At 58.2% G+C, this 57671-nt stretch carries 42 protein-coding genes and 1 tRNA gene (1 of these 43 running past the window's edge); 19 read left to right on the top strand and 24 right to left on the bottom strand.

Features of this window, described 5'->3' with window-relative positions; all coding sequences use genetic code 11:
- Positions 1-7594, bottom strand: the 5' portion of a protein-coding gene (locus tag Q0650_RS06460; RefSeq protein ID WP_298817089.1) for a LamG-like jellyroll fold domain-containing protein. It extends 3878 nt beyond the left edge of the window; only the first 7594 of its 11472 coding nucleotides appear in the window; the start codon lies at positions 7592-7594; the stop codon falls past the left edge of the window.
- A 358-nt stretch (positions 7595-7952) separates the two neighbouring features.
- Here Q0650_RS06460 and Q0650_RS06455 point away from each other — a divergent pair, with 358 nt between their 5' ends.
- Positions 7953-8840 carry an endo alpha-1,4 polygalactosaminidase gene (locus Q0650_RS06455; RefSeq protein WP_298817087.1) on the top strand — a complete coding sequence of 296 codons (888 nt, stop codon included), beginning with the start codon at positions 7953-7955 and terminating at the stop codon, positions 8838-8840.
- A gap of 270 nt (positions 8841-9110) precedes the next feature.
- Positions 9111-9551 carry a hypothetical protein gene (locus tag Q0650_RS06450; RefSeq protein ID WP_298817086.1) on the top strand — a complete coding sequence of 147 codons (441 nt, stop codon included), beginning with the start codon at positions 9111-9113 and terminating at the stop codon, positions 9549-9551.
- A gap of 118 nt (positions 9552-9669) precedes the next feature.
- On the opposite strand, the gene Q0650_RS06445 is transcribed toward Q0650_RS06450, so the two are convergent.
- The 6 genes from Q0650_RS06445 to Q0650_RS06420 are packed head-to-tail and all read right to left on the bottom strand — an operon-like array spanning position 9670 to position 19240.
- Positions 9670-10884, bottom strand: a complete 1215-nt coding sequence (locus tag Q0650_RS06445) for a glycosyltransferase family 4 protein (RefSeq protein ID WP_298817084.1) — start codon at positions 10882-10884, stop codon at positions 9670-9672.
- Between the two features lie 36 nt (positions 10885-10920).
- Positions 10921-12075 carry a glycosyltransferase family 4 protein gene (locus Q0650_RS06440; RefSeq protein ID WP_298817082.1) on the bottom strand — a complete coding sequence of 385 codons (1155 nt, stop codon included), beginning with the start codon at positions 12073-12075 and terminating at the stop codon, positions 10921-10923.
- Entirely contained in the window at positions 12076-14304 is a 2229-nt protein-coding gene (locus tag Q0650_RS06435; RefSeq protein WP_298817080.1) for a hypothetical protein, read from the bottom strand. It lies immediately after the preceding gene.
- Between the two features lie 13 nt (positions 14305-14317).
- Positions 14318-15973, bottom strand: coding sequence for a hypothetical protein (locus Q0650_RS06430; protein ID WP_298817079.1), 1656 nt, complete (start codon positions 15971-15973; stop codon positions 14318-14320).
- Positions 15970-16818: a class I SAM-dependent methyltransferase gene (locus tag Q0650_RS06425; RefSeq protein WP_298817078.1), complete on the bottom strand. Its 849-nt coding sequence runs from the start codon at positions 16816-16818 to the stop codon at positions 15970-15972. Before Q0650_RS06425 ends, Q0650_RS06430 begins: the two co-directional genes overlap by 4 nt.
- Before the next feature lie 43 nt (positions 16819-16861).
- Positions 16862-19240 (bottom strand): hypothetical protein, encoded by a 2379-nt coding sequence (locus Q0650_RS06420; protein WP_298817076.1) that lies wholly within the window; start codon positions 19238-19240, stop codon positions 16862-16864.
- A gap of 133 nt (positions 19241-19373) precedes the next feature.
- Between Q0650_RS06420 and Q0650_RS06415 the strand changes: the two genes are divergently transcribed.
- Positions 19374-22508 (top strand): hypothetical protein, encoded by a 3135-nt coding sequence (locus tag Q0650_RS06415; RefSeq protein WP_298817074.1) that lies wholly within the window; start codon positions 19374-19376, stop codon positions 22506-22508.
- A 184-nt stretch (positions 22509-22692) separates the two neighbouring features.
- Here the strand turns inward: Q0650_RS06415 and Q0650_RS06410 are convergent, their stop codons facing one another.
- The 7 genes from Q0650_RS06410 to Q0650_RS06380 all read right to left on the bottom strand — a co-directional run bounded on the left by Q0650_RS06410 (position 22693) and on the right by Q0650_RS06380 (position 32459).
- Positions 22693-24006 (bottom strand): nitrate/sulfonate/bicarbonate ABC transporter ATP-binding protein, encoded by a 1314-nt coding sequence (locus Q0650_RS06410; RefSeq protein WP_298817071.1) that lies wholly within the window; start codon positions 24004-24006, stop codon positions 22693-22695.
- Between the two features lie 41 nt (positions 24007-24047).
- The gene (locus Q0650_RS06405; protein ID WP_298817069.1) at positions 24048-25769 is read right to left on the bottom strand and encodes an ABC transporter permease subunit; all 1722 of its coding nucleotides are present in this window, start codon (positions 25767-25769) and stop codon (positions 24048-24050) included.
- 14 nt (positions 25770-25783) lie between these two features.
- Positions 25784-27139: a magnesium transporter gene (gene mgtE, locus Q0650_RS06400; protein ID WP_298817067.1), complete on the bottom strand. Its 1356-nt coding sequence runs from the start codon at positions 27137-27139 to the stop codon at positions 25784-25786.
- A gap of 284 nt (positions 27140-27423) precedes the next feature.
- Positions 27424-28212 carry a CAP domain-containing protein gene (locus Q0650_RS06395; RefSeq protein WP_298817093.1) on the bottom strand — a complete coding sequence of 263 codons (789 nt, stop codon included), beginning with the start codon at positions 28210-28212 and terminating at the stop codon, positions 27424-27426.
- 459 nt (positions 28213-28671) lie between these two features.
- A complete protein-coding gene (locus Q0650_RS06390; protein ID WP_298817065.1) occupies positions 28672-30594 on the bottom strand; it encodes a heavy metal translocating P-type ATPase in 1923 nt (640 codons plus the stop codon).
- Between the two features lie 111 nt (positions 30595-30705).
- On the bottom strand, positions 30706-31488 hold the full coding sequence (locus Q0650_RS06385) for a TrmB family transcriptional regulator (protein WP_298817063.1): 783 nt from the start codon (positions 31486-31488) through the stop codon (positions 30706-30708).
- Positions 31489-31562: 74 nt separating this feature from the next.
- A complete protein-coding gene (locus Q0650_RS06380) occupies positions 31563-32459 on the bottom strand; it encodes a dienelactone hydrolase family protein (RefSeq protein ID WP_298817061.1) in 897 nt (298 codons plus the stop codon).
- Positions 32460-32679: 220 nt separating this feature from the next.
- On the opposite strand from Q0650_RS06380, the gene Q0650_RS06375 reads away from it, so the two are divergent.
- A tRNA-Arg gene (locus Q0650_RS06375) sits at positions 32680-32756 on the top strand.
- A 105-nt stretch (positions 32757-32861) separates the two neighbouring features.
- Here Q0650_RS06375 and Q0650_RS06370 read toward each other — a convergent pair.
- The gene (locus Q0650_RS06370; protein WP_298817058.1) at positions 32862-33740 is read right to left on the bottom strand and encodes an anti-sigma factor domain-containing protein; all 879 of its coding nucleotides are present in this window, start codon (positions 33738-33740) and stop codon (positions 32862-32864) included.
- Between the two features lie 14 nt (positions 33741-33754).
- A complete protein-coding gene (locus tag Q0650_RS06365) occupies positions 33755-34354 on the bottom strand; it encodes an RNA polymerase sigma factor (RefSeq protein WP_298817055.1) in 600 nt (199 codons plus the stop codon).
- A 345-nt stretch (positions 34355-34699) separates the two neighbouring features.
- Between Q0650_RS06365 and Q0650_RS06360 the strand changes: the two genes are divergently transcribed.
- Positions 34700-35782: a polyprenyl synthetase family protein gene (locus Q0650_RS06360; protein WP_298817053.1), complete on the top strand. Its 1083-nt coding sequence runs from the start codon at positions 34700-34702 to the stop codon at positions 35780-35782.
- Positions 35783-35856: 74 nt separating this feature from the next.
- Here Q0650_RS06360 and Q0650_RS06355 read toward each other — a convergent pair whose 3' ends face one another.
- The 3 genes from Q0650_RS06355 to Q0650_RS06345 form a co-directional block, all read right to left on the bottom strand.
- Positions 35857-37005: a PAS-domain containing protein gene (locus Q0650_RS06355; RefSeq protein ID WP_298817051.1), complete on the bottom strand. Its 1149-nt coding sequence runs from the start codon at positions 37003-37005 to the stop codon at positions 35857-35859.
- Between the two features lie 477 nt (positions 37006-37482).
- On the bottom strand, positions 37483-37821 hold the full coding sequence (locus tag Q0650_RS06350) for a DUF86 domain-containing protein (protein ID WP_298817048.1): 339 nt from the start codon (positions 37819-37821) through the stop codon (positions 37483-37485).
- Positions 37818-38108 (bottom strand): nucleotidyltransferase family protein, encoded by a 291-nt coding sequence (locus Q0650_RS06345; protein WP_298817046.1) that lies wholly within the window; start codon positions 38106-38108, stop codon positions 37818-37820. Before Q0650_RS06345 ends, Q0650_RS06350 begins: the two co-directional genes overlap by 4 nt.
- Before the next feature lie 386 nt (positions 38109-38494).
- On the opposite strand from Q0650_RS06345, the gene Q0650_RS06340 reads away from it, so the two are divergent.
- From Q0650_RS06340 to Q0650_RS06330, 3 genes are all read left to right on the top strand, one after another.
- Positions 38495-38992 (top strand): hypothetical protein, encoded by a 498-nt coding sequence (locus Q0650_RS06340; RefSeq protein WP_298817044.1) that lies wholly within the window; start codon positions 38495-38497, stop codon positions 38990-38992.
- A gap of 608 nt (positions 38993-39600) precedes the next feature.
- On the top strand, positions 39601-40323 hold the full coding sequence (locus tag Q0650_RS06335; RefSeq protein ID WP_298817043.1) for an SDR family NAD(P)-dependent oxidoreductase: 723 nt from the start codon (positions 39601-39603) through the stop codon (positions 40321-40323).
- A gap of 155 nt (positions 40324-40478) precedes the next feature.
- On the top strand, positions 40479-41552 hold the full coding sequence (locus Q0650_RS06330) for an RNA polymerase sigma factor RpoD/SigA (protein WP_298817041.1): 1074 nt from the start codon (positions 40479-40481) through the stop codon (positions 41550-41552).
- An 88-nt stretch (positions 41553-41640) separates the two neighbouring features.
- Here the strand turns inward: Q0650_RS06330 and malQ are convergent, their stop codons facing one another.
- The 3 genes from malQ to Q0650_RS06315 form a co-directional block, all read right to left on the bottom strand.
- Positions 41641-43161: a 4-alpha-glucanotransferase gene (gene malQ / locus Q0650_RS06325; protein ID WP_298817039.1), complete on the bottom strand. Its 1521-nt coding sequence runs from the start codon at positions 43159-43161 to the stop codon at positions 41641-41643.
- A gap of 648 nt (positions 43162-43809) precedes the next feature.
- On the bottom strand, positions 43810-44718 hold the full coding sequence (gene rocF, locus Q0650_RS06320; RefSeq protein WP_298817037.1) for an arginase: 909 nt from the start codon (positions 44716-44718) through the stop codon (positions 43810-43812).
- On the bottom strand, positions 44715-45920 hold the full coding sequence (locus tag Q0650_RS06315; protein ID WP_298817035.1) for an ArsA family ATPase: 1206 nt from the start codon (positions 45918-45920) through the stop codon (positions 44715-44717). Before Q0650_RS06315 ends, rocF begins: the two co-directional genes overlap by 4 nt.
- 166 nt (positions 45921-46086) lie before the next feature.
- Between Q0650_RS06315 and Q0650_RS06310 the strand changes: the two genes are divergently transcribed.
- Positions 46087-46611, top strand: a complete 525-nt coding sequence (locus Q0650_RS06310; RefSeq protein ID WP_298817033.1) for a histidine phosphatase family protein — start codon at positions 46087-46089, stop codon at positions 46609-46611.
- Between the two features lie 69 nt (positions 46612-46680).
- Positions 46681-47427: an NAD-dependent deacylase gene (locus tag Q0650_RS06305; protein WP_298817031.1), complete on the top strand. Its 747-nt coding sequence runs from the start codon at positions 46681-46683 to the stop codon at positions 47425-47427.
- A 95-nt stretch (positions 47428-47522) separates the two neighbouring features.
- Here the strand turns inward: Q0650_RS06305 and Q0650_RS06300 are convergent, their stop codons facing one another.
- The gene (locus Q0650_RS06300) at positions 47523-48191 is read right to left on the bottom strand and encodes a hypothetical protein (protein WP_298817027.1); all 669 of its coding nucleotides are present in this window, start codon (positions 48189-48191) and stop codon (positions 47523-47525) included.
- 194 nt (positions 48192-48385) lie between these two features.
- On the opposite strand from Q0650_RS06300, the gene Q0650_RS06295 reads away from it, so the two are divergent.
- Both Q0650_RS06295 and Q0650_RS06290 read left to right on the top strand, forming a co-directional pair.
- Positions 48386-48649: a PspC domain-containing protein gene (locus tag Q0650_RS06295; RefSeq protein WP_298817025.1), complete on the top strand. Its 264-nt coding sequence runs from the start codon at positions 48386-48388 to the stop codon at positions 48647-48649.
- 124 nt (positions 48650-48773) lie between these two features.
- Positions 48774-49649, top strand: coding sequence for a fructosamine kinase family protein (locus tag Q0650_RS06290; RefSeq protein WP_298817023.1), 876 nt, complete (start codon positions 48774-48776; stop codon positions 49647-49649).
- 122 nt (positions 49650-49771) lie between these two features.
- Here Q0650_RS06290 and Q0650_RS06285 read toward each other — a convergent pair whose 3' ends face one another.
- On the bottom strand, positions 49772-49996 hold the full coding sequence (locus tag Q0650_RS06285; protein WP_298817022.1) for a DUF2892 domain-containing protein: 225 nt from the start codon (positions 49994-49996) through the stop codon (positions 49772-49774).
- A 273-nt stretch (positions 49997-50269) separates the two neighbouring features.
- Here Q0650_RS06285 and accB point away from each other — a divergent pair, with 273 nt between their 5' ends.
- The 7 genes from accB to Q0650_RS06250 all read left to right on the top strand — a co-directional run bounded on the left by accB (position 50270) and on the right by Q0650_RS06250 (position 57223).
- Positions 50270-50806, top strand: a complete 537-nt coding sequence (gene accB / locus Q0650_RS06280) for an acetyl-CoA carboxylase biotin carboxyl carrier protein (protein WP_298817020.1) — start codon at positions 50270-50272, stop codon at positions 50804-50806.
- Positions 50806-51999 (top strand): exodeoxyribonuclease VII large subunit, encoded by a 1194-nt coding sequence (xseA, locus tag Q0650_RS06275; protein WP_298817018.1) that lies wholly within the window; start codon positions 50806-50808, stop codon positions 51997-51999. The genes accB and xseA overlap by 1 nt, the downstream gene beginning before the upstream one ends.
- Positions 51992-52189 (top strand): exodeoxyribonuclease VII small subunit, encoded by a 198-nt coding sequence (gene xseB / locus Q0650_RS06270; RefSeq protein ID WP_298817016.1) that lies wholly within the window; start codon positions 51992-51994, stop codon positions 52187-52189. Before xseA ends, xseB begins: the two co-directional genes overlap by 8 nt.
- Positions 52190-52206: 17 nt before the next feature.
- Positions 52207-54159 (top strand): hypothetical protein, encoded by a 1953-nt coding sequence (locus tag Q0650_RS06265; RefSeq protein WP_298817014.1) that lies wholly within the window; start codon positions 52207-52209, stop codon positions 54157-54159.
- 137 nt (positions 54160-54296) lie between these two features.
- Positions 54297-54677, top strand: a complete 381-nt coding sequence (locus Q0650_RS06260) for a RidA family protein (RefSeq protein ID WP_298817012.1) — start codon at positions 54297-54299, stop codon at positions 54675-54677.
- Positions 54678-54815: 138 nt separating this feature from the next.
- The gene (locus Q0650_RS06255; RefSeq protein WP_298817010.1) at positions 54816-55601 is read left to right on the top strand and encodes a hypothetical protein; all 786 of its coding nucleotides are present in this window, start codon (positions 54816-54818) and stop codon (positions 55599-55601) included.
- Positions 55598-57223, top strand: a complete 1626-nt coding sequence (locus Q0650_RS06250) for a flippase (protein WP_298817008.1) — start codon at positions 55598-55600, stop codon at positions 57221-57223. Before Q0650_RS06255 ends, Q0650_RS06250 begins: the two co-directional genes overlap by 4 nt.
- The last annotated feature ends 448 nt before the right edge of the window (positions 57224-57671 follow it).

Here is a 57671-nt window from a genome sequence, read left to right as displayed (position 1 = left end):
CCTGGCCTCGTTCAAAGATACGCTGCGTGCCGTTGATCCAGGCTGCCACACCAAAGCCGCTGAGGTCGCCAGACCAATCGGCAATGACCAGGGTCTGGGTATTGTTCATTTGCAGGCCCTGCCCGATACGCCCATCAGTCACTACCTGCGGACAGGTTGCGCCGCTACACGATGCGATCAAAGCCGCATCAACTGCATTGGCAAACGCCTCGCTTCCAATCGGTTCTTCAAACTGCAAGCGCACTGCTGCCCCATCCAGCGCATCGGCCTGTTCGAGCGGCAACCAGACAGCTTCAACGGTTTGTACGCCACTCGCCACTGAGCCGGTATCGGTAACAAGACCGGTCAGCGCCAGCGTCGTGGTGATGCGTTCACCCGGATCAGAAGTCATCGCCAGCGTTGGCGGGGTTGCATCGAGACGCAGCAGGGTTGGTCGTTCAATGGTCTGCGCGTTACCGGCTAGATCGGCAGCGCGGAGCGTGACGGTGTAGACGCCGGTCGGTGGCGTCACCCTGCCATCAACCCCACCGCCGGTAGTCAGACGGTAATTGTGCTGCCATGCGCCACCACTGGCCGTCACCTCTTGCGCCAGACTGGTTACTGCATCGGCGCTGGCCGGCAACAATTCCAGCGTGAGCTGCGAGCTACCGCTCGCCGCGTCACTCAAACTACCCGCCAGCGGGAAGATCCAGCCGCCGCGCGCGTCGAGCGCAGGTCGGGCGATCGCCATCGGAACATCCGGCGTTAACGTCAACGTCGGCGGAGTGCGATCGAGCAAGAAGGTGACCGGCGCGCTCGGCACTCCCTGATTGCCGGCGGCATCACGAGCGCGGACACGCAATGTGTGCGAACCTTCAGGCAGACTGCCCATATCGATCGTGGTTGCCCACGTTGCGCCGGGTGATACTTCCTGCCAGGCGCCGCCATTGAGACTGATTTCAACCTGTTCCACCGGATTGGTGTCGGTAATCACTCCACTGACAACCAGGCCGCTACTGGCGTTGACTGCCGGCACATAACTGCCACTGGTGAGCGAAACGATGCTGGCTACCGGTGGCGTGTTGTCAACTATCAGTCGCAACGGCGTTGGCAGGGTGCCGCTATCGAGCAGATTAGCCTCTTCGCCAACAAGCTGCGCTTGCAGCGCGCCGATCTGCGCGCCCCCATCGCTCAGCCCTGCCGGCGCAATCACGCACGGCTGGCCGGTGGCGCATGCCAGCGCCGGGAGCAGGCCGGCAGGCGCGTCGCTCAACCAGGCAAAGCGTTGCGGCGCGCCGAGCAAGCGATTTTGACCATCAATAGCCTGATAGATCAGATGCGCGCGATTGTCGATCCGCGCGCCGGCGGCGACGACAAAGTGATCGGCAGCCGCCGCCACCACCGGACGGGTCAACGCTGCATTCCCATCTGAGAGTAGCATCGCCTCGTCAAACACAGTCGTCCCAGCCAGGAGCCGACCGACCACCGAACCGTTGCGCGCATAGACGGCCAGGGTTCGTCCGAAGGCTGCGCTATGGGCTAGCGCGGGCAGCGTTTCATCGTCAGACGTGGCTGTGAGTTGAGTTGGCGCGCTTGCCCCAACACTGTCGATCCGTGTTAGCCAGATGTCGCGTTGCGACGCCGCGCCACGCTCGTAAGCGACAACGTATGTCTCGCCCGCTGCCACTGCCGCTACCGCGCTACCGGCCTGCATATTGCTATCCAGCGTGAGCTGCGAACCGCTCAGCGCGCCGCCAGCAGTGATGCGCTGAGCGCGCAAGACACCATTATCGATCCAGGCCACCACAAAATCGGCGCCATTGCTGGCAACTGCCGGCGCGACACCGTTGCCGAGATTGATCGGCGCCGCAGCCGAACTACCGGCAATCCGCGCCGCATTGATCGCGCTGCCATTCTGCCACGACACCAGGCAGGCGCCGTTGAGACAGGCAACCGACGGTCGCGTACCGGCGCCAACATTCACTGGCGCCGGAAGATTGTTGGGCTGGGCGGCAACAAACCTGACCTGGCCGCCACTCGCCGTTACCAGCGCGTATGGCGCGGCTGCGCCTGGCGAGGCTGCTACCGCCGCTGCGCTAACGGCAGCCCCGGTTTGCTCCACAAAAGCTGGTTCCAACCAGCGCGCCGTCTGGTTACCACCTACACTATACTGCGCAACTGCGTCAAGCACGAATGGGCCTTCGGGCGCGTCTGCGGGCACCGTCAGATTGGTGACAATGCTCTGCTCTTGTCCTGGCAGCAACTCAAACGACTGCGCCGGCAGGCTGGCGCGGGGAGTGTTTACCCAGACCGCGCCCCGCAACGGACGGCCATCCGGAGGAAGGTAGCGCAGCGTTACCGTATACGTCAATGACTGACCGGGATGGACAACAAGATTGTCATCGCTGACCGTTGGGAAGACACCAATTGGCGCCTGCGGCGAAACCATGGTTGTCGGCGCGCTAGACGGTGCGGCTTCGGCCACTGCCGCCAGCGCCATCTGCGCCCCGACTTCGGCTTGCGGCAGGGCGCGGTTGAACAACCGGGCCTGAGCGAGCACGCCGATGAAGCGCTGCGGGGCGTACTGGCGATCGCCCAGACGCAACTCGTTCTGACCCCAATCGACATCGCCAATCGCGCCGGCCCCGTAGTACGTATGCGCCGGATTGCCATTCAGGTAAGTCGTAATCGTGCCGCGATTGTAGGTAAACGCCACGTGTGTCCACTGATTGAGTGGCGCAATCGCGCCGGTATTGATCCAGACCCAACCCGGATTGGCATTGGCAAAAGCCCACTGGATTGTGCCATCGGGGAAGCGAGCAATTTCATACTCACCTTCGCGATTGATCAAGATGCCGTTTACATTGGCGGTAGGATAGATCCAGACCGCAAATGTCATCTCTTCCGCCATGCGGAAGCGCTCATCACTGATCACCAAAAACTGGTTGCCATCGAAGCGGGTGCCGGTTCGCCCCGCCAGCGTTACGCCGGCAGTAGGACAAACGCCAGCCGGACAACCGAAGGCGACTCCGCCGGCCACGTCAGCAAACGTGGCACTCAACGGCCAGTCGCCAACGCGCGACCGGATCGCGACCGAACCACCCTGATTGAGCCAAACCGCATCCGAAGCGCCATCGCCACGCGAGTCGGCTGCTAACGGACTGGTGCGGATCAGCAGCGATCTGCCGCTGACTGTAACCAACTGACCGTTGATCTCTTGCGCGTCGCTCAAACCATCGCCATCGGTATCGACGCGGGTGGGATCAGTTCCCCAACGCGCTTCGGCCAGATCATTCAAACCATCGCCATCGGTATCAGCCACGCGCGGGTTGAAACGCATCCCCTCGTTAGCGCGCTGCGTCTCAAAGGCGTCACTCAACCCATCACCGTCACTATCCCAGGCGCCATCATTTGGATCGGCTTCGCGCCGCAAGCCATCAAAGTCAGCGTCAGGCAATGCCGGGAATGGCACATTGCCACCCCAATTCATGCGCGTGAATTCATCAAGTGTCGCCGGGAAGACATCAAACACTACGCTCTCGGCTAACCGGGTATTGTAGCGTTGCACATCATCATAGGCGCCACACCAGAGAAAGATACAACGCTTGTAGGGCAGGTTAAACGCTGTATTCATCCACAGCGCCGTTGAATGATTGATTCCTGCCGGGAAGGAGAAATCAACGTGGCGCGGATACTCACCCTGAATCGGTGGCCAGCCGGGTGAGACACCCAGATATTGCTCGTAGGTTGCCAGTGAAGCCTCCCCTGAAACGCGCTGTCGCGCTTGCCAGTCATTCCAGGGATTGCCAAACCAGCGATTGCCGATCCGGTTGGGATTCCAGGCCAGATTTGGGTAGATGATTGCGCTGAAACGCAGCGGATTCCAGGCGGTCATGCCTGCGGCAGGATTAATCAGGCCGAGATTGGTGTTACCAATAGTCGGGCGAACAGTTAAATACCGCGACTCGTCAACTACAAACCGGGCAATCTGCTGAAACAGCCAGGAAGAGAAGGAGGTTGCCCGGCCCAAGATCAACGAGAGGAACACTGAGAGAATAGCGTCAATGATCGTGATCACGGCCACGATGATAAAGCCGACCTTGGGAATGAACGTCAACGCAGTGAGGAAGACAATCCACGCCACTTGCAAAACGGTGGCAATAATCAGTTGAGCCAGCGCCACTCCCGACAACTGATTCGAGACGGCTTCATAGATTGCGAGGCCGATTGTCGCCACCACCAGCACACCACCAACAAAGATCGTGAGCGCAGCCGAAGCAGCCGTAATCTTCTGCAAGCCAAATTTGGCAATCAAGGCCAGATCGATGCCATTCTTGACTATTGTCGCCACCGATGAAGTCACGTGAGCGACCAGTTCCATGCCACCATTCAGCAACCAACGGTTGAGTTCAGGCGAAATCTGGCCGAGTTGCGCCGTCGCTGCCAGAATCAAACCCGTGACCAGCGCGGCAACTATCGCGCCCTGGATTGCGTCGCCGGCTTTGGCTTTAAAGCTGGTCATGAACCGGCTTGAAACAGCCCATGCCGCCGCAGCGCCGCGAACTGTGCTGATTCCCAGCGACTTGACTACGCCACCGATCATTTTCAGCACCGCGTTGGTATCAGAGCCTTGCGCCGATCCCAGCGCGGCAATCGCGTGCTTGAGCGCGCCGTCTCCTTGCGTTGCCAGCGCGGTGTTGATTTGGGCCAACGACGCATCGGGGCTGGCAAAACCGGCCATTGGCCGCTGCTCGCCATTTGCCACCAGCGCCATCACGCCCTGAATCAATACTGCCAGATAATTGCGCAAGACAACCAGTTGTCCTTCGCGAGTCTCAACGTCAGAACTGGCCTGTGCGTTATGGCGGTCAATAAACCGCTGAATCGTCTGTGTCGGCGACAGCGCGCGCCAATCGCCGCCGCTATATTCGTAGCCGGTCAGACTGAGATAGTTGGCAGTCTGCAACAACACCGCATCCTGCCCGCTCCAGGCCAGATTCATCGTCAAGACGGTATCTGACCACCACGCATTACCGCTACCCAGACTATCCATATTCAGCGCGCGGAAGGTCTCACTGCGCGCATGCAGGATTAACGGCTGATCCCAGGCCGGTATCTGCAACAGCAGATTGCGATTGAGTGTCGCGGCATCGCGCGCCAGACTCAGCGTATCGCTGCGGGTGTAGGCGCTGGTCAGAAAGATATTGGGCAAGCCCCAACGTTGCTCTGCCGAGACACTGCCGTTGCTCAGGCGATGGAAACGGCTGGCAAGCGTTGCCGGCGACAGATCGGCCCGCGCGCGCATAAAGCTCTGGTTGAGACCGTTAATCAACCCCAAGAGCGCATCGTCGCGCAACACTGCGTTGCCCTGCGCCTGCGGATCGGCTGCCAGCAACATGCCGCTTACGCCGTGCTCTTCGCGCACCTGAATGCCGGTGAGAAACCACGGTTCGCGGTCGTAAACATGAATCACACCCGGCTGATCGAAGCCATCCACATCATTCTTCATCTGCACTGCCCACACCAATCGCGCCCGATGCGCGTTGCCCCACGCCGGCGCGCCCTGGTAGAGCATGCGACCCGAAAACGCCACGCGCTGACCGGTCTGGTTATCGGTAACCAGACTGAGCGGCACATATGCCACAATCGTGCTGGCATCAGACTGGCGAATCGTGATCCCCTGCGCGCTCAGTAGCGGCGACGAGAGATTGCCATTGCCGTTGTTGGTGTAAGGTGGCAGGGTAGCGAACGAATTGGCCGGGATCGTGATTTCCAATAAAGGCAAGATTTGGATGTCGTCGGTGCTGTAATTGCGATCCTGTACCTGCCCGGCGCCATCATGCGGCCAATCGAAGCGGCTCTGTGCATACCAGAGCTGAACGGGGTTCTGCGGACGCACCTGAATATCAACTGCTACCAGCCGGTTCGTGGCCAGATTATCGAACTTGAGCCACAAAGCGCGGTCGCCGTTGAAAGCCGACTGGTTGATAGAATGAGTTAACGGCGAGAGATCGAGCCGATCTGGTACACCATCGTTATCGTCGTCGTAGTCAAAAGCGTTAGGCGTGCCATCGCTGTCGGTATCGCGCGCTTGCAGCGCATTGCCAACGCGGATAACTTCAAGACTATCCAGCACGCCATCGCGGTTTGTATCCTGGGCAAGTGGATCGAGCTGCCAGTCGCGTCCGTTGTAAGCAAAACCAACCGCCTCGGCGAAATCGCTCAAACCGTCACTATCGGTGTCGCTCTCGAGACGGTTTGTGCCGAGAAACTGCTCCTGAAAGTCGGTCAGACCATCGCCGTCGCTATCGCGACTATCTTCGACCAGCGTTGCCGGCGCGCTGCCCAACGCGGAGGCGGCCTGAACGTTGAGCGCGGCCAGGCGCGCCGGGCCATCGCCGGCAACTTGCGCATTCGTGCCGAGTAAAGCTTCCTGAGCGTCACTCAAGCCATCGCTATCGGTGTCGGTCGTCGCAGCGCCGCGCGCCTCGCTCAGCAGCACATCGGCGATCAATCGCGCCGACGCCACTCCAGGCGGCAACTCCACTTCGCTCGATTGCGCGCGCTCCAGCGCTTCCTGTGCCTGTCGCTGCTGCGCAATCTGCCCGGCCACTTCAACCTGCATCGCATGAACACGCTGCGCCGAGAGCAAGGGGCCGCCAACCAGCGCCACAATCAGCGCCGCAGCCAGCATATTGGCTAATCGCCGCGAACCTCGCCAGCGGATCAGAAGAAGAGTTGCGCTCAATCCGGCTACCAATGCAATCGCAAACGGCAACACCACGTCGCTCATCGCCTGCAATGATACGAGCCACTGTTGCCAGAACAACGGCAACTCACCCGGCGGCAAAGGGCCAAATCCGGCAAAATCCATCATCAACTGAGCGCGGCTGGCCGGTTGGTCGCCACTGGCCGGCATATTCAGATGCAAGATTTGGCGCACCGGCAACCCGCTATCATTCACCCACACTTCGCCCGCGCCCCGCAAGCGCGTATATTCCTCGGTGGGACGCAACTCGACGCCGGGGGGCAACCGATTGGCCTGTTGCAAGGCTGCCTGCTGACGCTCGCGCAGATAGCGTTCGAGCGCAACTCCATCAAGCTGGAAAGCGTAGCGCGTGACCAGGCGACCATCTACCTCCTGCGTGCCCAGCAACTGCACATCGCGCGCCGCATTCAAATACCCCAGCGCATCACCACCAGGAGCGTAGAGATCGCCGAGACCACTATACTCTTCCCAGGCGCCCTCTCCCTGGCGAAGCAGCGTTTGCCCGGCAGTGATCCGCATAGTCACGCTGCCCTCGCCGGTCATAACATTCCCACCCTGCGTCCACAAACGCAGCTCGGTAGTCTCTTCCGGCAGATTTGCCTTGCCTTGCAGGTAAATTTCCTGGCTTTCCGGCGGGCGGCCAGCATTGACCGGCGAAGTGACCGGATCAGTCACAATCGTTGCCGTGGCCTCGAACCGGTACGTGCCGGTGCTAAGGGCGCGTTGCCAGGCGGCGCGAATGGGATCGGGATTGACAACCGGATAAAGACGCGCTGCAATCAGCAGCAAGAAGAGCGCAATCAACGCAATGGAAAGAACGAGGAAGAAACGGCGTTGCAAACGCATAGTGGCAACCTCCAACATGTCTGGCGATGACTGGTTAGGCGACGAAACTGTAGCGAAATGACCGGGTATGATGGGGCGCGACTTCCTGAGAGTTTCTTCGGCTTTTCACGGCGCCTGATCGCAGAGCATCTGCCAGCATGGCGGAGAAAGCTGAAATACACTCTTTTACAAACCTGGCAGGAAGTATGGTTCATTCCACCCGCCAGCATAACGATGATCGATCGAGAGTGAACTCCTTTCTGGCGCGCGATGATCGAGGCAACGAATTCCTTGTGAGCAAGCGTACTATATGTAGCGTTACAAAAACGTTACAGTCCGTGTTGCATGATGCTGACCGCGCAAGAGAAATCGTTGTCTGTTGAAAGCCGGCCTGCTTTTGCTACTACGGCTCGCGTTACCTGTCATCCCGAAACTGACTGTGAGGAGTTCAATGCGATTCGCGCTCGTTATCGTCACGATCGCCGTTCTCGGCCCCGTCGGCTGTGTCTCGACAATGCCGTCCCCGACAACACCAGCGCGCGCTCAACGCCAGCTTCCAATCCAGGCGCGCTGGCAGATCCAGTACAGCGGCGATCTTTTGCTCGACCTGGATGTTGATGTCTTCAATCTGGACCTGTTTGAGACATCAGCCGAAACAATTGCCGCGCTTCACCGCCGCGAGATCTTCGTCATGTGCTATTTCAGCGCCGGTTCGCGCGAGGACTGGCGCCCTGATGCGATGCTGTTTCCACCGGAGGTTTTGGGAAAAGAGCTGGCGGAATGGCCAGGTGAACGATGGCTGGACATCCGACACATCGAGGCATTAAAGCCGATTATGCAAGCGCGACTCGATCTGGCCGTGAGTAAGGGTTGTGATGGCGTTGATCCCGATAATGTAGATGGATACAAAAATGACACAGGATTTTTGTTAACTGCCGAAGATCAACTGTCTTACAACATCTTTCTGGCAGAAGCCGCCCATGAGCGCGGATTGCTGATCGGCTTGAAGAATGATCTCGAACAGATCACCGATCTGCTACCTTATTTTGACTGGATTATCAATGAAGAGTGCTTTTCTTATGCGGAGTGCGAGTTACTATTACCCTTTGTAAAGGCGGGCAAACCTGTGTTCGTTATTGAATATGAACTTGATCCATCGGCATTCTGTGCGCAAGCGTTGCAGATGAACCTGAATGCGCTGCGCAAACATCGCGAGCTTGATGCCTATCGAACTGATTGCCATGCATGGTTGCCAGAATCGCGATGATTATAGTTTGATCATTTTCCTTGACAAAGCCTTCTCGTCATTGCTATACTTTGTCTGCATTCTCCGCGTCGAGCAATATGGTTGCCATAATACTTTCCCACGTTACTCCCGTCACTCTGCTAAAGAGTGGTTCACCACACACCGCAGATCGTCTCTTCGAGAAAGTGTTGTGGAACAAACAACGAAACCGGCCTGAGAATGGCAGTACATTCGACCCGGTGATCGGCAAGCAGGGACGATATTCGCAATTTTCAGCAAGGGAGTGATCACGTGGCAAGTCTCATGCAACTTTTTGCCGGCGCTAACTTCCGTTTAACGATCCAGCGCTATTGTGACGAACATGGATGGCGGATCCACGACCTGAATGATCGCAGGGCTGTGCTCAGGTTTACCATGCAGTCTGGCAGGAGCCAAACGCTGTACATTATAAAGTACGAAACGACGCTTGAGTTCTCTGTGCCAAGCATGTTCGGTTTTGATACTATCGATGCAATACCTCACTATATTTCGACCCTGTTATTGAAGCGAAGTTCACAGAAGAAGTTAGGTTTTTGGTGTATTGAGGAAATAGGTGGTAAACAGGTTTACTCGTGTATGCATAATGCCGAGATGCAGCTCATCGATAGCAATTACTTTGCTGCCCTGGTGCAAGCACTGGTAACCGAATGCGATGAATTCGAAGGCGTGATATTAAAGATGTTAAATGGATAGCGTGGTAACTGCCGCTACCAGCCCAACTTTACAGGCATGTTGTTGAGCGCAGTTGCGTCGGTTGCAACAGCTCGCGGTCGTGTCGATGCAGTGACGGCTATGCGTGACACGCCAGGCGCTAAATGCGACGCGCCACGCGCCGATAGACGCTTATCACCTGTTCGACCAGCCGCTGCGGCGCAAATCGTTCAGCAATGGCTCGCCAACCACCGGCAATGATCCGGCTGCGCAGGGCCTGATCGTCAAGCAGGCGCAATATGGCCTGGGCCAGCGCCGCTGCGTCGTTGTACGGCACCAGTAAGCCATCTTCGCCATCACAGATCAGCTCATTGATCACCGGAATATTGGTGCTGACGACCGGCACTCCTACCGCCATCCCTTCCAATACCGGCAGACCGAAGCCCTCATACCGCGAAGGAAAGGGTAATACTGCGCTCGCTCGCAGCAACGCCAGTTTTTGCTCTTCACTCAATGTGCCGAGGAAATGGAGATTGGCAGTCACGCCTAGCTCGCCGGCCAGTCGTTGCAGTTCGGCCCGCTGCGCCGGGTTATGGGTAACAAAGACAAAACTGGCTTGTGGATAGCGAGCAATGATCGCCGGCATCGCCGATACCAGCAGATCATAACCTTTCCGTGGCGTCAACTGGCCGATATAGGGAATGATCGGCGGCGTGAACGACCACTCAAGCGGTGGCGCCGGCCCTTCCATGAACGCCATGTCGAGCCAGAGAGGCACTACTGTCATCGGTTGACGAAATCCGAGCGACCGTAAGACTTCCGCTTCGTGTTGCGAACAGGGAATGAACTCGGTCACTTCGCGCAACGGATGATGAATGGCATAGTTGCGCCAGTGATCGCGCCAGCGTCCATCGCGTAGACCGCGCCCGATCAGTTGCGGCAACGAGTAGATCAACTTTTCCGGACGCGCGCGCGACTCGTAAGGTCGTTCACGATCATCGACCAGCCAGCGGTCGTGATAGGGGCCGAGCCACGTCCACACCACCGGCACCCCGCGCCGACGCAACCAGCGTACCGCTTGCAGGGCCAGCACATTGCGCGGATGGATAACATGAGCCACGTCGGGTAGCGGCCATGATGACAGCGTTGCAATCGTCTCGCGCCCCGGCCAGAGCTGAGGTCGTACTCGCCGGACGTGAATGCCGTCGATCACTTCGCTCCGCTCGGTCAGGCCGAGATGCGGTTGATCGGGTTGCCAGTAGGTCAGCGCCATGACATCGTGGCCGGCAGCTACCAGCGCCTGCCCCAGCGCGCGTTCAGGCCAGTTGCGAAAGTGTCGGCTTACACCACCGAGACCGATGATAAGGATGCGCATAATGGTAGAGCAACATTGACGCTACCGATTGCCAGTTCACGAGCCACGTTCATTTGCTGCAAACGCTGAAACCGGTTCAAGCACCGACCGGTACACCGCTTCGATCCGATCAACCACCGCCGGCCAGGCAAACTGGGCCGCCCATACCGGCGCTGCCGCGGCCATTGCCGCGCGCCGATTCGGATCGGCCAGCAAGGTGTTGATTGCCGCAGCCAGAGCCACCGGATCGCGCGGCGGCACGAGCAGACCGGTCTGGCCATCGGCGACAACCTCAGGAAAACCGCCAAATCGCGTAGCCACGACCGGCAACCCACACGCCTGCGCCTCTACCGGGCCAATTCCGAAAGTCTCACTGGCATAGCTGGTCGCCACCAGCAGATCGACACTGGCATAGAGGCCCGGTAATTGCCAGCGCGGTACGCTGCCCAGAAAACGCACTCGCGCGCTGAGGCCGAGTTCTGCGGCGATGGCAGCCAGGCGTGAACGATCTTCACCATCGCCGGCGATCAGCAGAATGGCTCGCGGAATGTGGGGCAAAGCGCGAATGGCAGTTTCAACCCCTTTCCAGGGTTGCAACCGCCCCACAAAGAGCAAGAGTGGCGCATCTGCCGGTAGACCTAATCGTTCGCGAAACGTAGAGTCTGGTGGTTGCGGCTGGAACATGCCAGTATCGATTCCGTTAAAGACGACCGTTGGCGTAAACCCGTAGCGCCTGGCGACGGTCTGCGCATTAAAACGCGAGCACGAGACTGCCGCATCAACCCTCCCGGCCAGCCAGCGATCGCCACGATAGAAGTCTTCACCATGACAACCGAGAATGACCTTTGCGCCGCTAAGTCGGCGAGCCAGCAACGCCGGCGCCAGATCGTAGGGTTTTTGCAGATGAATGATCTGGTAGTGGCCGCGAATCAGGGTGGGCAGCGCTGGAATTGCCATGGTGAGCCGTTCGAGCAATTTGGCTTCCGCATAGGCGCGTCGCAAGAATGGAAACGATTGCCAAAACCGACGCGATACGAACGGGAAGGTGAAGACCCGCACACCCGGCGCCGGTTCACGCCGTTGACCCACACCGCCGAAAATATCGACCGCATGCCCGCGCTGCGCCAGTTCACGCGCAAGATCCCAGACAAAACTCTCAACACCGCCGATTTTGGTCGTGGTTGTCAGGTTGTAGAGCGCAATTCGCATCATTTACCAGATGGTATAGAGCGTCATCTTCATCAGGGTAAAGAGCGCCAGCATCAGGCCAGCATAGATTGCCAGTCGCCAACGCTGTGTGTCCGCTGTTGCGCTGAGCGCGTGATAGGCTACCAGCACCGCTGCCAGCGGGTACGTAAACATCCAGATCCGTTCGACTTCACGGTTGAAGAGGCCGCTGAGCCACATACCGAGCACCAACCCGCCGAGCGAACCCAGCAGCGCCGCCCACCACGGCTGCCAGCGTTCGCGTTGCGCGCGCAGGTAGAGCGCACTCAGCGCCATGAGCGCCCACGGGGTAAGAAAGACCAGATACGAAACCAGGTTGGCCGCGGCAAAGCGCAGATAATAGTCGTAACTTGGCGGCAGGAATGGCGTTGCCGGCGGCCCGTATTCGCGGAAACGATCCATCATCTCGCCCATCTCGCCGTTGATGAAGGTTGCCGTCCGCGAGGCGCTGATAACATTAAAGACGGTCGCAAGGTAGATGAAGAGGTAGATGACGACAATCACCCCTGCGGCTAACGCTCCCTGCCGAATAATAGCGATCAGCGCGGCTCGCCAACCAATCTGCGGCCTGTGACGCGCTAGCGCAAAGATGGCTGCGGTGACACCGAAGAAGAAGAGTTGTGTCGCGGCATAGGTCATGAAGAGCGCTGCGGCGATCAAGCAGCCGGCCAGGATTGCCATCGACCGGCGCTGCGGCGACTCAAGCGCCAGAAAAAAGGCAGCCGCGCCGGCAGCCAGCAAAAGGCTAAACACGCCATCGAGCGAAGTGACGCTGTACATCATTTGCCCAGGGAAGAGAACCGCCAGTATGCCACCGGCTAACCCCAGTCTGGCATCACCCAAACGCCATCCTAACCAGACTGCCACCAGCGGGATCAGCGCGCTGAAACCGATGGTGATCCAACTGGTCGCGACCGGCCCAGGCCCCAAAAATTGCTCGATCAGCCAGAGAAACAGGATCGCTCCCGGCGGATGAGTGCTGCCATGCACCGAGAGGGTGGGCGCAATTGTCTCGAAACTGGCAATGAATCCTATCGGATCGCCGGCCACCTGCGGTGTATCGCGCAGGTATTCATACGGACTGTCGCGAAACAGCGCAATGGGCGCGTCAGGGCCATGCACTGCAATGTCGAATGCTACCGGTAGTGTCAGCGCTCCAACCAATACGTACATGGATACCGGCACCAGCGCCAGCCGACGCTGTAACAACTGCCAGCCTGCTCCAAACCACACAAGCGCCAACCCGATCGGTACCACCACCCACCAGGTTGGCGATGGATCGACTCGTGATTTGAGCGGCCAGACGCCACTGTGTCCACTGATTTGCTGCAAAAGCCAGAAGGCGATCAGAATGGCTGCACTCCAGAAGATGATCCCGCCGGCAAACCGCCAGCGTTCATCGCGCCAGGGGAACCAGCGCGTCCCCAGCAGACCGGCTACGCTCAACCAGAGACCAACCACCGTAGGTAGCGACCAGCGCAGTGTGCCGGCGCCAAACGGGATCAGACCACCAATCAGGCTATAGCTGATCAGGCCACAACCGACCGTGACGATACCGGTCGCAACGAATGAAGGCACTCCGCTCAGATGCAAAAGCGCCAGCCAGCCCAGAGCTAAAGCCAGGCCGACACCAATGCTGCCAAATGAAGGAACAATCGTTCCAGCAGCCGGAAGTGGCGTTAAACTTACGCCGTATACCGGCACCCCCAACCAGCGTGGATTATTGGGATCGCGCACTGCATTGCTCTGAATATTCAGACAAACCTGCGCGCCGATCTGCTGATCGACACCAGTCAAGAGCGTGTAACGGCGTAGCTCAGGCGCCAGCGCAACTGTCACTGGCGCGGCGCGACCGGCGCCAAGGGTCACCGTTTCAATGCCTGGTGAACGGGCATATGCGCCGGCTATCCGCGCAGTCACCAGACTGCGTGGGGCCAAACCCAATTCCTCGAAACAGACCTGACTTTCGCCGTCCGTCCAGCGGAAATCGCCTGAATCGCTGGACTCAACCTGATTGAGTCCGGCAAGCAACCAGCGACTCGCGCTGGCGGGCGCAATCGTGAGTGATTGGCCGGTATTTGCGATCAGCCAGTTGACTCCGATCACAATCAAGGCAATCGCGAGATATGCCGCCAGCGCGCGAGCAAGGCTCAGACTGCGCAGTTCAAGACTCGCAAACCGGATTGATGGAGACAACTGTGCGTGACGATCCATAGATCTTGTCTTCCTACACCAGACGGCGAATGAGACCTGGAAAGGGGAGGCGCCACTTCAACACCTGCTCTCGATCAGCCGGATCAAGACCGCCGAACAGACGCAAGGCGAGCAAGAAGGTGAACGCTCCTGCGCCGGCCAGGCCGAGCAGTTGCGTCGCCAGGCCAAGCCGGGTTAGAAGGGTCACATCGCCCATCGGTAGGTCGATTAAACCGCGAAGACCAGCGACAACGACGGTCATCATCAGCGTCGCTGCCGCTACCCGCAGGGTAAACCGCCATGGCCAGCGCAACCCGAGCAGGCGCATACCGGCCAGCGTTGACCACAAACCAGCCGCAACCCGCGCCAGACCGAAGGTGAGCGCCATACCTACCAGCCCTAACCAGGCCGGGAGCCAGAGGGCAAGCACAATGACCGTAATCAGCGCAACCAGCCGCGAGGCAATCACAACTCCCAGCCGCTCGTTGACCATCAGCGCATTATGCGCCGTGGTTAGCATGCTCTCACCGAACAGACAGGGTGTCAACACCCACACCACCGGCGCGGCAGCCAGATACTGCGGACTGATCACCAGCAAACCGGCTTCCGCCAGCAAGATCAGGCCAGCTCCACCTGGAACCATCAGCAGCAACTGTAACCGGATCAGCGACTGATAAGCGCCATTAGTCGTTCCACCCTCACCCTGGCGGACACGGGTAAACAACGGCACCTGCACGCCAACCATCGGTGTATACAGATAGCTTAACGCCATGCGCGCGAGCAAAGCGCCGGCAGCCAACAACGACACATCACGAATATCGCGGTTGAAGAAATTGATAAACTCGAAGCTGGCAATAAAATCGGTCGCCGTCATCAGGTACGAGACGGCGGCGTAGCGAGCGAAGCCGGGAGGAAATGCGCGGCGCAAATCACGCAGTCCTTCGCGGAGATCGGCCAGAATCCCCGATCCGGCTTCGATATTGAGACCGGCCTGCAATCGCCAGACCTGCCAGCCGGCCAATGCCACTGCTATCGTCGGCGCGGCCACCATCGCTACCAGCACTCCCAAGATGTCCCAGCGATCGGGCAAGGCCAGAATCGCGATCACAACCAGCACTTGCGGCAGCAAGCCAGCGGTCAAGGCGATGCCATTCCAGGCCTTTTGGCGAAAGAAACTGCTCAGCACCGCCATGAGCAGGTCATAGAGCGCGCCTAATCCAAGCAGAATGACGATGGCAGCAATAATCAGCCAGTGAAACTCGGCTACAAACCGACTCAGCTCGGCGCGGGCCGCCGCCTCCACGGTGACATCGCCACCGAGCAAACCTTGCAGGTAACCTTCGATCTGGCGGTGACTTAAGGCCAGACCGATTGCAATCACCAGCAAAATGGTCAGTTGCAATCCGGCAACCAGCAAGAAGAGACGACGCGCTGCGCGCGCGCCGCCGGCCCGCTCAGTCTCTGGAATGTATTTGGGCAACGCCCGCGCAATGCCCAGATCGAGCGCCGTGCCGAACAGATTACTGGCGCCGCGCACCAGCGCAATTAACCCAAAACCGGCTTGCGAGAGCTGGTTTAACTTGACCAGTGTCGCCACCACTTCGGCAAGTAACCGCAATGGCGCAAACAATGTGTTCCATAACACCGCTCGCGACACCTGCGTCGCCAACGACGGACGTGGCGCCGTCATGCGCCCTCCTTGCGCAGATCAAGTTCAAACATACCGGTGTAGTAGCTGCGCTGGATACGATAGGCCGCCAGTTCAAGCCCAACCCGGCGCAGCAGCACCCGGATCGCCTGGCGCAACGGACGACGGCTGACCAGTTTGCCGGCCAGCAGCGCCTGTTCGCGCAGATCGGTGACTGTAAAGCCGAGTTGGCGGCAAAGCTGCACCAGTTCCCGGAAGTGGAAATAGTGCATCGAGCTGAGCCGCTGCATATCACGGAAGGCCGCCCCTTGTTTGGTGCGACCGCGCATGGCAATGAGCGTTTCCGCCAGCGGACGAGGCAACCAGTTGATTCCGCGCATATGGTAATGGGGATCGATCCATGCGCGTCGATTGATCGCCGTGATCAGCGCGTGACCACCCGGTCGCAGCACACGAGCGATTTCGCCCAACACTGCAACTGGATCCTGCACGTGTTCGAGCACATCCCACGCTACCACCAGATCGAAAGCGGCGTCAGGCAGTGGTAGCTTCTCGCCAGCGGCATTGATGATCGGCAGATGGAGACGGTAACGAGCAGCGCGCAACCGAATGATCTGGCAATATGCCGGATTATACTCACAGGCCGTCACCTGTGCCCCCGCCAGCGCTGCGGCGACGGCAAATCCACCCATACCGGCGCCGAGATCAAGCAACCGAGCGCCCTTCAGATCACCGATCACGGCCCGCGCCTGCGCCAGACGTTCGGTCTGATAATGCTCTTGACGGAGACGACGCTCACGCCAGGCGGCAAAATCGCGTCGCCAGGTCATATGTTGCAGCCACGGATCAATTGCCGCAGCCAGTTTCTCATCGATAACTTCAGTCATAGCTATGTTTTAGTCAATTCCGCCAGCCTGACCATCATCGGGATCAATTCCCTTGAATCGGCGAAATGCTAATCCGCATCACCCACAACCAGAGCGCGCTCCCCAGTGACAGCGCCAGCGTTGCCAGCACTAGAAGCTGCCCCCATCGGCGCGCCCACAATCGATCGGCCATGATTGCCCATGCCAGACAGATCACCGGAATGAGATAGAAGAGCTGCTTATCAACCATCGAAATCCGGTAGCCGGCTAACAAAAAGAGCAGCGCCACCGTTCCCCACGCCGAGACGACCAGCCAGAGTAGCGGTCGCGTCCGCATGGCCCAGTAGCCCGGAATGAAGAAGATCAGCGGAATGGCCAGACCGTAGTAGAGATAGCGGTTAGGCCAGAGGTGATAACCCAGGTGCGGCACAAACGACCACAGGTATTCGTGAAATGGCGGACGCGACACGCCAACCGTTTCCGGCCCACGGGTAAAGACTGTCGCCATATAGGGCAGAGTGCGCTCCAGGATCGGCTGAAAGTACTGACCGTAGTAGATCGCAATCGCCAACCCGATAGCCATGCCAGCCGCGATCCAGAGGGGTTGCAAACCGGGCAGCAGTGTCCGCCACTCCACTCCTCGACGCGCATTCAACCAGACCAGCGCAGTGAACACGATCAGAAACACACCGGTAAAGACGCCGGTTACCGTATAAACCAGGAAGGCCAGCACTAGCAGCGGCACAAACCAGAGTTGCACCCGCCACTCTCCCAATCGATCCCACGCGAGCAGGATAGTTGTCTGTACCAGCAGATTGAGCCAGAGACCGGCAGATGTCGGCACATTTCCCCAGATATGGAGCAGGAAGGTGACCGGCAGTACCGCGTAGGTGACAGCGGCCAAAAATGCCACCCGCTGACTTAGCCCGGCCTTGAGCGCGATGGCAGCGATCAAAATGACCCGTGACATATCCATCAGCAAGCTGACAAAGTTTGCCGTCGTCTCCATCGGCCACGGAAAGATAGCGTAACTCGTCGCCAGAATGTGGAACCAGGGCGAATAGGGAATTACCGGCGGATTCACGCCCCATTCAGCCACCGGCATGGTCGTTTCGTTAAGCGGACTATTCACGCTGTAGTACAACGGCAACGCGCCATCGTAGATGATCCGCCGCGCTTTGTCCATGTGCCAGAACACATCAATCCCAACAAAATAGGGAAAGATCATTCCGATAGCTTTGAGCCAAAATCCGACCAGGAAGACGATCAACAACCCGGCAGTAAATTCGGGCGAGACGACAGCGCCGGTTTGGCGCAACAGCCAGCGGGTTAGCGGGCGCAATATCAGCGTCAACGCCAGACTGAGGATAGTCAGCGCAGCCAGACGGTCAATCATTTGACCGCTCGGAAAGCGGAAAGTTATCAGCGCCCAACCGCCGGCAATCACGGCAACGATCAGCCCAACAGCCGCCCAACTGGTTGGTTTCAACAACCAGCGCCGTTGATCGAGATCGGTTGTCAACAACGCCAGACAGGCAAACAAGCCAAGCACGGTCAGTAGCGATAGACCAAGCGCAACCGGCGGCGGCGCGATCACTGACAGGAAGGGGCTATCTGCCGGAGCCACGGCAATGTCGGCGATGAGTACACCGAGCGGGCGCGGATCACGAAACGGATCGGCCTGCAACGTCAGATTGAGATCACCACCGCTCATCACTGCCGCCGGCACCAGAATGTGCAAACGACGGGATTGCGGCTGTTCGGGAAGCCGGGCCAGGAAAACACCGTTGGCGCTGAGCCGAGCATTAACCGGCGAACCGTCAGGATGGGCAATCACGGCATCAAGTCGCACAATCCAGTTTCCTTGTCCCAGCCGGGGAAAACGGATCTCACTCTCTTCGGCGCTCCAGCGATAGGTGCGAGCCGGCGCTATCTCAACCGCCATCGGCACACCCGGCGGTGGCGCCGGATCGCCGACCAGCGGCGATACCAGCTCGAAGGTCAGCGCAGGTGCGGCAGCAATGTGAGCCGGAATCTTGACCAGCATCTCGGTATCGCTGCGTCGCGGCATTTCAACCCGGACACCATTGACCGCTCCCGCCGAGTTGCGGCGCAAAATGGTTGGATCGGCGTCAGGTCGGGCAATAATCCGCCCCAGCCAGACCCCCTCGCGCCCGCCGGGAATGGTGACACTGGCTGCGCCGGCAGGCCATTCAAACCGCTCAAATGGCCCCGCAGCGTCAATCTCGCGCGCGTTGAAGTTGACCAGAAACGGGCCATCGCGGTTGTCTCCAATGTCAACCAGCACCAATGGGCGGATCGCATAACTGGCGATGAGCGTGATCACGGTCGCAATGACCAGCCACAGCGCCGGGATCGCCACGGATGGTAATCGTTGTTCCTGCGCGCTTGCGGCAGCCCGCAAATTGATTCGTTTGAGCAAAGAAGAAGTCATTACACGCATAAGGTTTATGTGCGCAGCAAAGAGTAGCTACGCGGCAGTTGAGCTATCGCCGCATTGTACCATGCAAACTCCATGCTATAATCACGCGCGGCATCGTTCGCCGGGCACAAGCATGATACAGATTGTCGTTGGCATTCTTCTGTTACCAGTATTGATCTATGCGCCGGGATGGGCGTTGATCCGGGCTATCCCGCAATTTGGCGCGCGCGATAGCCTCGAACTGCATTTCGAGCGCTGCCTGATCAGCGCACTCTGGAGCGGCTGGCTGGCACTGGTGTTGAGCAGCCTCGGTATCTTTTCGCTCTGGCTGCATCTGAGTATAACCCTGGCTGGCATTGGCGGATTGCTCTGGCTGGCTTCCCGCCAACCGGCGCCACTCCCACCGGCCCCCCTCAACCGCCGGGTAGCGTTGCTCTGGGCAGCAACCTTACTGACTCTTACCCTGCTGGTCGCCCGCCCCTTTGAGGTCGTTCTGGGTGTGCGCGATGCCGGAGTCTATGCGGTCACCGGTTTTGCTATCGCTCGCACCGGTAGTATTGTCCAGACTGATACGATTGTCGCCGAACTGGGACAGGCCCTGCAAAGCGACGATCCGGCAATCCGCGAGCCGGCAGCTCAGGCGGTAAGTAATTTTATGATCGGGCAGGCCCGCGATCGCTATATCGCAACGCGATTGCGCGCCGCCGGTTTTCTGATCAACGAGGGTGAGCTGGCTCAGGGTCGGATTGTTCCCCAGGGTTTCCATCTCTTTCCGGCCTGGATCGGGTTGCTCACCGCCGCCGGCGGCCCATTGTTTGGCCTGTTTGCCACCGGCTTGCTAGGAATTTTGGGGGCATGGAGCGCAGGCATGCTCGGACGACGCCTGGCCGGGCCGTGGGTGGGTTGGCTTGGAATGCTGTTGCTCGGCCTGAATGCAGTGCAGGTCTGGTTTTCGCGCTATTCCACCGCTGAAACCACTGCTCAATTCCTGACGTGGGGCGGCCTGTACTTGTTTGCGCGTTTCAACGACCGCACCCTACCCGCGCCAGGCCGGATCGCCTCGGCGGCGCTGGCCGGGATCGCCTTCGGCCAGGTGGCGCTTGCGCGTATCGACTTCTTTCTGCTCGCGCCGGCGATGCTATATCTCGGGTATTGTTGGCTTACCCGCCGCTGGCAACGCGAACAGACTGCTCTGGCATTGGGCATGCTGGCAATGCTGATCCACGCTGCGCTCCATATCATCTTTATTGCCCGCGCCTACTTCTTCGATACCGGTTTTGCTCGTTTTCAAGATTTCGCCATCACCTCATGGCTTGCGTTGCCCTTCCTTACCCCAGCAGTGCGCGAGTCGTACTTCACATCCAGATTCAGTTCACTTGACGATCCATGGCGAATCTGGGTTGAACTGGCATTGATCGCTCTCGCGCTGACAACGCTCGTGTTTCTGCGTCGAAACAACCTGATCTTAGCCCTCGAACACCGGCTGGTTGCCCGGCGACAGCGCTGGCAAAATGCGATTGCGATCGGTCTGTTACTGCTGATCGGCTGGGCCTACTTCGCGCGTCCGCAGATCATCGACGCCGATCTGCTCTTTAATACCCGCGGCGGATGGAATGATCCCCTTACCCGCGATCCGGAACTGGTGGCTGGCGATGTGCGTCGCGGTGTGATGACACCTGAGGAAGCGCGTTTGCAGGCAGGGGTAGTGTTAACCGGTCGGCCCTGGGAGGCCACACCCGATCTGGCAGCGACAACCGCGCTGCGAGCTGAGCTGGCCGCCACTCGCGGGCCATGGCAGGGGCCGTTCTCCAATCAAACCCTCAACTGGCTGCGCGTGCAAGGCTACATTGGGGCGCCGATCCGGCTGCCACTCGTGCTCTATTACCAGGAATACCGGACAATGAACTGGTGGCAACGCCTGCTGGCCGATCCCAGCACCTTTACCAGTGATCCGGCGCCGGTGCAACCCAAAGAGCTGATTCCACTGGCCGGCCTGGTGCGCGTAGGCTGGTATCTCTCGCCGTTAGGCGTCATTCTGGCAGCTATCGGCTTTGCGCTCTGGTGGCGCAACGGTCTGTCAACGGCAAGCTGGCTCTTCCTGACGGTCGGCTTTCTCGGCAGCTTTTTCTACCTGCGCCAGACGTATGGCACATCCGAGCAGACCTACATCTACATCTTGCGTCGATTCGTGCCTATCGCCTATCCGGTCTTTGCCCTCAGCGCCGCGTATGCGCTGGCGGCGCTCGCCGGCGCCTGGCAGATCAGGCCACATGCTGCCCGCTGGCGACAAGCCCTGGCTGCTACGCTGGCTGGCCTTTTAATCCTCTTTTTGGGCTGGACGGGACGCTACTATTTTGTCCACACCGAATACGCTGGCGCGTTGGATCAGGTCGAGACGATTGCTGACTACTTCATACCCGAACGTGACATCGTACTGTTGCGCGGTGGCGCGCCGATCTACAGTGACTCGCGCGATATTCCCGACTTGCTGGCAACACCGCTGCGTTTTGCCCACGACATCAACGCCTTCACCGTCAAGAGTGTTGCTACTGCGCCGTATGCCGCGCTCCTGGCCGAACAGGTCAGGCGCTGGCAAGCCGAAGGACGTAACGTCTACCTCATGCTGAGCGCCAGCGGCGGCAATCTGGCTTTACCCGGTTTTCAGTTGACGTTTATCGGCGAGGCAGCGCTCGATCTGGCTGAATTCGAGCAATTGACCGACCAAAAACCGCAAACCGTTTCCCGCCTGACTCTGCCTTTTGCCATCTACCGGCTCGATCCGGCGGCGGTGCCCGTCGTTACTACGGATCCACTTCCGATTGAGCCAGATTCATTTGCGGCCCAGCTCACCGGTTTCTATCGGCCCGAACAGAGTCGTGATGGCTGGCAATATAGCTGGAGCAACGGTGAAGCTGTCTTGCGGTTACCCTGGCCGACCGGCGCCAACCGCCAAACCATTGCAATCGAAACAGCCGGTGGGCTGCGCCCAACCCACCTGGGATCGGCGAGGCTCTGCATCAGCGCGCAGGTGGAAGATCAGCTTTGGCCAACCACCACAGCGCCGATTGTCGAGTTAGGCTGCTATGAACTCCTGCAGCAGCCGACAGTGTTGCGCGTAACTCTCGACCCGGCGCAACTCCCCCCTGCTGATACCGGCACGATCCTCCTTCGTCTCACCGGACCGGCATGGATCCCGGCTGCCGAAGACTCCCGGCTTACCGATCGGCGCGTGTTGCATCTTCAGTTCCTGCGCGTATGGGCAGAATAACCAACACCGGGACGACGCGCCGCGTCGTCCCCTTTACGAATAGATACCCAATCCTGCGCTTGTACCGGCTTAGATCAGCTTTACCAGCGTTTTCACGTTCTGCTCAATCGCGCCACCTGTGTACATCAGGGCGCAAATTCGACATATGATGCGTTACTGGCGCCGCGCTATGGGCGTCAAACTGCTACTTCGCTGCCACTGTCGGCGCTTCCAGAAAGAAGCGACCCTCAGCGTCATCGTAGGCAAAAAGTTCGGCATAGCGCCCCCATTCCAGCGCAATATCGAGCTGACGCTCGGCTACCTCTGAGGGAAATTCCGGCTCGAGCGCCGTCAACAACACCTCCCAACGCAGCGACTGATTGTCGGCGGCAGCAATCATCCGCAGCATCCAGCGGAAGAAGGGCAACCGCCGCAAGCGCGAGGCGAAGATCTCTTTGCGGGTCTGAATGCTGGCTTCGGCAAAGGCTTCGCCCAATGGCGTCAAGATCAGGTTGCCGCTCTCAACCCGGGCAAAACCGAGTAGTTCAACTGCTTCAATCAGGGGCAACAACTGATCAAGATCCAGTCCTAACTCATCTTGCAGTCTGGCAATCGGATCGCGCTCATCATCTGTGGCATTGGCCTGCTCCAGCAAACCGGCCAACGCCGTCACCGATACTGCCGGCAAGAGGCGAGTCTGGCCACTCTGTCCCGGCTCGGTGCCATACTCAACTGCCTCCGGCTGCGTTTGTCCGGCCAGCACCGCATACACCCGCTCGACCAGCGCCGCGAAGGCGTCAGATTTGCGGTCACGCGGATGGGGAAGGGGCACCAATACTTCGGCAATCACCCGACCCGGATTCTTATCCATGACCACAATCCGATCGGCCATGAAGACGGCCTCTTCGATATTGTGGCTCACCATCAACACGGCGCGAATCTTAAGGCTGCCGCCTGTCCACAACTCCAGCACTTCACCGCGTAATGCCTCGGCGCTCAACACATCGAGCGCGCTGAACGGCTCATCGAGACAGAGCAATTCGGGATCAACCGCCAGCGCCCGGGCAATGCCGACTTTTTGCCGCATGCCACCCGATAACTCGCGTGGATAGGCCTGCTCGAAACCATCCAGGCCAACCAGATCGATCAACTCGACGGCTCGCCGGTGAGCGGTAGCATCGTCAACCCCTCGCGCCTTGAGCGCCACTGCCACATTCTCTTCCACTGTCAACCAGGGGAAGAGGGCAAAGGTCTGAAAAACGATCGTGGCATACGGATTCACACCGTCCAACGACTTTCCGCGATAGCGCACCAGCCCTTCGCTCGGACGGTTGAGACCGGTGATGATGCGCAACAGGGTACTCTTGCCGCAACCTGACGGGCCAAGCAAGGCGACGAACTCGCCCTCGGCGATTGTCAGATTGACATCTTGAATAGCCGTAAACTGGCGCGCTCCCCGGCCATAACGCTGGGTAACCCCCATCAACTCTACCAGCGGTTTCGTTTGACCGCGCTGCATAATATTACTCCTTACTGGCTCTGAAAACCTCAACTTGCCAGTTATTCCATCCGGTACTTCGATTCGGCCAGCCGGTACAACCGTCGCCAGACCAGTCGATTGATGGTAACGACTGCCGCAATCATCGCCAGCGTCGCCGCAAACAAACCGGCAAAATCGCCGGCGGCGGTTGCCGCAGCAATTTGCGCCCCGATGCCAAATGTCTGATACGTCTGCTGATTAAACACGACATACTCGGCAACGATGCTGGCATTCCACGCCCCACCGCTGGCTGTGATCAGACCGGTGATCAGGTAGGGGAAGAGACCGGGTAAGATCAGGATACGCCAGCGTTCCCAGCCGCGCAATTGCAAGAGTTCGCTGGTAAAGCGGAGATCCTGAGGGATGGCCGCAGCGCCAGCAATCACATTGAAGAGCACGTACCATTGCGTGCCCAGCATCATCAGCGCAATCGCGGCCAGATTTAATCCGCCCGGAATGGCAATCAACGCCAGCACCAGCACGGGAAAGAGCGCCGTTGCCGGGATCGAAGCGGCAATCTGCACAATCGGCTGCAAGACTGCTGCCGCCCGTGGCCGCGTGCCGATATACACTCCCACCGGCACCGTCCAGAGCAAGGCCAGGGTCGTTGCGGTAGCAACCCGCAACATCGTCGCGCCCACGCCAAGGATAATCGATCCCCATTGCGCGATTGATACCTGAAGCAGCAGTTGGCTCCCGCTCCAGACACCCCATGCTATGATCAGTACACCGACAACTGTCAGCACCCAGCTCAATGCCGAACGTCGCTGAGTCGAGTTATCCAGGAAAGGATCAGGCGCAGGATGCTGACGAAAGACGCGCCCAACGAACTGGTCGATGCTGCCGGCCAGACGACCAAACCATTGCGACAGCGCCGACTGCCGGATCAGATCGTAAAACCACGACTGCGCCTCATCATCATCGCGCCCAATCATTTCCAGCCGAAACTGGCTGGCCCAGGCCAGCAGTGGCCGCCATACAAACTGATCAAGGGTGACGATGACGATCACCAGCGCAAGCAAACCCCAACCAATCGCGCCTATATCGCCACGGTCGGCTGCCGTTTGCAGAAACGCGCCCAGACCCATCAGGCGAAAATCGCGCTCTCCAAGGGTAAAGATCTCTGCCGCCATCAGGAAAAACCAGCCTCCGGCCCAGCTCATCATGCTATTCCAGACCAGGGCAATTGCGCCGAACGGAAATTCGAGCGTGGTGAAGCGCTGCCAGCGCGAGAATGAGAAGATGCTGCTCGCTTCGCGCAACTCGCGCGGTATGGTGGTCAGTGACTGGTACCAGGCAAAGGTCATGTTCCAGACCTGGCTGGTAAAGATCAGCACCACCGCCGTCAGTTCGACCGCAATCGCTTCGGGCAGCACTGCGCTCAAGCTGAGCAAAACCACCGGCAAAAACGACAGGATCGGCACACTCTGCAACACATCGAGCAGCGGAATCATAATCCGCTCGGCGCGCGCGTTGTAGGCGGCGATATAACCGTAGATCAAGGTGAACAGCAACGACAATCCGTAAGCCAGCGCCATCCGACCTACCGAACGCAGCGCGTAAAACGGCAGCGCGCTCAGCGAGAGATCGATATCCGGCCCCTGTACGGTAGCCGGCGCCCCTTCGGCGGCAACAATTGCCAGCGCCAGTAGCCCGATCAGGATGAGCAATAGCCAGAGATCGGCGCGGCTAAAGAGGGAGCTTTTTGGAAGATCGGGGGTAAAGGTGCGTGGTTTGAACATAGTTTTACTCCCTCTTACGATGCCAGACCCAGTAACCACGTTGCCAGCGAGAAGTAGATCAATACACCGCCGATGTCTGACAATGATGTGACCAACGGGCCGCTTGCAGTGGCTGGATCGAGGCCGAAGCGACGCAGCAGGAACGGCAACGACATCCCGATCAGACTTCCCATCAAGACCAGCACCATCATGGTGAGCGAGACCACACCGGCAACTTCCCAGCCTACCCGGATGACACCAAGCACGCCAACGGCAAGCGCCATAGAGCTACCCAGTAACGCGGCAACCAGTAGTTCTTTGAACAGCAATCGCCACCAGTCACTCGCTTCAATGTCACCGGTTGCCAGCGCGCGCACCGTCAACGTCGCCGATTGTGAGCCGGCATTGCCAGCGCTACCGATCAGCAGGGGCAAGAAAAAGACCAGCGAGACCACAGCCGCGATAGTCTCTTCAAAAGCGGCAATAGCGGCGCCCGAGAAGACATTGACAAATACCAACCCCACCAGCCACGGCACCCGCTTCTGCACCAGTTCCAGGACCGGCACCTCGAGATAATTCCCGCGTAGCGGTTCTATTGCTGCGCTGCGATGGAAATCTTCCGTTACTTCCTCTTCAGCTACATCGATCAGATCATCAAAGGTAACGATACCCACCAGCACGCCGTCGGAATCGACGACCGGCAAAGCCGGCAGGCTATAGCGACGGAGCGCTTCAACAGCCCGCTCGCGATCATCAAACGCAGAGAGCACAACATAGCTCTCATCCATCAAACTTCGCACCGTCTGCGTTGGCTCAGCCAGGATAAATCGGCGCAATTCAATCGCGTCAAGCAAGCGCCAGCGTTCATCGGTTACATAGATGACATCAATCGTTTCACTATTCCGACCACGGTTGCGGATATGTTCCAAAGCGCGCGCAATCGTCCAGTTCGGGCGCACTGCCACATAATCCGGCGTCATCAGCCGCCCAACACTCTCTTCGGGATAACCGAGCAACTGACGCGCTTCACGCAAATCTTCCGGGCTGAGCAAGTTTAATAACTTTTGCGTTACCTGTCCGGGCAACTCTTCAAATAACTGCGTGCGGTCATCAGGGTTCAGGTTGGCGAGCAGCAGGCGGGTCTCTTCCTGACTCAGGCTCGACAGCAACTCGTACTGATCATCGTGTTCGAGATATGAGAAGACTTCGCCAGCTAATGCGCGCGGCAAGACGCGAAATACCAGCATTCGTTCGGCTGAAGACAATTCGCGGAGCAGATCGGCGATCTCAGGAGCAGGCCAGCGCGAGAGCTGCTCGCGTAAATCGAGCCAGCGCTGTTCGGCAATCAGTGCCTGTACCTCATCGAGGCGGGGAGTTGGAAAAGTGGTCATTGTCACCCCCTCTGCATCTTGACAGCGGCGCAGGGGTGACGACAACCATACAGACACAATAATGCCCCGGCGGGCAAGACCTCACCGGGGCACGTTCTATCGAAAAGGCGCTATACCTATTCGTGCCGGCACACCATCCCGATGAGGCCGGTGTATGTATTGATTGTTATCACCACACTTTGCCGCTGACGAGAATGACTACTGTCCATAGCGGTTCCGTTCCTCATCGTTGTTAACCAGCGCCTTACAGGCTTTCCTAACTATACGTCTGAAGCAGCGATTTGTCAATTCAACGTCACCGGAATGAAGATCTGATACGGCGGTGTAGTGCCGGTTGCTGGCGCTGTTGGGGTGCGCGTCGGCGTGAGCGTGGGCGTTAGCGTGCGCGTCGGCGTGGGCGTTAGCGTGCGCGTCGGCGTGGGCGTTAGCGTGCGCGTCGGCGTGGGCGTGGAAGTGGCAACCAGCTCAATCGTATCGCTCGACTGATAGACAGTTGCGCCACGCCGCACCTCGACAAAGACGGTGCGCATTCCCTGACCGGATGGGATCGTCCAATTCATTGTGGAAGCGTAAGGCATCCACTCCGTCCAGGTGACGCCGTCGTTACTCAGCCGCATCTGCTCGGCCCACCCGCTGCCGTAGATGTAGAGCTGCACCAAGGGCGATGTCGTCGCCGCCGCTTCGCCATTAATCACGACCGGATAGGTGTTGAAGCGACAGCCAAACGCTTGTGACCAAAAGCTTTTATAGGTCGTATTGCTCGCGTAGACATAGCCGGCACCGATTTCACATAAGCCATCCCGCAGAATATTATCTCGATGCCCCGAACTATTCATCCAGCCATCCAGCACACTGGCCGGCGTCTGATACCCTGCCGCGAGATTTTCTGCCGCGATTGAGTAGTTATACCCGAAATCCCGAAATCGACTGCCCATAGTTCTACCCAGCGCATCGGTATGTGAGAGCAGATTGCGACTGGCATTGTCTTGCGCGATATACATTGCGGCAGCCTGTAACTGGTCATTGCGGCGAAGCGGTGACAGGCCGTTGGCCATCCGAATTTGATTCGTCAGCTCGATGACTTGCTACATTAGATCGGCTTGCGCGTCAAGTGGAGGTGGCGGCGCTGGCCAGAGGATTAGACAAAGAACGAGAACAACGCAAAAAACAGAGCAAAAACGCATATCCTTCACCTCACGAATGCCGGTATACGTTGCTTCTACAATAGCAAACCAAGATGACTCAAACATTACCTGTCAGAGCAAATTACTTAACCTCCAGTAAAGCGTTACTTCTCGCAGTCGGTGTCCGCGCGGAAGACAATCCCGCATCACATCCATCCCGCATTTGCCGGAGCGTATCTCCACCGCCATCGCACAGCAGCGAAAGACCCTGCTCGCAACCGAATCTGCGCGTGATATAAACCAACGGCGGGACGCAGAATTGCGTCCCGCCAGACATAGTTTACGTTCCTGATATTACTACCAGCTTCACTGCGCCGGGTTCATTCAGATCATGGCGCTAACCAACTGTCACCGAAACAGCAACAACCGTAGTCCGTTCAGCACCACAATGATGGTACTCCCCTCGTGACCAACCACGCCGAGCGGCAATGGCACACCGATGGTCAGAGTCGCGCTCACCAGCACGACAACCACGGCCAGCGCGAAGGCGATATTCTGCCAGACCACGCGCTGGGTCCGGCGGCTCAGGCGCAGCGCATAGCTAATTGCACCTAAATCATCGCGCATCAAGACCAGGTCGGCAGTTTCGAGAGCGGCATCTGTTCCCGCTGCGCCCATGGCAATCCCCACTGTCGCTGCTGCCAGTGCCGGCGCATCGTTGACGCCATCACCAACCATCGCGACCGCTCCGTAGCGCTGACGAAGCTGTTCGACAATGCGGAGCTTATCGGCAGGCAAGAGGCCGGCATGCACCTCGTCGATACCCAATCGTCGCGCCATTGCCTCAGCCACCTGCGGATTATCGCCAGTGAGCATTACGATCCGCTCGATCCCGGCGGCGCGCAACTCGGCAATCCGCTGCGCCGCATCAGGACGTTCGCGATCCATGACGGCAACCAATCCCAGCCACTGCTTGCCGCGCCTGACCAGCAATACGCTTCCCCGCCCTTGCCCGATCAGTTCATCGGCGCGAGCGAGTAACCCGGCAGGCACAATAACGCCTGCCTCGGCAAACAGCCGTGGCGAGCCAACCAGTGTCTCAACGCCATCCCACATCGCCTTGACCCCCATACCGGTCACGGCGGTGAATTGATCGGGAGGCGCAATCGTGATGCCACGCTCTTCGGCGGCATGCAAAATCGCGCGCGCAATCGGATGCTCTGAAGGCTGCTCGGCGCGAGCCGCGACGGTCAGCAGTTCCTGCTCATCAATATCACCTTCCGGCACCAGATCGGTCACTACTGGTTTGCCAAAGGTAAGGGTACCGGTCTTGTCGAAAGCGATCACGCGCACCTTGCTCAGCTCTTCCAGATGCACGCCACCCTTGAAGAGCACGCCGCGCCGGGCGCCGGCAGCAATTGCGCTAAGCAGTGATGCCGGCACGCTAATGACCAGCGCGCAGGGTGATGCAACCGTGAGCAGCACCATGCCGCGATAGAAGACATCGGCAAAGGCAGCGCCGGTAAGCGCCGGCATCGCCAGGATGAAGAGGGCTACGGCCACAATCACGCCAATCGCATAACGCTGCTCGAAATATTCGAGAAAGCTCTGCGAACGCGCTTTGCGCGCCTGTGCTTCGCTCACCATTGTGATGATGCGGGCCAGCGTGCTCTCATGTGCCGGTTTCGTTACCCGCATCGCAATCGCGCCAGTCTGGTTGAGCGTGCCGGCCAGTACCGTCATGCCCGGCGTCTTCAGCACCGGCATTGACTCACCAGTGATAGCCGACTCGTCAAATGCGCCACTCCCGCGCTCGATCACTCCATCAAGCGGCACGCGATCGCCGGGATGCAGGGCTACCACGTCACCAACCTGTACCTCCTCAACCGATACCTGGAGTTCGCGTCCGTCACGAAGTATGGTAACCGTATCGGGGCGCAATTCCATCAAAGCGCTGATTGCCTGCCTGGTGCGCCGCATCGCATACGCTTGTAGCACATTGCTGAGCGAAAAGAGGAAGAGCAGAATGGCGCCTTCGGTAAAATCACCCAGGTAGCCGGCGCCGAGTGCCGCCAGCACCATTAAGAGATCGACCTCAATTGACCAGTGGCGCAGCGACTCGATAATAGTGCGAGTGGCGTAAAAACCGCCAAAAAAGTAGGTTGCGAGATGAACGGCCAGAATAACGGTATCAGGCGCACCGATCCCTTCTAACATAAGACCGGCAATAATTCCGATCAAAGTCAACGCTACAAAGGCCGGTTCGAGGATCTCGTCATTTAGCCACAGCGTCCATCGCTGTCGGGATGTTGTATTGGAAACGGTAATCATGCTCATCTCCTCTCTGCCGCTGCGCTAACCGGCTACGCCTGCCGCTATCCTGTCTGGCTGAGCCTGGCAAATGCCCGCGAGAAGATTTCTTCGCCACGCTCACCGCTCGACCTACGAATGCAGCACTTGCCGATCTTCGGGGTCAAGTCTGGCTAACAGATCATCACCGAGACGGGCAAAAATTCGTTGGGCGAACAGCTCCATCCAGATAAACTGGCGCGCGATCAAGACCATATTGCGATTGGTCGTGACCGTGGCGGTAGTAGACAGATGACCGGATGCGATCAGAAACTCGCGCTCGTCAGCCACAACGATCAAGGTTTCGACCATCCCATGCAACTCGGTCTCACGTTTGGGATGACGCACCACCTGACCAAACGAAAACGGCGCTTCGCCGGTGAGAATGACGCCGAGCGCCACGCCACGCGCATGCGCTGCGGCCAGCGCCGGGTAGAGCGCTTCAACGTCGGCATCGGTCAAGACCAGCATCAGCTCGCGTTCGGCGCCCTCGATCAGATCGCGCGCCGCAGCCAGTGCCTCGCGACGACCGCTAAAGTTCCACAGCCGGTCGCTCTCTTCGTGCCGAAAGAGCGGCATCAACTGGTTGCGCAACGTCTCAGCCCGCTCGCGCGCTTCACGCTCGTACCGATCAAGCAGAATCGCCGGCGAGATCGGACGGTAGAGCGTCGCTTTCTCTTCAACCGACTTCAGTACCGCGCCGCGCGCTTCTAACCGCCCTAACGCTTCGTAGACCATCGAGCGCGGGATACCGGCCATCTTGCTGATCTGATACCCTGTGGATGGATGCTCGCTCAGCAACGCCAGGTATACACGCGCTTCATATTCGGTTAGCCCCAGCGCAGTCAATTGTTCTAATAGATTCGCGTCCATCATAGTTGTTCATTTCCGAACTACTAAAAGTGTACCACTCTCCACGAATTTCGTCAAGGCGATCTTTGTAAATTCGTCTACCAGCCGCAGACGAAGCGATGATGCAGCATGCCCCAAACCGATCCCGCTGATGATCCCGGGCTGCCAGCCGGTAGAGGTAACTGCGACGCCGGGGTCTGTCGCAATGCCTCCGACAGAAACGCTCGCAACGCCTGCCAGGCTTCGCCAGGCGCGCCGCCGGCATTAATTGACTCGATGCCACCAACAAAGGCATGCGGCTGATCGGGAAATATCAGGAAGCGCGTATCAACTCCGGCAGCTTTCAGGTTGCGTTCAAGCTGCTCGACTTCGCTGAGCGGGATCGAGGCATCAGCTCCACCGAAGATCCCCAGCACCGGCCCGCGGATCTGGCCCAATGCGCCCGGATCGACCGTCGCCATCCCGTAGAAGATACCGGTTGCCGCAATCGCCGGGTTGTGCAGCGTGTAGAGCAATGACATACGGCCACCGTAGCAAAAGCCGATTACAGCAATCTGATCGGCCAGCACATCAGGCCGCGCCGTCAGCCATGCGAACACCGCATCAAGATCGGCCTGCACTTGTTCGAGCGGAGTTGTGGTGACCTGATAGATGGCGCGAGGAATCCACGTTGTACTGGCGCCGCGAAAGGTGTCAGGAGCCACCACCAGATAGCCATCGGCGGCTAACGCAGTGGCTTTTTCGATGATGTCGGGACGCAACCCCCACCACTCGTGGATCATGATGACGGCTGGATGAGGGCCAGGAGTGTCCGGTTGGGCGACAAATGCGCGAATCGGGCCAGCCGGGCCGGGAATGGTGGTATTGGTGAGCGCGGCAACTCGCCCACTACCGATCAGGGCGTCAAATGGAATACTCAATAACAGGCCGCCAATTGCCACGGCGATGACCAGACCGATCCAGCTCAAGATGCGCTTCCACCGTTGCACGCTCATCCTCCGGGTGTGTTCTGACAATCGAGGGTTGTGGTTGCGACAAATAACATGAGCAGGTTGCGAGATGCCGCTAACTCGCAACGAGCCAGCCTAATAGCGATTGTAGTCTTTCTACAACCTGAAGTCAAAAGTTGTGTACTCAAACAATGCCTGACAGCCACCAGGCGCAACTCTTGCCATTGACAGCTTGTCGGCAATCGAGTATACTTTGGGGCGAAATGACTCCGTAGCTCAATTGGATAGAGCGTCAGCCTCCGGAGCTGAAGGTTGGTGGTTCGAGCCCACTCGGAGTCGCCAGTACAAAGATACCCGCCCTTATCGGGCGGGTATTTCGTTCCACATCGGCAGCGCCACAACTACCGGTTATCATCGAGCAAATGAGAGCAGACTCTCGCCATTCAATCACAACGTTCCGGTCAAAATCACCTCAACCTCGCCCGGCGCAGCAGCGTCGGTCGGTTCTACCGTTACCATCACCTCAGTATAGGCATTGACTTCGCGCGGCGCCGTAACCACCAGTGTCGCCAGACCGGTCGCATCGACGTGAAAGGTTCCGGCGGCAATCCGCTGCACGCCATCACTCAACCAGAAGCGGTAAACACGATCAGGTTGTAACTGCGGCAACCCACTAAACACCACAACGGCCTGCGCTTCACCGGGATACATGTACATTTCACCTCGCGCTGTCAGATCGGCGCGAGTCGGCAACAATTCGCGGGTAGCCACACCCGGCGCGCTGACAAACGAAACCAGCAGTCGTTCGTGTTCAATCTGTTCATTCAGGCGGGCAATCTGTTGCTCAGAGCGAGCAAGTTGCGCCGCCAGTTGCGCCTGTTGCGCTTCACTATCCGTTACCGCCTGACGCAAATCCCGCACTGCTGCCAGCAATTGCTGGTTCGTTGCAGTCAAGGCTGCAACCTGGCTCTGGAGAGAAAGGGTCAAACTACCGAGAAACACCATCACCACAGCGAGCGCGGTCAGCGCTGCCGGAACCAGCCAGCCGGCGCGTCGGGTCGGATTCGGCGATGCCCCGCGCGCGCGTTGAGCCTGGTCAGCCGCAATCCGCGCCATAAGCTGCGCGCGTACCCGCTGCGGTGGCGACACCGGCGGCGCCGCATACGGCAGCAACGCCACCGTTTCGCGCAACTGTTGCAGTTCGGCGCGTGCCGCAGGGGAACTGGTTAATAGTTGATCAAGCGCTGCCAGATCGGCGGGGTCAAGACTGCCAAGAGCAGCCGCAGCAAGCAGCGCTTGTTCACGTTCCTGATCTGAGTCGTGCATTGCTAACTACTCTTCTAGTGATCGATTGCATCTATGCCATAGTGAAGCAATGCCTGCTTCAATTTCTGCAAACCGAGCCGAATGCGCGTCTTGATAGTACCCAGGGGGCTTTGCAACTGATCGGCAATCTCGCGCTGCGACAAACCACCGAAATAGGCCAGCTCAATGACTTCACGCTGATCAGCCGGCAGATCAGCCAGCGCGCTGGTAATCAGGCGGCGACGCTCAATTTCCAGCGTTGATTGTTCAACATCTTGCTGCTGATCGGGCACATTTGCCAGCGCCTCTTCACCGTTGCTTGCAGAAGCTGGACGCACTTGCCGCCGTCGCAGCTCATCGATGCAGAGATTGCGGGCAATACCAAACATCCAGGGCAGGAACGAATTGCCGGTTTGAAAGGTTACCGCTCGCTTCCAGATGCGCCAGAAGGTTTCTTGCACCACCTCTTCCGCTGGCTCAGCCGTGCCCAGCATCCTGAGCGCCAGACCGTATACTACTCGCGAGTGCCGATCATACAGTTGCGCTAACGCTGCGCTGTCGCCAGCGGCGACTAATTCCATTAATGCCTCGTCACTCAGCCGGGTCAAACGAGCCACATCATGCGGTTGGGCCACAGCCAACCTCTCTCAGATATACGCACATCACGCCGGATTGGATGCCTTACAACGCTGTGATGTGCGAAGATTCCTCGCGCCTATTATACACGCCTCGTACCACTCAGGTAAAATATCGCCTGTTGTCAGGTGAAGATACCAATACCTCGCAAATTATGGTACAGTTATATTGAATCGAATTCTTTGCTTGACAGCCGCAATGAATATGTTATAGTTCAGATTGTGGCGAATATCACAAGGTGACTATATTTCACCTTATCCTCTCTGGCAGGCGCGCCACAATCGCCGGATCGTCGTCGCCTCCGGCGCCAGACCGGCTCGGCGATCCTAGGAAGGAACAGCCGCATGGCCGGCTACCAACCGCAATTGAACCCATCAGGGCCGGTGACAGTGCCCGAGACGCGGGTAGTAACAAATGGTTATCACGTTACCGGAGAGCTGCCACCGCAAACCGCTGGCGGTCTGGCCGGCATCTTCCATCGCGCCGGTATCCTGGCTGATCTTGGCGCAATCGAGCAACGCCTGCTCGAACGCACAGCCTCGCGAGTAGCCGTGATTAGCGCTGCCGGCGCGCATACTGTGCGCTCAGGTGGCAAACGCCTCCGCGCTGCGCTGGCCGTGCTTGCGGCCCATCTCGGCCAATACCAGCTCGAGCGCGTATTGCATCCGGCGGCAGCCGCCGAACTGATCCACGCTGCATCACTTGTTCACGACGATCTAGTTGATCAGGCCAACCGCCGACGCGGCCAGATTACCGTTCATGCCCGCTGGGATAACGATGTTGCGCTTATGGTCGGCGACTACTTTTTTGCGCTCGCTGCCGCCGAGATGGCGCTTAGCCCCGATCCGCGCATCATTACCTTCTACGCCGAGGCAGTGCAAACTATCTGCGAAGGTGAACTCAGTCCGGTGACTGTTGCCGAACCATTTGACCGCGCCTTAAACCAGTACCTCTACAAAACCGGCGCCAAAACCGCCGTGTTGTTCGAAGCAGCGTGCAAAGCCGGTATGGTCGCTGGTGGCGGCAACGATGAGCAGGTGGCAGCCCTTGGTCGCTACGGGTACGATCTCGGCATGGCATTCCAGATTGTCGATGATGTGCTTGACTTTATCGGCGATGAGCGGACGATGGGCAAACCAGCCGGCAATGATTTACGACAAGGCACCATCACGCTGCCGCTCATTTACGCCACTGCCGCGTCACCCAGCCCGCGCCTGCGCGATGTCTTACAGGAAACACCACCAGACGAAACTCTGGTTGCAGCCGTGATTCGTGAAGTTATCGACCTTGGTGGCGTCGCCGCAGCGCAAGCTGAAGCCGAACGTTACATCGAGCGGGCAATTGCGCATCTCGACATCTTCCCGCCCTCTTCGGCTCATCAGGCATTAGTTGAGATCGCTCGCTTCGTGATCGAACGCGCGGTCTAATCTGAGCAACAGTATGGGCGATGCCAGGCATCGCCCATATTTCGCCATTCACTGCATTCACATCGAAACGGGTTTCAGCCACGTTGACGCAAAGCATACTGCACGCCGTCGCGCAGGTCGGCACGCGTATCAATCGAGCCGAGATCTACGCCGAGCATGGCCAGAGTCTGCGCGACATCGGGACGAATACCGGTGACAATCATCTGCGCGCCAAGCAACCGCACTGCGGTTGCGCATTGCAAGAGCGCCTGCCCGACCTGCGTATCTATGACCGGCACACCGGTGACATCAAGCACAACTACTCGAGCCTGACGCTGCTGCACGTGTTGCAACAACGTCGCCACCAGTTTTTCCATCCGCGCGCTGTCAAACGCGCCGACCATTGGCGCCAGCAAAACCCGCGACGCCACTTCCAGCACCGGCGTTGAAAGTTCGGCCAGCAACGCAGACTGCGCCGCAATCACCTCTTCGCTGATCGCCAACTGCCGCCGCAACTCTTCTGCCTGCTTGATGTCGGTAATATCGATCCGCAAGCCAACCGTGCCACCATCGGCAGTGCGACGCTCAACGATCCGTATCCAGCGCCCGTCAGCCAGATGCTGCTCAATCGGCTCTAGCTCAGCGTGCTGTCGCAATCGCTCGGCTACCCACTCATCAACTCGCCCAATTGCCGCCGCATACTGGCCACGCTCGGCGCCCAACCGAATGAACTCGGCAAACGGTCGCCACGGCGTAATTAGATCGGCACTGATCGCGTACAGCTCGCGATAGCGGCGATTGCAAAAAACAATTCGATCTTCGGCGTCGAGCAAGAGAAAGCCCTCTTCAAGGCTGTCAAGCGCGTCGAGAATGACGTTAAGCTGTTTTTCTGCTGAGCGCTGAACGGTCAACAGCGCCGTAATATCCACTGCCTGCGCAGTCAGCGCAGTTTCACTACGCCGAATGACCACCTGCGCATAACGCGACCGATCGCAGCGCAACGGCGCGGCAAGTGACAGGGGCGGATCGCCCGCCAATAACACCCCAACCCATTCCCGCGCGGCCTCACAGTCACGATCCTCCCAGGCCAGCAGTTGCGCGCATGCGGCAATCAAATCATTCGCAGATTCGCTCGTGCCACTCCATTCCTGCCATATGCGATTACGCCATACCGGCCCCCCCTCTGGCGCATAGACAGTTGGCAACGGTAAGGCATCAAGGATTGCCAAAAGTTCATTGCTCATCGCTTCCTGCAGTCTGATACAAGAGATGTAGTTGCATTATAGACCTATCGGCTATCGGCCCTGCAGTCTGGGACAACATCCCTCGACAACGCGGACGTCGTTCATCCAGGGGGAAACAGGGGCGCGGCTCCTCATACGCAGTATACTCAAAAGCGGCAGGCACGCAAGCCGTACCATTCGCATTGGCCGAGCGGCAATGTGGTTTCCGGCTGCGATGATATGGCCAGTGGTGGCGACCCAGGTGACCCCGTTCAGGAATCTGATGTTACCCTTGACGCGCTCCATCGCCAGCGCGGTCAGAGTGCGCGCAAGGGCGACCCCGTTCAAGAATCTGATGTTACCCTTGACGCCGCGCCGTTCGCGCCGAAAACCAGATGGACAGGATTCGCCGAAGAAGGCCGGTGAGGCCCTTTTGGGGTTATGCAGCAGGCGCCAATTGGTCTCAAAAATGGCTTGTTTGTTTCCCGGAACGCCGTGTTAGTCCGCGCTTTGCAATGTCTTCTCAATCTCTCGCTTGACGTGTGGTAGTCGTTCTGTTATTGCCTTCCAAACCAGATGATAGTCTACGCCAAAGTAAAAGTGGATTAACTTATCTCTCATGCCCGCCATTTCTTTCCATGGAATTTGGGAATGCTTTTGGCGTATCTCATCGGGTATCTGCTTCGCCGCTTCCCCAATGATTTCAAGTTTTCGCATGACGGCACTGGTGGTCTTATCGTCTGCCTGGAATGTCTCCAAGTCCATTCCTGAAATGAAGCCTTCTATGCTTTCTATCGCTCTCAGGCTATCCTTCAAATAAAGGGTATAATCTCTCATACAGTCACAACCTGTTGCAGGACAGATTCTCGCAATTCTGCGCGAAGGGCTTGCTTGGGGACCACATCTACCTGACGCTGGAATATTTCTTCTAAATACAAAGCCAATCCAATCAAATCAAATAAATCTGCGTTCTCTTCAAACTCTGCCAGCAAGTCAATGTCACTGCTTGCATCTTGTTCCCCACGAACGAAAGAACCAAACAGGCCGATTTCTCTGACCTTATAACGCTCAACGATGATGGGTTTTAATTCTTTCAACTTAGCTACGACATCTTTTGCATTCATAGGTACATTCCCTTGTGCAATTGTGCCATCTGTCGGCGGGCTAACGGCTTGGCTCACTGGCAGCGAGCCGACAGGCGAAGCCATCCGTGTGCAACATCCCTCGACTGCGCGGACGTCGTTCATCCAGGGGGAAACAGGGGCGCGGCTCCTCATGCACAGTATACTCAAAAGCGGCAGGCACGCAAGCCGTACCATTCGCATTGGCCGAGCGGCAATGTGGTTTCCGGCTGTGATGATATGGCCAGTGGTGGCGACCCAGGTGACCCCGTTCAGGAAGCTCTTCCCCCCATGCAGCCGGGCCTGCCGAATTTCAAGCAGGAGGTACCCTCATCAGCAAACTCGGCCAACCCAAGGCACAACTGGCGGCAGCCCGTCCCTTCGCTTCGATGACCCGCCTCAACCCGAACGCTGCCAGCGTAGACATCGGCGCCCGCGAAATCCGGGTTTGCGTACCGGGAAAAGCGAACACCGGGCTGGCGCGCTCCTTCGGCGTCTCCACCCCCGACCTGCAGACAATCGCCGCCTGGCTGAAAGAACACCACATCGAGACGGTCGCTATGGAAAGCGTCAGCGTCTCCTGGATCCCGCTCTTCGAGACCCTGAAAGCGGACGGTTGTCGCTGCCACCTGATCAGCGCCCGTTCCCGCAGGCGAGCGCGACCCACACAAACTGGCGGCGCTGCGGGACTATCGCTGCCAGAAGGACGAAGCAGCGATTGCCCAGGCGCTGACCGGCGCCTGCGCCAGGAGCATCTCTTCGTCCTCAAGCAATCCCTGGCGATGTACGACTTCTCCACCCGCCAGATCGAAGCCTGCGACGCCGACATCGAGCGCGCCTACGGGACATCCGCAAGCATCTCAAGCGCATCTGCGGCGCAGCCGTGACCGTCATTCACGGGCTGGTCGTCTCGCCGGTTCAGCAGGCCGTCATAGAGACGGGAACATGTCCAGGTTCCCCACCGAAAACCACGTCTGCTCCTGGCTGGGGCCGGCTCCCAAGCGCGAAATCTCGGGCGGCCAGACACTGCGTAGCGCCACGCTCACACGCGCAACCGCGCCGGGCAGGTCTGTTGCAAGGCAGCCACCTCGGTCATGCGCTCGGACTGCGTCTTCAGCGTCTTCTATCGGCGGATGAAAGCCCGTCTCAGCCCGGACAGGCGGCGGTGGCCACGGCGCGCGTCATCGCCCGGGTGTACTGCCGCATGGTAACGTACAAGATCGAATACCAACCCGCCAACATGGAGGCCTACCAGCAAAAATACCGCCACCAACAGGTGAAATCCCTGCAAAGAACAGCCGCCCGATGAGATTTCCAACTCACCCCGGCCTGAATGAGCTGTTTCCCAGGAAGAGATGCATTTGCATTATAGGGCAGAGCAAACATCCTTCAACTGCCAATTCCAACAGATTGTACTCGCCGCGCGCATAGCAAGTGTGGTATAACCATGATAGGTATGCAAAATGTGTGCAAAACATTGACAAAGGAGTTTGCCATGACTCTCACTGGAATGCATGCGCTGGTAACCGGTGGCGGCAGAGGTCTGGGACGAGCCAGCGCCCTGGCATTAGCCCGCGCCGGCGCCGCTGTTTCAGTGCTCGCTCGGAGCGCTGATGAAGTCGCCGAAACTGTCTGGCTGATTGAAGAGCAAGGACAGTCAGCGCTTGGCCTGACCGCCGATGTGCGCGAGAGCAGTCAACTCAAGCAAGCTGTAGCTCGCGCTCACGAGCAATTCGGCCCGATTCGAATTCTGGTTGCCGCAGCCGGTATCGGCCTGCGCGCGCCGATTTACGAGACCAGCGAAAGCCAATGGGACGCAGTTATCGACACGCTGCTCAAAGGCGTCTTTCTCAGCGCGCGCGCCGTCATCCCCCAGATGATCGAAGCCGGCGGCGGCAATATCATCGTCATTGGCGCTCCCCTTGAGCGCATCGCCGTGCCCGGTTTCGCCGCCTATTACGCCGCCAAAGCCGGAGTTGACGGCCTGGCGCGAGTCATGGCGAAAGATCTGCGCCGCTTTGGGATCAACGTCAATCTGGTGCATCCCGGCGGCTTTGCCGACACCTATCTGGTGCGCGCGACTGTGCCCGAAGTGCGGAGCGGTCTGCTTAGCCCTGATGAAATTGGCCCGGCAGTGGTCGAATTGGCCGCTCTACCACCGCGGAGCCAGACCGGACAGACTGTCGATGCCCACGCTCGAAAATTGGCGCAAAATTAACCTGTTCAGGGTATTGACAAAATCTGTGCAAAGATCGAAAATATACACATCCGAAATCTTTGAGGAGGCGTATATCCAGATAGAGAATAATCGGCAATCCTCAAAGAACCTGAGGCCCGCGTCGTCGCCACCGACCGGAGACAAGGAGTACTGCCGTGAAAGCCTTCCCCCAAAAGCACGTAGCCGACAATGAAATTGAACCGGACGAAGTCAGTGAGACAACCGAACTCGATGCTGAGTGGGACGGCGATGTTGAACTCGTTGCTGAAGAAGAGCTTATCGATCTGAGCGAAGAGATCAGTGACGAGGTCGATATTGAGCCGGTTGAAGACTCGGTTCAGCTCTATTTGCAAGAGATCGGGCAGGTACCGCTTTTAACTGCCGAAGAAGAGGTAGAGCTGGCCCGGCAGTACAGCCGCGGTAAAGAGGCGCGTCAACGCCTGCAAAACGAGCAGTACACCAGCGAGCGCGAGCGCATGCGCCTGGAAATGGAACTGGCTCGCGGCGAAGAAGCGCGCCGCCGCCTGATCCAGGCCAATTTGCGCCTCGTAGTGAGTGTGGCCAAGAAGTATATCGGTAGCCCGATGGCATTTATGGATCTGGTGCAGGAAGGCAATATCGGCCTGATGCGGGCAGTTGAGAAGTTTGATTACACCAAGGGTAATCGTTTCAGCACCTACGCTACCTGGTGGATTCGCCAGGCAGTGACCCGCGCCATCGCCGAACAGAGCCGCCTGATCCGGTTGCCGGTTCACCTCAGCGAATCCATTGTTCATCTGCGCCGCGCTATCTACCGGCTCGAACAAGAGCTAGAGCGCGAGCCGACTGCTGAAGAGCTGGCTCACGCCCTCAATATGAGTCTGCGCAAAGTGAAGCGGTTGTTGCGTGCTTCGACCCAGCCGATCTCGCTCGAACAACCGCTGAACAACGAGCAAGAGGGACGGGTGAGCGAAACCCTGGCCGATGAGTCGGTCGCGTCGCCGATGGAGATCGCCGAACAGAATATGTTGCAGGCCGAACTAACCGCCGCTCTCAACGAGTTGCCCGAACGTGAGCGCAAGATCTTGCAGTTGCGCTATGGCCTGCTCGACGGTCAACGTCGTACCCTCGAAGAGGTCGGCGCAGCCTTCGGCATCACGCGCGAACGCACCCGCCAGATCGAAGCAGAGGCGCTCCGCCGCTTGCGCCACCCCAGTGTCGGTCATCGGCTGCACGGATATTTGGATTAGCCAGAGCTGACTGTTATCGACAAACTGCGCAGCGCGCTTATCATTAATAACGGGCGGCGAGGATATTTCATCCTCGCCGCCTTTGGCTTCAATACTGCGCCGGTTCCTTCTCAGGCAAGGGTTCGCGTCCGTAGAGGGCAGTCAGATAGGCCAGATGATGAGCCAGGTCGAAATTGAGCTGGTCGGGCCGCATACGCCATGCCCAATTACCTTCGGCCCGTCCCGGCAGGTTGAGCCGCGCCCACGAACCGAGACCCAGCACATCTTGCATCGGGATGATCACTGTATCGGCTACCGACATCAAAGCAGCGCGAATGAAATCCCAGGCAATGTGCTCGTCGCGCGCTCCTAGATAGTCACGCACACGCTGCCGCGCGGGTTCGTTGAGCGATGACCACCAGCCAACCGTCGTGTCATTGTCATGCGTGCCGGTATAGACGACCAGATCGCGCGTGTAGTTGTGCGGAAGGTAGGCGCTCGTCGCGTCACTCCCCCAGGCAAACTGCAATACTGCCATCCCCGGAAAACCAAGATGACGGCGCAGCTCATCCACATCAGGAGTGATCAGGCCGAGATCCTCGGCAATAATCGGTAATCGCCCCAACGCTGCCCGCACCGCTTCAAACAATGCTGCGCCCGGCCCGGGGACCCAACGTCCGGATAACGCCGTCTCTGCCTGCGCCGGCACCTCCCAGTAAGCGGCAAAACCGCGAAAGTGATCAATCCGCGCAATATCGACCAGCTTGAAGAGCATGCGGAAGCGTTCGATCCACCAGTCGTAACCGCGCCGGGCCAGCACATCCCATCGATACAGCGGATTGCCCCAACGCTGCCCGGTTGGACTGAAATAATCAGGCGGCACACCGGCAACGACCGTCGGATGACCGGTATCGTCAAGGTAAAAAATGTCCGGATTCGCCCACACATCAGCGCTATCAAAAGCGACAAAGATCGGCAGATCACCAATAATCTGAATGCCACGCTCATTGGCATAACGGCGCAACGATGCCCACTGAGTAAAAAAGATCCACTGCAAAAACTGATGAAACCCCACCCGGTCGGTGAGTTGCTGCCTCGCAGCAGTCAACGCGGCTGGATCGCGACGAACCAGCGCCGGCTCCCAGTGATTCCACGGCGCCCCCTGGTATACCTCTTTCAGAGCCGCAAACAGCGCGAAGGTATCGAGCCAGGCTTGCTGTTCGGCGCAAAACTGCTCGAACGCCATGCGCTGCGTCGCATCTGCATGCGCCATAAAGCGGGCAAATGCCCGCTCCAGGCGAGTCAGCTTCCACGGGATGACGGCGCCGTAATCGATCCAATCACCGTAAGCGCCCGGCGCGCCATGCAATGCGCTTTCGTCAAGCCATCCTTCCCTTGCGAGCTGGTCGAGCGAGATAAGCAGTGGATTGCCAGCTAACGCCGACAGACCGGCATACGGTGAGTCGCCGTAACTGGTCGGCCCCAGCGGCATAATTTGCCAGCGTCGCTGTTTGGCCGTCACCAACCAATCAACAAATCGATACGCCGAATCGCCAATATCGCCAATTCCGCCACGCCCCGGCAATGCCGAGGGATGGAGCAGAATACCACTGACCCGCCGATCGTACATGGTGTCACCTCAATGAGCGCTCATGAACTATTTTGTTGTATTTGCAATTATAACACAAGAAACAATTTTTCAAGCATGAAGATAGTGCCCGCCTGGTTGAGCTATGGTTATCACCCCCTGACCAGTTCCGACATTTCACCGGTCGTTATCACACCCCATTCCGTCAGCAGACAACCCTTTTCACCATCGCCGATTCATTGCCGCTGCGCTGCGCCCGCGCCAAGCTACCATCCCCCGCGCTGAAGAACCGGTTCCGGCGCCGTTTCCACCCTGACAACGGCGCAAGAGATCGTCGCAGCTACACAAACACTCCTGGAATGACAATGCAAACCAAGAGGGGAATGAATTGATCTTGACGGTGTGAGCCAGGCGTGGCGTGAGCGCACATCGGCGGCGAGGTGGCCAGGCAACGTTGCCAGCCACTCTCTCAGGCAAAGGATTGAGGCGCGGTTGGCATTCGCGCCTCCCGACCTCTCATCACGACCCACTCCGGCGGCGTGTCAACCCTTTCAGGCATCGCATTGCTGCCGGAGCCGCCGCAGCCGCGAGATGATCAATATGGGGTAAGGAACAGGAATATAGTTATTGGCACAGAGACGACCGCACCCTCTCTGCGCCCGAATCTGGCTGACCAGACAAACCCACTACCTACAAGATCCGTTTCCCCAATGCCGACAACGTTAGCTCAACGGCCAGCTCAGCAGTCGCATTGCGTTCGTCCAGAATCGGGTTCACTTCAACGATGTCGAGGCTACGCAGAGCGCCACTCTCGGCAATTAGTTCCATAGCCAGATGAGCTTCGCGCGCTGAGATGCCGCCATTGACCGGCGTGCCCACGCCAGGCGCTTCGCGTGGATCAACCACGTCGAGATCAAAACTGAGATGAAAACCGTCAGCCGCTTGCGTGGCGATGGTCAGCGCTTGCTCCATGACTGCGGCCATGCCACGACGGTCAATATCGTGCATCGTGAAGACCGTCACTGACGCAGCGCGCAGCGCCTCTCGCTCTAGCGGATCAAGATCGCGTACCGCAATCAACACCACCTGACCCGGTTCAAATGCCGGCACACGACCAGCAAGGCCGGTAAGCAACGGATGGCCGCGCCCGGTCAGCACGGCCAGCGGCATGCCATGAATGTTACCGCTCGGTGTTGTTCGCTCATCGTTGAAGTCGGCGTGAGCATCGATCCAGATCAGGCCGAGACGGCGATAACGGGCGCTGCCACTCGCCGAACCGATAGCAATACTGTGATCGCCGCCCAGAATCAGCGGTAACATCGCTTGCGCAGCAACATCGGCTACCAGATTGGCAAGATGCGCGCAGACCTCCGCAATCGGTTCGAGGTAGCGAAGGCGGGAATCGGGTGGCGGTAACGGCGTTGTCTCTACCATCGGCGTTGCCAGATTGCCAAAATCGATCACGTGATGCCCCAGCTCACAGAGCCGCCGGCTCAAACCGGCATACCGGATCGCGCTTGGCCCCATATCAACACCGCGCCGCCCGGCCCCCAGATCGATTGGCACGCCGATGATAGCGATTCGTGATCCCACGGTCATGGAGTAGCCGACTCCTCTTGCTCATTGGTTGCCAGCGGCAACGGCTCCGGTGGCCCAAAGAACACCTCCAGCACTCCATTGCGGAAGTATGCTCGCCGCGCCGGACGCTCAGCCAGCGTGGTCGGGAGCAACATATCGCGACGGAAGTTGCCGATCTCAATAAACAACTCGTCGCCGCGCTTCGTCATCGACACCTTGCCGATCTCAACATGAGGCAGCGGCAAGCGCAGCACATATTCATCACCTTGCCTGACGATCTCTTGCGTCTTGCCGATGAAGTGTACCTTGACCGGATCATCCTCGCCGAATAACTGCTGCCCGACCATTGCCAGATCTTTGATACCGGCCAGATCTCGCGCATAGTAGGGACTTTCCCAGATCGGTAGCGGGCGGAAGAGATCGTAAACCATCTGGCGATAGCCTTGCTGGATTCGAGCCAGCTCCTGCATAAACGCGCCCTCGACCTGATCCATCGGTAACACCCGGTTGAGCACAACCCCATCAACCGGATAGCCAAATAAGGCCAGATAGGTCGAAGCCCGTTGCGCCTCTTTAATTACCATCCGCTCAGGATTGACCACCAATCGGTACGAGCTGATCTGCGGATCGGTAAGCGTCGCTCGCAACGCCTCCACACCCTTGGTCAATCGTTCGAGCTTGGCAAAGACATCGGTTGCCGGCACCAGTTGCTTGACCAGCGGACGCGCAACTTTTAGCGTGGTTGGTTCCCAGTCCATCACCCGCGCAGCGTACCACTGAAAGGTTTCCGGCATCGTCAAGAGCCGAACTGTCTCGCCGGTTGGCGCAGCGTCAACAATCACCACGTCAAAATTGCCCTCACGGGCCTGCCGCCGAATATGCAGAAGGCTGACAACCTCTTCCATGCCGGGAATGATTGCCAGTTCTTCGGCAGCTACTTCATCAACTCCTCGACGGCGCAGGAGATTGCTCAGGTATACCCGCAACTCGCCCCAATGTTGACGAACCTCATCGAGTACGTTAATCTCTTGCCCCCACAGTCGTTCTCCGATCTGGGTCGGCAGCGATCCCAATGGAGTATCAAGAGCATCGGCCAGACTATGCGCCACATCAGTGCTTACCACAAGTGTGCGATAGCCAAGCTCCGCCGCGCGCACTGCTGTCGCTGCCGAGGTCGTAGTCTTGCCGACGCCACCCTTGCCGAGATAGAGGATCAGCCGCATTGATGCATCCTTTACCTGTCTGTCGCCATAAAGAAAGTCGCTCTTCTTACTGATGCGACGCCGCATCAATTGTATATGTTGCAATTCGCCCCGTCAATTAACTATGGTACACTACTTCTCGATGATACCTGATTATCGTTGCTACATCAAGGTGTAAGGAATAGCAGTGCTTTCTGATCTCTTTCTTATTCGTCACGGGCAACCTGTTTCCAATCCAGCCATCCCGTATCAGTTGCCACCAGGTCCCGATCTCTCCGAACGTGGTCGTGCCGAGGCGCGACAGGTTGCCATCTTCCTGGCCGACAAAGGCGTCGAGTTGCTGCTGGTGTCGCCGTTCGCGCGCACTACGCAGACGGCTGAGGTGCTGGTTGATGCGCTTGGCTTACCGGTTACATTCACAACGCTGGCGCAAGAACATGCGCCAAACGAGTCATTCGAACAGGTGCGCGCACGCGCCCGCGAATTGCTGGCCGGCTTGAACGATTCGCCGTATCAACGAGTTGGAATCGTGACGCACGGCTCGCCGATCCGCGCTCTGCTACTCGAACTTAGCCATGATCAGATCGATCTCAGTAAACACGTGTATCACGGTGGTAATCCTGCGCCGACCTGCGGAGTCTGGCAGGTAACGTTTAACCACCAGCGCACTTGCCGATTTGAGCTGGTCTTTAAACCATCGTGGCAACCATGATACCCGGACAATCTTTGCAACCGCGCTGCGCGTTGAGTGCCAAATGCAATTATCCTGCGGAGGAATGCTATGACCAGTCTCGATCAGGTCGTTGCAACGTTTGCCTCCCACTTGCGGAGCGCGCGTCATGTGGTCACGCTCACCGGCGCCGGCATCTCCGCCGAAAGTGGTATTCCGACCTTTCGCGATGCGCAGACTGGGCTCTGGTCACATTTTAACCCCGAAGAACTGGCTTCACCAGCCGGCTTTGCCCGCGACCCGGCCCTGGTCTGGCGCTGGTATGCCGAACGGCGAGTCAAGGCCTGCGCCGCTCAACCCAATCCGGCCCATTACGCGCTCGCTCAACTGGCCGATCTGGTGCCGCAATTGACCCTGATTACGCAGAATATCGATGGTCTGCATCAGCGCGCCGGTAGTCGTAACGTGATCGAGCTGCACGGTAGCCTCCACCGCGCCCGCTGTACGGTTGATGGCTCAATCCATTCAACCTGGGATTACGAGGAAGAATTGCCTTGTTGCCCGAATTGTGGAGGGTTGTTGCGCCCCGATGTGGTCTGGTTTGGCGAAATGTTACCACGCGCAGCGCTCGAAACGGCCTGGGCAGCAGCGCTCAATTGCGATGTTTTTATGTCGATTGGAACCTCCGGTGTCGTTGAACCGGCGGCGTCCTTGCCACGAATTGCCCTCAGTCGCCACGCAACGGTTCTCATCCTCAATCTCGAACAAGAGACTGCTGCCCGTCCTCCCCTCTTCACCATTTATGGCAAAGCCGGTGAGATGCTACCGCAACTGGTCGCGGCAGCGTTTCATCAATAAAATAGTGCTGTCGAATACACAATACCCTCTCCAATGCTAGCGGAGAGGGTACACCCATTCGTTTCAGAATGGGATACGGTCGATCTTGATCTGACTTATTGCATCGCCGTCGTCGCCGCCTGACGGAAGGCGTCAACTGCCGCATCGATCACGCTTTGCGGATTGCCACCCGCCGAGGTCACAATTGCCCGCAACGTCTCACCATTGCGCAACCGCGACCGGATCGTTGCCACATCGAGACCAGTCTGATCGGCGGCGGCCTGGATCAGCCAGCTCAACGCGCTCCGCTGCCCAACCTTGATAGCCCGATCGGATACCTGCGCGCCCAGCGTTGTGTCATTCACCAGCGTCGTAGCCCGATCGCGAATCGTGGTCAACATCTGATCTGCCGCAGCCTGAGTCAGCCGTCCGTTGAGCACAGCCTGATCGAGGCGGGTCTTGGCGGCATCAACCACAGTTTGCACCAGGGTATCGCCGCTGCTACCATTCGCAGCCGCAATCTGGGCCAGGCTCTTGCCATTTTGCAACTCGGTTTGGATAGTAGCAACGTCAAGCCCGGTCAATGTGCTGAGGGTACGCACCAGGTAACCAACACTCACCATACCGACCCCGCGCCAGCCACCGCCGCCGCGTCCTAACCCCAATTCAGCCACCGCCGCATTGGATACGGTCGCCTGCGCTGCACTTACCAACGTTGGCTGACTCCAGAGCAGGCTCAACGCCAGAGCTATCCCAGTCAGACTGCTGAAAAATGCTCGTTTCATTCAGTCTCCTCCTCGTGTTCGTATTGCTGGAACGATGCACTGCACGCTCAGTGCTGCTTGCAATGTACAGCCACACTGTGAAGAACTAATGAAGTAGTAATGAGAAGACTTTGCAGGTTGCCTGCAACAACTTGACGCCGGCAACGTCGTATAGGCAGGAACGAAGAAGCCTGAATACCTCCAAGGAGTAACTTATGACAACCAATCGTCTCACCCGCAGCGCAACCGACAGCATGATCGGCGGTGTCTGTGGCGGCCTTGCTCGTTACTTTGGCATTGACAGCACGATTGTTCGCCTGATCTTTGTGCTCGCTGTATTGAGTGGCCTCAGCCCGCTCATCTACATCGTGCTCTGGATCATTATGCCGAAGGAGGAGTTGCCTCAAGTCACGCCACCGATGCAAGATCCCACCGGTGAGTGGAAGTATGATCCGTACACCGGCCAGAAGCTGCGATAACCTGCAACGCGGTAGGAGAGAAGCGGTAGCCTGATCAGGTTGCCGCTTCTGCGCATTGACGCCACCGCGCCGGTATCGTATCATTCATCACATCTTCCGGTGGTCTGAGCTGTTGATATTGGTTATGAATCTGCCCCCAACTGTTGCCAATCTGGTCACCACTGCGCTCGGTCACCCAATCGAGCGGGTTGATCTTCTTGGCGGAAGTTTTGGCGCGCACCTCGCTCGCATCACCGCTGGCGGACAACGTTTCGCGCTCAAGTGGGCAACGCGCGGCCTTCCGGCAGCGATGGTTGCCGCCGAAGCTCACGGTTTGCGCACACTTGCTGCGATCAATACCATCCGCGTGCCGACCGTCATCTTTGCCTGTGAGGCTGACGCACAACAGCCGGCCCTTGTCCTCAGCGAATGGATTGAGAGTGATGGCAAACCGCTCGATTCAGTCCAGTTAGGCGAGCAATTAGCTGCGCTCCACCGTTGCGCCGCGCCAGCCTACGGCCTTGACCGCGACAACTTTATTGGCGGCACACCTCAACTCAACGGCTGGATGGACGACTGGATCGCCTTTTTTCGCGACCGCCGCCTGATGCCGCAGATTGAATTAGCCAGCCGCAATGGTCGCCTGCCATCGTCGCGCCGCCAGGCGCTCGACCGGGTGCTCAACCGGCTCGAGCAGTGGCTCGACGGCGTTCCGCGGGTTCCTTCTCTCATCCATGGCGATCTCTGGAGCGGTAACGTGATAACCGGTCGCGATGGAATGCCAGTTGTTATCGATCCGGCCATTTCGTACAGCGACCGCGAGGCCGAGCTGGCCTTCACCGAACTCTTCGGCGGCTTTTCAGCTCGCTTTTACGCCGCTTACCAGGCAGTCTGGCCGCTTGCGCCCGGCTATCACGAACGCCGTGATCTCTACAACCTCTACCATCTGCTCAACCATCTCAACCTGTTTGGCGAAGGTTATGGCGCGCAGGTTGATGCGATTGCGCGCCGGTATGGCTGAGCAGCATTTCTGTCTGGCTGCAACGCATGAACGCATGACAAACTGTCAGCCATTACCTGAAAACATTCGAGAGCAACCGGCGGTTGCTCTCGAAATTGTTTGAGCCTGCGCATAACAAGCAATTAGCGCGTCTGCTTCTGGGTTTGCGTTCGCTTGCAGGTGTTTATCCCAAATGGCCAGTAGAGCGGACACACTGCAAACGCTGCGGTGGCAAACATGATCAAGGCGAGAAAACCACAGATAACCTGTAACCAGAAGATCTGACCGAAAAGCGAGATCAGCCCGAACACCATGGTTAAGACAAGACGAATATCACGATCAAGTGTGCCCACATTACGGGTAATCATAATGGACATTCCTTTCCCTCAACTTTTCTTCGTGTTTAGAATAACAATCTTTCTACAACATGTCGGTGAAGATCTCGCCACTTGATGTAACAGTTACTTACCGGTATTGTGAGGCAATGAGAGCCGGAATATCGGCGCGCGGTTTGAAACTGAAACAGAGTGGCTGTTGCGCTGACCAGTCGGCTAAAGCGATTTGAGCGCAGCCGCTACCAGCGAAAGGTGACACTTATGCTACAATAAGATTGTTTCGCCGAAGTATTGCTGTGGGGAGCTATGAAGGACGAAACTACCGAAATGCCTGCCGATCAGAACGATCCGTTTGGTTTGGCCGCCGTGCGTGATTTGTTGCAGTTGCTCGAACAAAGTGACGTATATGAAATTACGATCGAGCGAGGAAATGCCAAACTTCATGTCAAGCGCGGTCAGGCGGGTGGTGTAATCTACCATTCTGCCGCTTTACCCGCTCCACCAATGAACACACCATTGGCAACTCCATTGCCAACCACCCCCATTACTCCTTTCGTTCAGCCGCCACCAGCGCCCGAAGGGCCGCCCGTGGAAATGCCAGCCGGCCATACTATCACAGCGCCAATGGTCGGTACATTCTACGCGGCGCCATCGCCTAAAGACAAACCGTTTGTGCAGGAAGGCGATGAGGTGCGGGCCGGCGATACTGTTGGCATCATCGAAGCGATGAAGATGATGAATGAGATCGAGAGTGATGTGGCCGGTCGCGTTGCCCGCATCCTCGTGAAGAATGGACAACCGGTTGAATATGGGCAGCCATTGATGGTGATCGAACCGCTCTGATGCGCGCTTTTACTGTATCTGACCTCAATAATGCCCTTCGCAAGCACATTGAAGGCGAGGGTTTGTTCTTTGATCTCTGGTTGCTGGCCGAAGTGACTGAATTTCGTCGCTACCCGTCAGGGCATTGTTACTTCACGCTCAAAGACGAACGGGCCAGCATTCGCGCCGTGCTCTGGCGTAGCGCCGCCGAACGTCTAACCATGCTTCCGGTCAACGGTGAAGCAGTGCTAGCGCACGGCAGGGTCGGATTCTACGAAAATCGCGGCGAGGTGCAGTTCGTGGTCGATCAGATGATTCCAGCCGGCACCGGTCTGCTGTTCGAGCAACTCGAAGAGCTGCGCGCCCGGCTGGAAGCGGAAGGTCTCTTTGATGACCGGCGGAAACGACCGCTGCCTGCTCTTCCGCGCCGAATCGGGATCGTTACCTCACCACAAGCCGCAGCGCTGCAAGACATTTTGAATATTCTACGGCGTCGGTATCCGCTGGCCGAGGTGCTGCTCTCGCCTTGCCTGGTGCAGGGTGAACTGGCACCGGCCAGCATTGTCGCTGCTTTACGCCGCGTCTACCTCGAATCGGTTGATCTCGTGATCCTGGCCCGTGGCGGCGGCGCAAGTGAAAATCTGGCTGCATTCAATGACGAACAGGTAGTGCGGACACTCGCCATCAGCCCGGTTCCGGTGATTACCGGTGTTGGTCACCAGACCGACACTACTCTGGTCGACGCCGTGGCCGATGTGCGCGCGCCAACACCTTCAGCCGCCGCCGAGCTGGCCACGCCAACCATCACTGAACTGCATCAGCGGGTGCAAGAGCTTCGTGCACGGGCAACAGCAGCTATCCAGAACCGTATCGCCGAACAGCGTCGCGCAATCAGCCAGCAGATGATTTCACTCCAGCGTAACCATCCGCGCCGTCGCTTCGACTCTGCTCGCCAAACGGTTGATGAGCTGTTACGCCGGGCAAACCGCGCTTTCGAACGAGGGCTGCTGCTCGAACAGACCCGCCTGCAAGGGTTGCAGGCTCGTCTGATCGCGCTTAGTCCGCAGGCAACCCTGGCTCGCGGTTATGCGATAGCGCAACGAGCAGATGGGCAGGTTGTCACCGATCCGGCCCACACCCAACCCGGTGAACGCCTCTTTCTGACCTTGCGCGCCGGCACATTGCGCGTTGTCGCGGAGGAAACCAATGAGTGAACCAAATGCCGTTGAGCAGTATGAAACCTTGCTGGCTGAATTACAGGCAGTGGTTGAGCAGCTCGAGCATGGCGAATTGCCACTGGCAGAGGCCCTGCGTCTTTACGAACGTGGCACTGAGCTTGCCGCAGCCTGTCAGCAACTGCTCGATGCAGCCGAGCTGCGCGTTCGTCAACTCGACAATGCCTGAACGGAGCACCATCAGCGATGAGTGTTTTAATCGCAGAACAGGTTTACCAATACCCGCTACGGCGGCGCTTTTGGCGCTCGATCATCGGAAGCCTGCTCATCGGGATCAGTTTGCTCGGCGCAGGGTATCAGCTTCTGCGTGGTTTGGTCACGGTGAGCGAACCCTTTGCGCTCTGGATGCGCCGCACTCCTGGTCTGCGCTCAGTTTATGATTGGCTGTCACCATTGCCGGTTGACCTGCAGGCATGGCTACCGGAAGCGTTCGTTGGGTTGCTGTGGGCCGCTGCCGGTCTGGTAGTCGCGCTCGTGTTGCTGAATGCGCTGCCGGCTATTCGCGTCAGCCCCCGAGGTTTGTTGATCGAGTTTGCCGGCGGCTGGTTGCCGGTAGCCTGGGAAGATTTGCAGACAATTCACGTTACCAGTGACCAGGCAGGTCAGCGATTTGTGTTGCTGGTCATTCCGACTAAAACAGCGAAACGCCTGACCGGCTGGCATCGTTTGTATGGATTGATCTACGGAGCCACGCTGCGGCCATCATTCCTGATCTCATCAGCAATCGAAAACTTTGACCATTTGCTCAATACGATCGTGCAAGAAAATAGTCGCGCGATTCGCGGTATCGAAGGCGCTCAACCAGTCGTGATCGACGAGCAACACCGTTCATGGCTGTTTAGTCTATTTTTGCGCGGCGCAACTACAACCGAACCGTTGCCGACAGATGTGAGTCTCCCCCCCTTGAGCGAACCGGATGTGCGGGCTGTGTTACCGGTGTTTTCCCCGGTTCGCCTGGGACAACTCGCGCTGATTCTGCTTATGCTCGGCGCCGGCCTATGGCATTACCGCAGCTACTGGGATCGCGCGTTAACGTTACTCTTTCCAGACTTGCGGAGCCATCCGTCATTCCTGTGGGTAAGCCAGTATTCCCCTTACAACGCTATTTTCAACGTCTATCAGGGTGTTAGCGTTCCACTCTTTGGCTTTCCTGACCGACCAGATCTGCCGGCGCCGATTTGGCTGCTGATCGCAGCGCAATGTATGCTGGCAATGATGATTATCGCGGTAGCGATACTCTGTGTTGCCATGCCGCTGGCCGCTACCACCGGGCAGGAAGGAATTAAATTGCGCTTCTTGCCCCGACCTTTACCCGCTGAACGTTCTATTCCCTGGAGCCAGATCAGTGCCCTTAAAGTCATTGATCTGGGCTTCAGTCGTAATGTTGCCTTTGTCCAATCATCCCGCCTGCCCTGGCTCTGCCATCTGATCGGATTGATTGTTTGCAGCCGCTGGATCCCAGGAACGCTGCTGATTGGAGCAATGAGAAACTTTCCGGAGCTGATCGAACGGTGCGCGGAGCGCTTGAGCCATTTGCCGCCGGTCAACGATACTCCGCGTTTTCAACCGACGGCATTTGCGCCTAACCTGCAATTGATCGGCCAACCGGTCGCAACGATCAGTGCGCTGGAAGCGGAACTGAAGACGACCAGTGGCTCGACGGCATCGTTACTGTGGGCGGCAGGGCGAGCAATGTTTCTGGTATCACTTCCGCTGGGGCTGATGTTTTTTATCCCTGGTGTCATCGATGGTGATCGCTGGCCGGGCTGGGGAGCGATTGTGGGCGGGATTGGTTTCACGCTGGCCGGTCTGCTTGAATGGCCGCTGATTGTGCTCATCTCAATCATCATCCATGGTGATTTGGCTAACGATCAGCATCAATCGCACATCTTCGCCTTTTACCCTCTCGCGCAGATGCCTCGCATGCTGTTCATGCTTTTGGCCGTCGGGTTTATAATTGTCAATCTACCGTGGCTTGCCGCGATTGCCTGGCTGGCTTCACTTGCTCTCGCCTACTGGACAACCGCAGCGCTCTGGGTCAGGGTGTATGAGTGGGATGGAACGCAGGCCATTGCAGGCGGTCTGATGCCTGTGTTCTGGCAGATGTTTGTGATGCTGACGTTCTGGTCATTGTTTTGAACCAACAGGAGCGCGTATACGCAATCTCAACCGCCATCTGTCAGATGTATCGAAGGGCGAGGCAATAAACTGGGTGAATTCTTGTCACAGCGCTGAACCCGGGTACAGTTCATATTCTGAACACGAGGAGTTACGCAATGGATCGCACACGCATTTCCACCGACGCCGCGCCGGCAGCGATCGGCCCATATTCGCAGGCCATCCGGGCCGGCAATTTGATTTTCGTTTCCGGTCAGTTGCCGATCAATCCGACCACCAACGAGATGGTTACCGACGACATCGGCGCAATGACCCGGCAGATTTTCGCCAATATTGCCGCTATCTTGCAGGCAGCAGGCAGTTCGCTCGACCGGATCGTGAAAACGACCGTCTTCCTGGCCGACCTGAATGATTTCGCCGCTATGAATGCCGCTTATGCCGAGCATTTTGGCGATGCTCCACCGGCCCGTTCGACCGTGCAAGTTGCCCGCCTGCCGCGCGATGCCAGGATCGAAATTGAAGTGATTGCACTAGCGTAAAGCGATTGGAGTGCGTTACCGACTCATCAGTGCGCAAGCGTAACCAGCGCCGCCGATTTGGGACGAAATTGCGCGCATCTTTTGCCACTGTCGCGCGGTTTATCATGTAAAGCCGAACGTCAGGGGAAGCTGATAAGCATGCGACAGCAACTGAGGTACCTTATCGTTCTCATCGGGGCGCTGGCGATCATAGCGTGGACTCAACGTTCTGATGGTCGTCTGCATGTGATTGTCCTGCCGACCAAGGGTGATGCCATCCTGATCCGCTCACCCAACGGCGCTTTTACGATGATTGACGGCGGAGGCAATCCCACCGATCTGGCGGTGGAGCTAGGCGCGCATATGCCCTTTTGGGAGCGCAAACTGGCTGCGATCATTTTGACTCGCGCAGCCGAACAGAACACACCAGGTCAATTGGGCGTCTTACGGCGGTATCAGCCGATGTTAGCCCTGACAACAGTGATACCCGATGGTGAATGGCATGATCTGCTGAGCGCATTGGCAACGCCGGTTCACCGGCTACAGGCCGGCCAGCAAATCAACCTTGGCGGCGCGCTCTTGCAAGTATTAACCGCTACCGATGGCGACGAAGGTGGCGCCGTATTGCTGATTAAATACCGCGCTACCCGCATTCTGATCCATACTGGTGGCAGCGCAGGCGATAGCGCACTTGCCGAGCTGGCCGGACAACACATCGATCTGCTCATCTATCCGTGGCAACGTCCCATCACTGTCGCAGAAATCGAGCAGCTTCGCATTCGCGCTGTCGCCTTCAGTGACGGCTTTGAAGCTGCTGAACCGGCGCTCCAGAGCTTCCATGAACGGAAACAACTCGCGCCGTATCTGTACCATCCTGAACTTGACGGCACGATCCATCTGGTCAGTGATGGTCAACGCATCGCGATCACAACCCAACTACCATGAACAATCGTCTCAGCATCGTATTGTTACTTATCGGTGCGACTCTCACGCTACTTGGCATCGGGATTTGGCTCTGGCGTCGTTTCTATCGCGACGATCCGGCCAATGCGGCGCGACGCATCTTCAAGAACAGCGCCATCACCTTTGGCCTGCGTTTGTTTGTGCGCGGGCTTGATACCGTGATCCTGTTTTTGCTGGTCGGGGCGCTTGATCCGGCTGCGCTGGGCGCTTACAACACCGCCGCGCTGCTGGTAGCCCAATACCTTGCCACCTTCACCGAATTTGGCCTCGGCATTCTCCTCACTCGCGAAGTAGCGCGTCATCCCGATGCCTCCCGTCGCCTGTTTGGAGTCACGCTGGCACTCCGCCTCATGCTAATCTTTGGCGCTGCCGCTCCAATTGCATGGCTTGTCATCAATGGCTACAACGTCATTGGGACACTTGGCCTCAGCGAACCATTAACTGCTGAAGGTCAACTGGCAATCTGGATCTTGCTACTCACGCTTGTGCCAGGCGCTTACAGTGGCGCAGTTACTGCTCTCTACAACGCTGCCGAGCGGATGGAGGTGCCGGCTGTGATCGAAGTGTTGACCGCGCTACTCAGTTTTCTGGCCCGGATCGGCGTGCTCGTGCTGGGTTGGGGGGTCATCGGGCTGGCATGGGCAGCAGTGCTGGTCAGTTCGATCACTGCGCTCATCTTCTTCGGTTTGCAGGTACGCAGCTTCTTCACCCCTGCGATCAGTTTCGATCTGACGGCAATGCGCGCGTTGATCCCACAAGCCCTGCCGTTAATGCTCAACAATCTGCTCAGCGTCATCTTCTTTCGCTTCGATCTCTTCATCGTGCGCGCCTTCGGCGGCAGCAATGCCGATCTGCTGGTACAGCAATACGTCTTACCCTACCAATTGCTCAACATCGCGCTCGTACTGCCACCAGCGGTCACCTTTGCCGTCTTCCCGCTGCTGGCGCGACGAGCCGGCGGCGCGCGCAGCGATCTGGCTTTTGCCCAACAACGAACGCTGCGGCTCTTGCTCTTCCTCGCTTTCCCGCTGGCAATGGGAATGAGCTTGCTGGCCGACGATCTGGTCTGGATCTTCGCGCGCCAGCGTTTTGACGAATATTTGCCCTCAGTCACGGTGCTGGCCATTCTGGCCTGGTTTCTACCCCTCTCTTTTGTCAACGGATTGTTGCAATATGTGCTGATCGCGATCGGACGCCAGACTACGATCACCCGCGCCTTCATCATCGGCGCTCTCTTCAACCTGACAGCCAATCTCATTGCCATTCCGCTAGCCATACAGTTTGGAAGGCCAGAAAATGCCTTGCTGGCAGCGGCTATTATCACCATTGCCTCGGAAGTGGTGCTTTACACCATCTTCCGCCCTACCCTCCACCGGGAAAGCTTACCGCCATCCATCCTGCGCCTGATGTGGCAACCGGCGTTAGCCAGTCTCGCCATGGCCGCCGCAATGCTGCCGCTGCTCATCTGGTTACCAAGCTGGATCGGCAGCCTGAGTGCTATTGTGATCGGATCGGTAGCGTATGGTGTCGCCTTATGGCTAAGCGGAGCAATCGGAGCCGATGAGCTGGCCCTGGTGAGACGGATAGCAGGACGGGCAACGTAAGCGATTCCTCCCCCTGCCCCCTCCCCGCCCACCACTACACTTAATCTACCGCAGAGATCGCAGAGACCGCAGAGAGATTATCGCCTATCAGCTATCGCCTATCGCCTATCCGCTATCCCCTATCCCCTACTGATCTACCGCAGAGATCGCAGAGACCGCAGAGGAATTATCGCCTCTCGCACACCGGGGTAGAGACGTTGCAATGCAACGTCTCTACCTCCTCCCCGCCCACCACTACACTTAATCTACCGCAGAGATCGCAGAGACCGCAGAGGAATTATCGCCTCTCGCCTATCCGCTATCGCCTCTCGCCTATCCGCTATCGCCTCTCGCCTATTCCGCTATCGCCTCTCGCCTATCCGCTATCGCCTCTCGCCTATCCGCTATCGCCTCTCGCCTATCCGCTATCGCCTCTCGCCTATCCGCTATCGCCTCTCGCCTATCCGCT

The organism is uncultured Chloroflexus sp. (genome assembly GCF_937129525.1).
GTDB lineage: Bacteria > Chloroflexota > Chloroflexia > Chloroflexales > Chloroflexaceae > Chloroflexus.
Note: the sequence above shows the minus strand (reverse complement) of the source record. Positions and strands in the feature narration are given on the sequence as shown.

Bases quoted from the DNA above. Each gene is read 5' to 3' on its own strand.
- Q0650_RS06445 (WP_298817084.1), bottom strand. From the start codon at position 10,884: ATGCGCATCCTTATCATCGGTCTCGGTGGTGTAAGCCGACACTTTCGC.
- Q0650_RS06440 (WP_298817082.1), bottom strand. From the start codon at position 12,075: ATGATGCGAATTGCGCTCTACAACCTGACAACCACGACCAAAATCGGC.
- Q0650_RS06435 (WP_298817080.1), bottom strand. From the start codon at position 14,304: ATGGATCGTCACGCACAGTTGTCTCCATCAATCCGGTTTGCGAGTCTT.
- Q0650_RS06430 (WP_298817079.1), bottom strand. From the start codon at position 15,973: ATGACGGCGCCACGTCCGTCGTTGGCGACGCAGGTGTCGCGAGCGGTG.
- Q0650_RS06425 (WP_298817078.1), bottom strand. From the start codon at position 16,818: ATGACTGAAGTTATCGATGAGAAACTGGCTGCGGCAATTGATCCGTGG.
- Q0650_RS06415 (WP_298817074.1), top strand. From the start codon at position 19,374: ATGATACAGATTGTCGTTGGCATTCTTCTGTTACCAGTATTGATCTAT.
- Q0650_RS06410 (WP_298817071.1), bottom strand. From the start codon at position 24,006: ATGCAGCGCGGTCAAACGAAACCGCTGGTAGAGTTGATGGGGGTTACC.
- Q0650_RS06405 (WP_298817069.1), bottom strand. From the start codon at position 25,769: ATGTTCAAACCACGCACCTTTACCCCCGATCTTCCAAAAAGCTCCCTC.
- mgtE (WP_298817067.1), bottom strand. From the start codon at position 27,139: ATGACCACTTTTCCAACTCCCCGCCTCGATGAGGTACAGGCACTGATT.
- Q0650_RS06390 (WP_298817065.1), bottom strand. From the start codon at position 30,594: ATGATTACCGTTTCCAATACAACATCCCGACAGCGATGGACGCTGTGG.
- Q0650_RS06385 (WP_298817063.1), bottom strand. From the start codon at position 31,488: ATGATGGACGCGAATCTATTAGAACAATTGACTGCGCTGGGGCTAACC.
- Q0650_RS06380 (WP_298817061.1), bottom strand. From the start codon at position 32,459: ATGAGCGTGCAACGGTGGAAGCGCATCTTGAGCTGGATCGGTCTGGTC.
- Q0650_RS06370 (WP_298817058.1), bottom strand. From the start codon at position 33,740: ATGCACGACTCAGATCAGGAACGTGAACAAGCGCTGCTTGCTGCGGCT.
- Q0650_RS06360 (WP_298817053.1), top strand. From the start codon at position 34,700: ATGGCCGGCTACCAACCGCAATTGAACCCATCAGGGCCGGTGACAGTG.
- Q0650_RS06355 (WP_298817051.1), bottom strand. From the start codon at position 37,005: ATGAGCAATGAACTTTTGGCAATCCTTGATGCCTTACCGTTGCCAACT.
- Q0650_RS06350 (WP_298817048.1), bottom strand. From the start codon at position 37,821: ATGAGAGATTATACCCTTTATTTGAAGGATAGCCTGAGAGCGATAGAA.
- Q0650_RS06345 (WP_298817046.1), bottom strand. From the start codon at position 38,108: ATGAATGCAAAAGATGTCGTAGCTAAGTTGAAAGAATTAAAACCCATC.
- Q0650_RS06340 (WP_298817044.1), top strand. From the start codon at position 38,495: ATGACCCGCCTCAACCCGAACGCTGCCAGCGTAGACATCGGCGCCCGC.
- Q0650_RS06335 (WP_298817043.1), top strand. From the start codon at position 39,601: ATGACTCTCACTGGAATGCATGCGCTGGTAACCGGTGGCGGCAGAGGT.
- malQ (WP_298817039.1), bottom strand. From the start codon at position 43,161: ATGTACGATCGGCGGGTCAGTGGTATTCTGCTCCATCCCTCGGCATTG.
- rocF (WP_298817037.1), bottom strand. From the start codon at position 44,718: ATGACCGTGGGATCACGAATCGCTATCATCGGCGTGCCAATCGATCTG.
- Q0650_RS06315 (WP_298817035.1), bottom strand. From the start codon at position 45,920: ATGCGGCTGATCCTCTATCTCGGCAAGGGTGGCGTCGGCAAGACTACG.
- Q0650_RS06305 (WP_298817031.1), top strand. From the start codon at position 46,681: ATGACCAGTCTCGATCAGGTCGTTGCAACGTTTGCCTCCCACTTGCGG.
- Q0650_RS06300 (WP_298817027.1), bottom strand. From the start codon at position 48,191: ATGAAACGAGCATTTTTCAGCAGTCTGACTGGGATAGCTCTGGCGTTG.
- Q0650_RS06295 (WP_298817025.1), top strand. From the start codon at position 48,386: ATGACAACCAATCGTCTCACCCGCAGCGCAACCGACAGCATGATCGGC.
- Q0650_RS06290 (WP_298817023.1), top strand. From the start codon at position 48,774: ATGAATCTGCCCCCAACTGTTGCCAATCTGGTCACCACTGCGCTCGGT.
- Q0650_RS06285 (WP_298817022.1), bottom strand. From the start codon at position 49,996: ATGATTACCCGTAATGTGGGCACACTTGATCGTGATATTCGTCTTGTC.
- accB (WP_298817020.1), top strand. From the start codon at position 50,270: ATGAAGGACGAAACTACCGAAATGCCTGCCGATCAGAACGATCCGTTT.
- xseA (WP_298817018.1), top strand. From the start codon at position 50,806: ATGCGCGCTTTTACTGTATCTGACCTCAATAATGCCCTTCGCAAGCAC.
- xseB (WP_298817016.1), top strand. From the start codon at position 51,992: ATGAGTGAACCAAATGCCGTTGAGCAGTATGAAACCTTGCTGGCTGAA.
- Q0650_RS06265 (WP_298817014.1), top strand. From the start codon at position 52,207: ATGAGTGTTTTAATCGCAGAACAGGTTTACCAATACCCGCTACGGCGG.
- Q0650_RS06260 (WP_298817012.1), top strand. From the start codon at position 54,297: ATGGATCGCACACGCATTTCCACCGACGCCGCGCCGGCAGCGATCGGC.
- Q0650_RS06255 (WP_298817010.1), top strand. From the start codon at position 54,816: ATGCGACAGCAACTGAGGTACCTTATCGTTCTCATCGGGGCGCTGGCG.
- Q0650_RS06250 (WP_298817008.1), top strand. From the start codon at position 55,598: ATGAACAATCGTCTCAGCATCGTATTGTTACTTATCGGTGCGACTCTC.